General features: G+C 41.5%; 56 protein-coding genes and 1 other RNA gene (2 of these 57 running past the window's edge). 26 read left to right on the top strand and 31 right to left on the bottom strand.

Going from position 1 to position 57,671, the window contains the following annotated elements; translation table 11 throughout:
* The 3 genes from msrB (ACP14V_RS11175) to ACP14V_RS11165 form a co-directional block, all read right to left on the bottom strand.
* Positions 1-206: the 5' portion of a peptide-methionine (R)-S-oxide reductase MsrB gene (msrB, locus tag ACP14V_RS11175; protein WP_272610601.1), read on the bottom strand. It extends 202 nt beyond the left edge of the window; 206 of the gene's 408 nt are visible here — the first part of the coding sequence; it begins with the start codon at positions 204-206; its stop codon lies beyond the left edge, outside the window.
* Between the two features lie 25 nt (positions 207-231).
* Positions 232-717, bottom strand: coding sequence for a peptide-methionine (R)-S-oxide reductase MsrB (gene msrB, locus ACP14V_RS11170; protein WP_272610600.1), 486 nt, complete (start codon positions 715-717; stop codon positions 232-234).
* Between the two features lie 113 nt (positions 718-830).
* Entirely contained in the window at positions 831-1,409 is a 579-nt protein-coding gene (locus ACP14V_RS11165; protein ID WP_136566802.1) for a collagen-like triple helix repeat-containing protein, read from the bottom strand.
* A gap of 157 nt (positions 1,410-1,566) precedes the next feature.
* Between ACP14V_RS11165 and glgB the strand changes: the two genes are divergently transcribed.
* The 4 genes from glgB to ACP14V_RS11145 all read left to right on the top strand — a co-directional run bounded on the left by glgB (position 1,567) and on the right by ACP14V_RS11145 (position 8,246).
* Positions 1,567-3,462 (top strand): 1,4-alpha-glucan branching protein GlgB, encoded by a 1,896-nt coding sequence (gene glgB, locus ACP14V_RS11160; protein ID WP_272610599.1) that lies wholly within the window; start codon positions 1,567-1,569, stop codon positions 3,460-3,462.
* Between the two features lie 97 nt (positions 3,463-3,559).
* The gene (locus ACP14V_RS11155) at positions 3,560-5,959 is read left to right on the top strand and encodes a glycoside hydrolase family 31 protein (protein WP_136566800.1); all 2,400 of its coding nucleotides are present in this window, start codon (positions 3,560-3,562) and stop codon (positions 5,957-5,959) included.
* 40 nt (positions 5,960-5,999) lie between these two features.
* Entirely contained in the window at positions 6,000-6,809 is an 810-nt protein-coding gene (locus ACP14V_RS11150) for a M48 family metallopeptidase (protein WP_272610598.1), read from the top strand.
* 111 nt (positions 6,810-6,920) lie between these two features.
* Positions 6,921-8,246: an MFS transporter gene (locus tag ACP14V_RS11145; RefSeq protein WP_136566798.1), complete on the top strand. Its 1,326-nt coding sequence runs from the start codon at positions 6,921-6,923 to the stop codon at positions 8,244-8,246.
* Between the two features lie 82 nt (positions 8,247-8,328).
* Here ACP14V_RS11145 and ACP14V_RS11140 read toward each other — a convergent pair whose 3' ends face one another.
* From ACP14V_RS11140 to ACP14V_RS11125, 4 genes are read right to left on the bottom strand one after another with little or no spacing between them, the layout of a single operon-like run.
* Positions 8,329-9,054 carry a head GIN domain-containing protein gene (locus ACP14V_RS11140; RefSeq protein WP_272610597.1) on the bottom strand — a complete coding sequence of 242 codons (726 nt, stop codon included), beginning with the start codon at positions 9,052-9,054 and terminating at the stop codon, positions 8,329-8,331.
* A 37-nt stretch (positions 9,055-9,091) separates the two neighbouring features.
* The gene (locus ACP14V_RS11135) at positions 9,092-10,183 is read right to left on the bottom strand and encodes a hypothetical protein (RefSeq protein WP_272610658.1); all 1,092 of its coding nucleotides are present in this window, start codon (positions 10,181-10,183) and stop codon (positions 9,092-9,094) included.
* Complete coding sequence (locus tag ACP14V_RS11130) at positions 10,164-10,724, bottom strand: hypothetical protein (protein WP_136566796.1); 561 nt, start codon at positions 10,722-10,724, stop codon at positions 10,164-10,166. The genes ACP14V_RS11135 and ACP14V_RS11130 overlap by 20 nt, the downstream gene beginning before the upstream one ends.
* Positions 10,721-11,284 (bottom strand): RNA polymerase sigma factor, encoded by a 564-nt coding sequence (locus ACP14V_RS11125; protein WP_272610596.1) that lies wholly within the window; start codon positions 11,282-11,284, stop codon positions 10,721-10,723. The genes ACP14V_RS11130 and ACP14V_RS11125 overlap by 4 nt, the downstream gene beginning before the upstream one ends.
* Positions 11,285-11,501: 217 nt before the next feature.
* Here ACP14V_RS11125 and lon point away from each other — a divergent pair, with 217 nt between their 5' ends.
* Both lon and cmk read left to right on the top strand, forming a co-directional pair.
* The gene (lon, locus tag ACP14V_RS11120) at positions 11,502-13,952 is read left to right on the top strand and encodes an endopeptidase La (protein ID WP_272610595.1); all 2,451 of its coding nucleotides are present in this window, start codon (positions 11,502-11,504) and stop codon (positions 13,950-13,952) included.
* 53 nt (positions 13,953-14,005) lie between these two features.
* On the top strand, positions 14,006-14,698 hold the full coding sequence (gene cmk / locus ACP14V_RS11115; protein WP_152129972.1) for a (d)CMP kinase: 693 nt from the start codon (positions 14,006-14,008) through the stop codon (positions 14,696-14,698).
* A 61-nt stretch (positions 14,699-14,759) separates the two neighbouring features.
* Here cmk and dapB read toward each other — a convergent pair whose 3' ends face one another.
* The 5 genes from dapB to ACP14V_RS11090 form a co-directional block, all read right to left on the bottom strand.
* Positions 14,760-15,560 carry a 4-hydroxy-tetrahydrodipicolinate reductase gene (dapB, locus tag ACP14V_RS11110; protein ID WP_272610594.1) on the bottom strand — a complete coding sequence of 267 codons (801 nt, stop codon included), beginning with the start codon at positions 15,558-15,560 and terminating at the stop codon, positions 14,760-14,762.
* Positions 15,557-15,799 (bottom strand): YgjV family protein, encoded by a 243-nt coding sequence (locus tag ACP14V_RS11105; protein ID WP_409557937.1) that lies wholly within the window; start codon positions 15,797-15,799, stop codon positions 15,557-15,559. The genes dapB and ACP14V_RS11105 overlap by 4 nt, the downstream gene beginning before the upstream one ends.
* Complete coding sequence (locus ACP14V_RS11100) at positions 15,796-16,275, bottom strand: MarR family transcriptional regulator (protein WP_272610593.1); 480 nt, start codon at positions 16,273-16,275, stop codon at positions 15,796-15,798. Before ACP14V_RS11100 ends, ACP14V_RS11105 begins: the two co-directional genes overlap by 4 nt.
* 263 nt (positions 16,276-16,538) lie before the next feature.
* Positions 16,539-16,766 carry a hypothetical protein gene (locus tag ACP14V_RS11095; protein WP_272610592.1) on the bottom strand — a complete coding sequence of 76 codons (228 nt, stop codon included), beginning with the start codon at positions 16,764-16,766 and terminating at the stop codon, positions 16,539-16,541.
* A 274-nt stretch (positions 16,767-17,040) separates the two neighbouring features.
* The gene (locus ACP14V_RS11090) at positions 17,041-17,421 is read right to left on the bottom strand and encodes a LysM peptidoglycan-binding domain-containing protein (protein ID WP_272610591.1); all 381 of its coding nucleotides are present in this window, start codon (positions 17,419-17,421) and stop codon (positions 17,041-17,043) included.
* 257 nt (positions 17,422-17,678) lie between these two features.
* On the opposite strand from ACP14V_RS11090, the gene rpsA reads away from it, so the two are divergent.
* The 9 genes from rpsA to ACP14V_RS11045 all read left to right on the top strand — a co-directional run bounded on the left by rpsA (position 17,679) and on the right by ACP14V_RS11045 (position 26,541).
* Positions 17,679-19,514 (top strand): 30S ribosomal protein S1, encoded by a 1,836-nt coding sequence (gene rpsA, locus ACP14V_RS11085; RefSeq protein WP_136566789.1) that lies wholly within the window; start codon positions 17,679-17,681, stop codon positions 19,512-19,514.
* 117 nt (positions 19,515-19,631) lie between these two features.
* Entirely contained in the window at positions 19,632-20,168 is a 537-nt protein-coding gene (gene pyrR / locus ACP14V_RS11080; protein ID WP_136566788.1) for a bifunctional pyr operon transcriptional regulator/uracil phosphoribosyltransferase PyrR, read from the top strand.
* Positions 20,169-20,174: 6 nt separating this feature from the next.
* Positions 20,175-21,101 carry an aspartate carbamoyltransferase catalytic subunit gene (locus tag ACP14V_RS11075; RefSeq protein ID WP_136566787.1) on the top strand — a complete coding sequence of 309 codons (927 nt, stop codon included), beginning with the start codon at positions 20,175-20,177 and terminating at the stop codon, positions 21,099-21,101.
* Position 21,102: 1 nt separating this feature from the next.
* Entirely contained in the window at positions 21,103-21,435 is a 333-nt protein-coding gene (locus ACP14V_RS11070) for a ribonuclease Z (protein WP_272610590.1), read from the top strand.
* On the top strand, positions 21,432-22,337 hold the full coding sequence (locus ACP14V_RS11065; RefSeq protein WP_272610589.1) for a ribonuclease Z: 906 nt from the start codon (positions 21,432-21,434) through the stop codon (positions 22,335-22,337). Before ACP14V_RS11070 ends, ACP14V_RS11065 begins: the two co-directional genes overlap by 4 nt.
* An 81-nt stretch (positions 22,338-22,418) precedes the next feature.
* Positions 22,419-23,066 carry a pyridoxamine 5'-phosphate oxidase gene (pdxH, locus tag ACP14V_RS11060; protein ID WP_136566784.1) on the top strand — a complete coding sequence of 216 codons (648 nt, stop codon included), beginning with the start codon at positions 22,419-22,421 and terminating at the stop codon, positions 23,064-23,066.
* An 11-nt stretch (positions 23,067-23,077) separates the two neighbouring features.
* Positions 23,078-23,563, top strand: a complete 486-nt coding sequence (locus ACP14V_RS11055; RefSeq protein ID WP_272610588.1) for a SixA phosphatase family protein — start codon at positions 23,078-23,080, stop codon at positions 23,561-23,563.
* A 3-nt stretch (positions 23,564-23,566) separates the two neighbouring features.
* Positions 23,567-25,642 (top strand): polyphosphate kinase 1, encoded by a 2,076-nt coding sequence (ppk1, locus tag ACP14V_RS11050; RefSeq protein ID WP_272610587.1) that lies wholly within the window; start codon positions 23,567-23,569, stop codon positions 25,640-25,642.
* 11 nt (positions 25,643-25,653) lie between these two features.
* Complete coding sequence (locus ACP14V_RS11045; RefSeq protein ID WP_272610586.1) at positions 25,654-26,541, top strand: Ppx/GppA phosphatase family protein; 888 nt, start codon at positions 25,654-25,656, stop codon at positions 26,539-26,541.
* On the opposite strand, the gene ACP14V_RS11040 is transcribed toward ACP14V_RS11045, so the two are convergent.
* Together ACP14V_RS11040 and ACP14V_RS11035 are read right to left on the bottom strand one after the other, a co-directional pair.
* The gene (locus ACP14V_RS11040) at positions 26,538-27,119 is read right to left on the bottom strand and encodes a tRNA-(ms[2]io[6]A)-hydroxylase (RefSeq protein ID WP_272610585.1); all 582 of its coding nucleotides are present in this window, start codon (positions 27,117-27,119) and stop codon (positions 26,538-26,540) included. The two genes, ACP14V_RS11045 and ACP14V_RS11040, sit on opposite strands and share 4 nt — an antisense overlap.
* Positions 27,120-27,166: 47 nt before the next feature.
* On the bottom strand, positions 27,167-28,903 hold the full coding sequence (locus ACP14V_RS11035; RefSeq protein WP_272610584.1) for a DNA polymerase III subunit gamma/tau: 1,737 nt from the start codon (positions 28,901-28,903) through the stop codon (positions 27,167-27,169).
* 108 nt (positions 28,904-29,011) lie between these two features.
* Between ACP14V_RS11035 and rnpB the strand changes: the two genes are divergently transcribed.
* An RNA gene (gene rnpB, locus ACP14V_RS11030) (RNase P RNA component class A) lies at positions 29,012-29,345 on the top strand.
* Here the strand turns inward: rnpB and ACP14V_RS11025 are convergent.
* Genes ACP14V_RS11025 through ACP14V_RS11015 form a run of 3 tightly spaced genes read right to left on the bottom strand, consistent with a single transcriptional unit; the run spans position 29,343 to position 31,340 of the window.
* Positions 29,343-29,879: an RsmD family RNA methyltransferase gene (locus ACP14V_RS11025; protein WP_272610583.1), complete on the bottom strand. Its 537-nt coding sequence runs from the start codon at positions 29,877-29,879 to the stop codon at positions 29,343-29,345. The genes rnpB and ACP14V_RS11025 overlap by 3 nt on opposite strands.
* Positions 29,879-30,712: a DUF3822 family protein gene (locus tag ACP14V_RS11020; protein WP_272610582.1), complete on the bottom strand. Its 834-nt coding sequence runs from the start codon at positions 30,710-30,712 to the stop codon at positions 29,879-29,881. The genes ACP14V_RS11025 and ACP14V_RS11020 overlap by 1 nt, the downstream gene beginning before the upstream one ends.
* Positions 30,693-31,340: a hypothetical protein gene (locus tag ACP14V_RS11015; RefSeq protein ID WP_409557939.1), complete on the bottom strand. Its 648-nt coding sequence runs from the start codon at positions 31,338-31,340 to the stop codon at positions 30,693-30,695. The genes ACP14V_RS11020 and ACP14V_RS11015 overlap by 20 nt, the downstream gene beginning before the upstream one ends.
* Before the next feature lie 195 nt (positions 31,341-31,535).
* Here ACP14V_RS11015 and ACP14V_RS11010 point away from each other — a divergent pair, with 195 nt between their 5' ends.
* Genes ACP14V_RS11010 through ACP14V_RS10985 form a run of 6 tightly spaced genes read left to right on the top strand, consistent with a single transcriptional unit; the run spans position 31,536 to position 36,707 of the window.
* The gene (locus ACP14V_RS11010) at positions 31,536-32,969 is read left to right on the top strand and encodes an ATP-dependent DNA helicase (protein ID WP_272610580.1); all 1,434 of its coding nucleotides are present in this window, start codon (positions 31,536-31,538) and stop codon (positions 32,967-32,969) included.
* Between the two features lie 30 nt (positions 32,970-32,999).
* Positions 33,000-33,563, top strand: coding sequence for a DUF4126 domain-containing protein (locus ACP14V_RS11005; protein WP_272610656.1), 564 nt, complete (start codon positions 33,000-33,002; stop codon positions 33,561-33,563).
* A gap of 40 nt (positions 33,564-33,603) precedes the next feature.
* Entirely contained in the window at positions 33,604-34,317 is a 714-nt protein-coding gene (kdsB, locus tag ACP14V_RS11000) for a 3-deoxy-manno-octulosonate cytidylyltransferase (protein WP_201741857.1), read from the top strand.
* On the top strand, positions 34,308-35,012 hold the full coding sequence (locus tag ACP14V_RS10995) for an HAD family hydrolase (RefSeq protein ID WP_272610579.1): 705 nt from the start codon (positions 34,308-34,310) through the stop codon (positions 35,010-35,012). Before kdsB ends, ACP14V_RS10995 begins: the two co-directional genes overlap by 10 nt.
* Positions 35,012-36,136, top strand: coding sequence for an iron-containing alcohol dehydrogenase family protein (locus ACP14V_RS10990; protein WP_272610578.1), 1,125 nt, complete (start codon positions 35,012-35,014; stop codon positions 36,134-36,136). The genes ACP14V_RS10995 and ACP14V_RS10990 overlap by 1 nt, the downstream gene beginning before the upstream one ends.
* A gap of 25 nt (positions 36,137-36,161) precedes the next feature.
* On the top strand, positions 36,162-36,707 hold the full coding sequence (locus tag ACP14V_RS10985) for a 1-acyl-sn-glycerol-3-phosphate acyltransferase (RefSeq protein ID WP_272610577.1): 546 nt from the start codon (positions 36,162-36,164) through the stop codon (positions 36,705-36,707).
* Between the two features lie 20 nt (positions 36,708-36,727).
* On the opposite strand, the gene ACP14V_RS10980 is transcribed toward ACP14V_RS10985, so the two are convergent.
* The 10 genes from ACP14V_RS10980 to thrA form a co-directional block, all read right to left on the bottom strand.
* On the bottom strand, positions 36,728-36,928 hold the full coding sequence (locus ACP14V_RS10980) for a helix-turn-helix transcriptional regulator (RefSeq protein WP_272610576.1): 201 nt from the start codon (positions 36,926-36,928) through the stop codon (positions 36,728-36,730).
* Positions 36,918-37,391, bottom strand: a complete 474-nt coding sequence (locus ACP14V_RS10975) for a hypothetical protein (RefSeq protein ID WP_272610575.1) — start codon at positions 37,389-37,391, stop codon at positions 36,918-36,920. Before ACP14V_RS10975 ends, ACP14V_RS10980 begins: the two co-directional genes overlap by 11 nt.
* Before the next feature lie 216 nt (positions 37,392-37,607).
* Positions 37,608-38,318: a YebC/PmpR family DNA-binding transcriptional regulator gene (locus ACP14V_RS10970; RefSeq protein ID WP_136566768.1), complete on the bottom strand. Its 711-nt coding sequence runs from the start codon at positions 38,316-38,318 to the stop codon at positions 37,608-37,610.
* Between the two features lie 77 nt (positions 38,319-38,395).
* Positions 38,396-38,683 carry a 4a-hydroxytetrahydrobiopterin dehydratase gene (locus ACP14V_RS10965; protein WP_272610574.1) on the bottom strand — a complete coding sequence of 96 codons (288 nt, stop codon included), beginning with the start codon at positions 38,681-38,683 and terminating at the stop codon, positions 38,396-38,398.
* The gene (locus tag ACP14V_RS10960) at positions 38,667-39,515 is read right to left on the bottom strand and encodes a carbohydrate-binding family 9-like protein (RefSeq protein ID WP_272610573.1); all 849 of its coding nucleotides are present in this window, start codon (positions 39,513-39,515) and stop codon (positions 38,667-38,669) included. The genes ACP14V_RS10965 and ACP14V_RS10960 overlap by 17 nt, the downstream gene beginning before the upstream one ends.
* Positions 39,516-39,678: 163 nt before the next feature.
* Positions 39,679-40,500 (bottom strand): sugar nucleotide-binding protein, encoded by an 822-nt coding sequence (locus tag ACP14V_RS10955; RefSeq protein WP_272610572.1) that lies wholly within the window; start codon positions 40,498-40,500, stop codon positions 39,679-39,681.
* Between the two features lie 3 nt (positions 40,501-40,503).
* On the bottom strand, positions 40,504-41,595 hold the full coding sequence (gcvT, locus tag ACP14V_RS10950; protein ID WP_272610571.1) for a glycine cleavage system aminomethyltransferase GcvT: 1,092 nt from the start codon (positions 41,593-41,595) through the stop codon (positions 40,504-40,506).
* A 102-nt stretch (positions 41,596-41,697) separates the two neighbouring features.
* The gene (gene thrC / locus ACP14V_RS10945; RefSeq protein WP_272610570.1) at positions 41,698-42,993 is read right to left on the bottom strand and encodes a threonine synthase; all 1,296 of its coding nucleotides are present in this window, start codon (positions 42,991-42,993) and stop codon (positions 41,698-41,700) included.
* Between the two features lie 3 nt (positions 42,994-42,996).
* Positions 42,997-43,920: a homoserine kinase gene (locus ACP14V_RS10940; RefSeq protein ID WP_272610569.1), complete on the bottom strand. Its 924-nt coding sequence runs from the start codon at positions 43,918-43,920 to the stop codon at positions 42,997-42,999.
* A 2-nt stretch (positions 43,921-43,922) separates the two neighbouring features.
* Positions 43,923-46,367 carry a bifunctional aspartate kinase/homoserine dehydrogenase I gene (thrA, locus tag ACP14V_RS10935; protein ID WP_272610568.1) on the bottom strand — a complete coding sequence of 815 codons (2,445 nt, stop codon included), beginning with the start codon at positions 46,365-46,367 and terminating at the stop codon, positions 43,923-43,925.
* Between the two features lie 259 nt (positions 46,368-46,626).
* Here thrA and ACP14V_RS10930 point away from each other — a divergent pair, with 259 nt between their 5' ends.
* The gene (locus tag ACP14V_RS10930) at positions 46,627-48,162 is read left to right on the top strand and encodes an NAD(P)H-hydrate dehydratase (RefSeq protein ID WP_272610567.1); all 1,536 of its coding nucleotides are present in this window, start codon (positions 46,627-46,629) and stop codon (positions 48,160-48,162) included.
* 17 nt (positions 48,163-48,179) lie between these two features.
* Here ACP14V_RS10930 and ACP14V_RS10925 read toward each other — a convergent pair whose 3' ends face one another.
* Entirely contained in the window at positions 48,180-48,584 is a 405-nt protein-coding gene (locus ACP14V_RS10925; RefSeq protein ID WP_136566759.1) for an STAS/SEC14 domain-containing protein, read from the bottom strand.
* A 156-nt stretch (positions 48,585-48,740) separates the two neighbouring features.
* A complete protein-coding gene (locus ACP14V_RS10920; protein WP_272610566.1) occupies positions 48,741-51,296 on the bottom strand; it encodes an ATP-dependent Clp protease ATP-binding subunit in 2,556 nt (851 codons plus the stop codon).
* 258 nt (positions 51,297-51,554) lie between these two features.
* On the opposite strand from ACP14V_RS10920, the gene gyrA reads away from it, so the two are divergent.
* Both gyrA and ACP14V_RS10910 read left to right on the top strand, forming a co-directional pair.
* Positions 51,555-54,041 carry a DNA gyrase subunit A gene (gene gyrA / locus ACP14V_RS10915; protein WP_272610565.1) on the top strand — a complete coding sequence of 829 codons (2,487 nt, stop codon included), beginning with the start codon at positions 51,555-51,557 and terminating at the stop codon, positions 54,039-54,041.
* Between the two features lie 72 nt (positions 54,042-54,113).
* Positions 54,114-55,376, top strand: coding sequence for a tetratricopeptide repeat protein (locus ACP14V_RS10910; RefSeq protein ID WP_136566756.1), 1,263 nt, complete (start codon positions 54,114-54,116; stop codon positions 55,374-55,376).
* A gap of 50 nt (positions 55,377-55,426) precedes the next feature.
* Here ACP14V_RS10910 and ACP14V_RS10905 read toward each other — a convergent pair whose 3' ends face one another.
* A complete protein-coding gene (locus ACP14V_RS10905) occupies positions 55,427-56,179 on the bottom strand; it encodes a C40 family peptidase (RefSeq protein WP_272610564.1) in 753 nt (250 codons plus the stop codon).
* Between the two features lie 20 nt (positions 56,180-56,199).
* Entirely contained in the window at positions 56,200-57,375 is a 1,176-nt protein-coding gene (locus ACP14V_RS10900) for an acetyl-CoA C-acyltransferase (protein WP_272610563.1), read from the bottom strand.
* A 112-nt stretch (positions 57,376-57,487) separates the two neighbouring features.
* Here ACP14V_RS10900 and ACP14V_RS10895 point away from each other — a divergent pair, with 112 nt between their 5' ends.
* Positions 57,488-57,671: the beginning of an HD family phosphohydrolase gene (locus ACP14V_RS10895; RefSeq protein ID WP_272610655.1), read on the top strand. It continues 1,853 nt past the right edge of the window; the window shows 184 of its 2,037 coding nt (coding positions 1-184); the start codon lies at positions 57,488-57,490; the stop codon falls past the right edge of the window.

Raw genomic sequence — 57,671 nt, 5'->3', positions numbered from 1 at the left:
CCGCAACCACTTTCAAACTTGTGCTGGCTTTCAAACAGTTTTGCATTGCACGCTTTGCAGAAATAGTCTCCATTTTCAAAATGGAGATTATACTGCCCTGTAAAGGGACGCTCTGTGCCTTTTTGTCGCAGAACGTAATATTCTTCAGGAGTAAGGGATTGTTTCCATTCTTCCTCTGTTTTTTGTATGCCGTATTTCATATCCATAAAAGTGAAGTAGATTGATTAATTCTTAATCAGGGATAAAATCCAAAGCAGCTCCATTGATGCAGTGTCTCTTACCCGTGGTTTTTTTTGGCCCATCGTTAAAAACGTGTCCCAAATGTCCGCCACACACAGCGCAATGTTCCTCTATGCGGGTAACGCCATATGAATTGTCCTCTTCATAAGCCACATTTCCTTCTATTTCGCGATCAAAACTGGGCCAGCCTGTTCCAGATCTGTATTTGTGTTCGCTCCTGAACAATGGAGTGCTACAACCTGCACAGACATAGGTTCCTTTTTGTTTATTTTCCAACAAATCGCTGGTAAAAGGATTTTCCGTAGCGGCCTTCCGTAAAACATAATATTCCACTTCGGTAAGTTCCGATTTCCATTCTGCATCGGTTTTGGTCACTTTATAAGCAACCTCTTTATTGGACTCCTTTTTCTTTTCCTGTGATGTGCCCTTGCAGCCTGCAAAGATCAGAAGGGCAATAAAAAGCAAATTTTTTCCCATTGTTCGACTCTTTTATTGAATAGACGAGGTTTAGCTGGTATCCTTTCAAAAATAACACAAAAACAAAAGCCCCTTTTTCGGAAAGAGGCTTTTAATCATGTTTGGACTGGGAATCACTGCAATTCCAATTTTTTCACTTGATCTTCCCCAATACCCAAGGAGGACATTACATTATTGATATTTGAAGTATCCATTTTAGAAGCGTTGGCGTACACACTAGGTACAAAAACAATTCTAAAAAGCTGATTGTCTGTAAAATCAGTACTCAGGGTAGAGAGGTCAAAGTTTCCATCAATGAATAGCTCCAGATCCACAAAAGTGTGTTCAAAGACATATTGTATGGTGCCTTCTGGTAAGAAATAATTTTGTGGAATTTGGCTCCAGGCGTCAGCGGTACTACCATCGTTCAGTTCTATGGTTCCAGTGTAACGGTATACCAAAACGGCATCGGCTTCAAAGACTTCAAAATCAGTGACATCTTCAAAAGTAATTAGGGTGTTAAACAGATTGGCATCGCCATCGTAGCCAAAGTTTACCCCATCTACCTCTACGACCTGACCTTGAATGCCGTCCTCACCGGGAGGGCCTTGTAGACCTGGTGCACCATCAAATCCTGGAGGGCCTTCGGGACCTTCGCAGGCAACGGTGAACAAGACTAAAAAAGCGCCAATAATTGTGTTGAATTTATTCATGATTCTAGATTTTTGATTTGTTTTCATTCGGTTTCTTTTTTCATCAAAATCAAAAAGCATTCCATTTTTGGAACAATTGCAATTTTATTGGAAAGGATTAGCTGAAAATGGTAATCTTAGCCAAGAAGTATTATATTGTGAATACTAAAACAGAAATATGTCCAAGGTAGTTACCCATAGTTTGTTCACGGAGTTTGATATTGACCTTTTTAAGGCTGGAAAACATTTTCGATTGTATGAAAAATTGGGTTCCCATCTAACGGAAGTGGATGGTAAAAAGGGTACTTATTTTGCTGTTTGGGCACCTTCGGCAAAATCGGTTTCGGTAATTGGGGATTTTAATTACTGGAATGCCGAGGAGCACAAGCTCAATGTCCGTTGGGACTCCAGCGGTATTTGGGAGGGGTTCATCCCCGGTGTTGACCAAGGCACCAAATACAAGTACAAAATACAGTCGCACAACAATGACATTTGGACCGAGAAGGCGGACCCTTTTGCCCGATACTGTGAACGGCCCCCAAATACAGCCTCGCTTGTTTGGAGCGCAAAGCATGAATGGAAGGATAAAAAATGGATGGACTCCAGGGAAAAGCATAATGGGTTGGACAGGCCTTATTCCGTTTACGAGGTGCATTTGGGTTCTTGGCGTAAAAAAAATGGTTGGGAATACCTTTCTTATATGGAATTGGCCGATGAGTTGGTGGACTATGTGGACGAGATGGGTTTTACCCATGTGGAGTTCATGCCAATTATGGAATATCCGTATGATCCTTCATGGGGGTATCAGTTAACAGGGTATTTTGCCCCGACGTCCCGATTTGGAAAGCCTGAGGATTTTAAATTGTTGGTGGATAAATTCCATCAAAAGGGCATTGGGGTGATTTTGGATTGGGTGCCGTCCCATTTTCCGGAAGATGCCCATGGTCTTGGCTTTTTTGATGGTTCCCACTTGTATGAGCATCCGGATCGTAGACGTGGGTATCACCCAGATTGGAAAAGCCTAATCTTTAACTATGGAAGGAATGAAGTAAGGGCCTTTTTGATCAGCAATGCCGTTTTTTGGTTGGATCAGTATCATGTGGATGGACTACGGGTGGATGCCGTAGCTTCGATGTTATATCTGGATTATTCGCGTGAAGATGGGGAATGGGAACCCAACATCTATGGTAATAATGAAAATTTAGAGGCAATTTCCTTTTTAAGGGAAATGAACCAAGAAGTATATGGTAGCTTTAAAGGGGTTCAGACCATTGCCGAAGAGTCTACAGCCTTTTCCGGGGTAAGCAAACCTGTACATTTTGGCGGGCTTGGTTTTGGTATGAAATGGATGATGGGTTGGATGCACGATACTTTGGAGTTCTTTAAAAAAGACCCCATCCACCGATCGTATGACCTTAATGAAATAACTTTTAGCATGACCTACGCCTTCACCGAAAATTTTATGCTTCCTTTTTCGCACGATGAAGTGGTCTACGGAAAACAATCCCTTTTGTATCGTATGCCCGGGGGCGAATGGCAACGTTTTGCCAATTTACGTTTGCTCTTTGGATATATGTTCACCCATCCCGGGGGAAATCTCTTGTTCATGGGAGGAGAGTTCGGGCAATCATCCGAGTGGAATTTTCAAGAAAGTTTGGATTGGCACCTTACGCAATACGATTTCCACTCTGGAATACAGAAAGTTATCAAAGATCTTAATTCGGTTTACAAAACAAGTCCGGCACTTTATGAAAAACAGTTCGATCCAGAGGGTTTTCAATGGATAGAATATAACGATAGGGAAAATACCGTGGTCAGTTACATGAGAAAAGGAAGTGACCCCAAGGACGACTTGATCGTGGTCTGCAATTTTACCCCGGTACCCCGTGAAAACTATAGGGTAGGAGTACCTAAGAACTCCCAATTGAAGGTGGTTTTTAATAGCGATGATGCCAAGTATTCGGGAAGTGGTATGGGCAAGAAAACACTAAAGCCAGGTAAGACCGCATGGAATGGTCATCCGCAATCGGTTTTAATGACCCTTCCACCCTTGTCTATTGTTGTCTACAAGTAGCGAAAAAACTACAACGATATAGTTGGTGAGTTGTTCAAAACATCATTTTATTTTGTCCGTCTAAAGTATTTCTTTTGTTAGTCTCAATAAACTAACAATGATAACCAACACCGAAATAGAGAAAAGGGGGAATCAGCACCCCAACCATATAGTCGATTTTAAACAAGAGAATCGGAAACTGCTCTTTACCACCCAAAATGGGGTTGTTTTGGAAATTTCCATCTTACGGGATAGTGTGGTCAGGTTTCGATATGCTACCGAACACGTTTTTGAACCTGATTTTTCATACGCCATCAGTGATGATGTGAACACTGGATTCAACCAACTAGACGTACAGGATGAAATCCCCGAGTATGTTATCACCACGAATAAAATCAAGATTTTCATCAATAAATCCGATCTTAAAGTACAGATTACGGATTTGGAAGACAATGTGCTCAATGAAGATGAGTTGGGATTCCACTGGGAAGAGAATTATGATTATGGGGGAAACATTGTTAAAATGAGCAAGATATGTCATTCCGGGGAAAGCTATTACGGAATGGGAGACAAGGCTTCGCATACCAATTTAAAAGGTAAGCGGTTAAACAATTGGGTAACGGATTCCTACGCTTATGGCAAGGATCAGGAGCCATTGTACAAGGCCATTCCCTTTTATGTGGGACTCAAGGAAAGTATTGCTTACGGTATCTTTTTTGACAATTCTTTCAGCACCTATTTTGATTTTGCCAATGAGAAAAGGAATGTAACCAGTTTTTGGGCCGATGGGGGAGAAATGAACTACTACTTTTTCTATGGACCCAAAATGAGCCAAGTAGTGGAAGCCTATACTGATTTGACCGGTGTTCCAGAGCTACCTCCGCTGTGGGCCTTGGGCTTTCATCAATCCAAATGGAGCTACTATCCGGAACGAAACGTAAAAAAGATAGCCTCTACCTTTAGAAAACTCAATATACCCTGTGATGCCATTTATCTGGACATTGACTATATGGAAGGGTTCAGGTGTTTCACTTGGAACAACCGTTACTTTCCCAATCCCAAAAAAATGGTGCAAGACCTGGAAAAGGATGGTTTTAAGGTAGTGACCATGATCGATCCCGGAATCAAGATTGATAGGGATTATTGGGTGTACCAACAGGCTATGGACCATGGCTTTTTCTGCAGAAGGGCAGATGGCCCCCACTTCAAGGGCAAGGTATGGCCAGGGGAGTGTAAATTCCCGGATTTCACCAATCCTGAAGTACGGGAATGGTGGGCAGGGCTATATAAGGAAATGATCGCTGAAATAGGAGTGCGCGGGGTATGGAATGATATGAATGAACCTGCTGTCATGGAAGTCCCCAGCAAAACTGCCAATTTGGACGTGCGCCATGATTATGATGGCCATCCTTGCAGTCATAGAAAGGCACACAATGTTTACGGCATGCAAATGGTAAGGGCTACCTATGAGGGCATAAAGAAGTATACTTTTCCAAGAAGACCTTTTGTGTTGACTAGGGCTGCATATTCTGGGACCCAGCGCTATTGTGCCACTTGGACCGGGGATAATGTGGCAACTTGGGAACACCTATGGATTGCCAATGTGCAAATGCAACGGATGTGCATGAGCGGATACTCTTTTGTAGGTTCAGACATAGGGGGATTTGCGGAACAGCCCAACGGTGAATTGTTTGCCCGATGGGTACAGTTGGCAATCTTCCATCCCTTTTGCAGGGTACATTCCAGTGGGGATCATGGAGACCAAGAACCATGGTCTTTTGGAGAAGAAATCACCAATATTGTCAGAAAATATATAGAGCTGAGGTACCAATTGTTGCCTTATCTGTATACCATGTTCTACAAGTATATCAATAATGGTATGCCCATGTTACAATCCTTGGTTTTTTACGATCAAGAAGATTCCCAGACCCATTTTAGAACCGATGAATTCCTGTTCGGGGAGCATATGTTGGTATGTCCGGTACAGGAACCCAATGCACAGGGTAGACGAATGTATTTCCCAAAGGGAAATTGGTTTAGTTATTGGACTGATGAAGTGATAGCCGGAGGAGTGGAAAGATGGGTGCCGGCAGAACTCCATAAAATTCCTCTTTACGTGAAGGAAGGTGCAATGATACCCAAATATCCCGTACAGCAGTATGTGGGTGAAAAGGAAATCAAGGAGTTGAGGATTGACGTTTACTATAAGGAGGGAATAGAGAATTCCAGTGTGTACGAGGACCAACAAGACGGGTATGATTACAAGAAAGGACGTTTCAGTTTAAGAAAGTTTAGATTGAGGGGCAAGGAGAATGAATTGATCATACAGCAGTTTAAGGATGGAAACTTTACCACATCATACACTACCTTCAAATTAAATTTCCATGGACTTCCTTTTACCATTGGAACAGTAGAGGTAGATAATGAGGAAGTGGACTTTTCGGAAATAAAACTGAATGGCAACAACTCCATAGAAGTGAGCAAGGATTTCACCGAACTCCACCTAATCGGAAAATAATTTTTTTGTAATTTACATAGACTAAACACTATTAAATATTATGAAAAGACTTCTTATTACCGCTTCCATTTTTTTGGCGGTAGCAGCATGTAAGACAAATCCATTTACGGGGAAGAGCACATTGAACTTTTATCCCAATAGCCAAATATTTCCCATGGCCTTTGCCCAGTACGATCAGTTTTTGGGCGACAATAAGGTGATTACCGGAACATCTGATGCCCAAATGATCACTAGGGTAGGGCAGCGGATTGCTTCGGCTGCGGAACGTTGGTTGGATGCCAATGGCTATCCAGGATACCTTAAAGATTATAAATGGGAATACAATTTAGTACAGGATGAAACGGTTAATGCGTGGTGCATGCCTGGTGGAAAGATTGTATTCTATACCGGGATTTTGCCCATTACCCAAGGAGAGACAGGAGTAGCGGTGGTAATGGGGCACGAAGTGGCACATGCCTTGGCAGACCATGGGGCACAACGAATGAGTGCCGGTATGGTACAGCAGATTGGGGCTGTGGCAGGGAATGTGGCCATTCAAGATCCGGAAAAGCGAAATATGTTCAACCAAGCCTATGGATTGGGGTCTACCTTGGGGGTTATGCTCCCCTTTAGTAGAGGCCATGAAACCGAAGCCGATAGGATTGGATTACAGATTATGGCCATTGCTGGTTATAATCCTGATGAGGCTGCCAATCTATGGAGACGGATGAAAGAAAAATCAGGTGGACAAGCCCCCCCTGAATTTATGAGTACGCACCCTTCCAATGATACCAGAATCCAAAATTTGACCGCTTGGGCCCCTGCAGCCAAACAGGAAGCAAGAAAATTTGGAGTAACCTCATTTAAGTGAATTGATATATAACAAAAAGATGTCATTTCGATTCCGTTAAAAGACCTATTTTTATCTGCGATGGGTTTCTTTAACAATCGGGATGACATCTTCTTTTTTTAAAAACAACACATGGCACAAGCATTGGCATTGAAAGGAAGTAAAAAGTTATTGAACGCTTGGGCCTTTTACGACTGGGCCAATTCTGTATACAGTTTGGTGATTTCCTCAGCCATTTTCCCCATTTTTTATGGGGCCTTGTTCCGGGTTGCCGGGATTGAAAAAGTTATGATATTTGGGGGCGAAATTGCACGGGCTCCCTTAATCAGCTACGTAACTTCCTTGGCCTTTGTATTTATTGCCATTGTTACCCCGCTGGTTTCCGGTATTGCGGATTATCTGGGGAACAAAAGATTGTTCCTAAAATTTTTCTGTTACCTCGGCGCCTTGTCGTGTATTGGATTGTATTGGTTTTCCTTGGAAAACATCTATTTTGGGTTGATATGCTATTTCTTTGGTTTGGTGGGATTTTGGGTGAGCTTCGCCATAAACAACTCCTACTTGCCAGATATTGCCTTCCCCGAACAACAGGATGGAATCAGTGCGAAAGGATTTTCTTTGGGATACGTGGGCAGTGTCATTTTGCTTGTGTTCAATTTGGCCATGGTGATGAAGCCAGATGTGTTTGGTATTACGGACAATGGTGGCGAAGTGGCCGAGATTAAGGCGATGAAATATTCCTTCATCTCAGTAGGGATATGGTGGATACTTTTCAGTCAGTACACTTTTGCCCATCTACCTAAAGGTTACAAACGGGAAGGTGAACGAAAAAATATTGTACTCAACGGCTTCAAGGAATTAAAGAGTGTTTGGCATCAATTAGGTGAAAACGTAAGGTTGAAACGGTATCTGGGAGCCTTCTTTGTGTATAGTATGGCCGTACAGACCATTATGCTTATCGCTACCTATTTTGGTGAAGAGGAAATCAATTGGGGGACCGATAGTGAGCGTACCACAGGGTTGATCATCAGTATTCTGGTGATTCAGATTGTAGCCATTTTTGGAGCTACAGTCACTGCAAAGGTTTCAAAAAAGTATGGAAACATTAATACTCTTATGGTCATCAATTGCATTTGGGTGGCCTTGTGTGTGTATGCCTATTTCTTGCAAACCCCTATGGATTTTTACATAGCAGCAGGTTTTGTTGGTGTGGTAATGGGAGGAATCCAAGCCTTGTCCCGATCCACATATTCCAAGTTTTTGCCGGAGACTACCGATACCACCTCTTTTTTCAGTTTTTATGATGTGGCCGAAAAAATAGGAATCATCATTGGTACATTTTTATATGGGGCAGTGGCCCAACTTACGGGAAGCATGCGAAACAGTACCATATTTTTGGGCTTGTTCTTTTTAATGGGGATTTATCTACTCACAAGGGTCAATAGCATCAAAAAATAAAAAACACCGTACGCCATATGCAAAAGCCCCGACATCTACATGTCGGGGCTTTTACAATTTATTGATTGATGGCTAAACTCCGTTATCCTTTTGAAATATCCCCGGAACCTGATGATTTGCTGTTAATTTTTTTGGGATTGCCTCGGTAACTGATATCCCCAGACCCCGATACCCGGGCATCAATGGACTGATTTGCGGTCACCCTCACATCGGCAGAACCGGATACAGCGATGGTAACAAAATCGGCATCAAGTTCATAGGCCTTTACGTCCCCAGAACCAGATACTTGAATATCCAAATCGGTGGTTTTTCCAGTTAGGTTGATGTCCCCTGAACCTGATAAGGCAGCATCAACACTTTTGGCCTCCACGGTCAAGGAAATATCTCCAGACCCAGAAATCCGCGTACTGAACCTATCCGTGACCAAGGTAGTTTTGCCCACAATATCTCCTGAACCTGACAGGGTGACCGAATTTATGGATTCAACGGGTACGGTGATACGAATTCCCTTTCCCCATGAGGAAGGCTTTAGATTTACCCCTTTTTCAACTTTAATGAGCAGGGTGCCATTCTTTACTTCGGTTTTAATGTGTTCCAAAAGATTGGATTCTCCTTCAAGGGTAAGTTCGCCTTCATTTCCTGATACAAGGTCCACATCGAACCAACCGGCCAAGGCCACTTCTTCATAATTACCCACGGAACGTTCAATGGTTACTACATTGCCGTCCCCATGGATTCGTTTTCCCCATTGGGCATTGGTTGCAATTACTGAACAAAAAGCCAGTGTCAGTGTGATGAGTTTTTTCATGATGGTGTTTTTTAGTTTTGTTTTTTGATTCGACTTATTAATTCTGATAGAAAGTGATGCCTCCATAGTCACTGGTAATGTTTACCATGTTACCAGAGTTTTCTTTTCCGTAATATCCCTTGAAATATTTTTCATGTGATTTTTCTATACTGATGTTCAGCTCAAAATCATCCTTGCCACTTACCCCAGCGTATTCCGTCCTGATTTCAAAATCAAAAGCATACTCGGGATGGTATCCTATTTTTATCCCTGTATAGTCCGTTCTGATGGTTACATCACCGGCATCAGGGGCCAGTTGATCTATTTTTAAGGAGCCATAATCCCCGGTAATGGAAACATTGCCATGGATTTCTCCCAATTTCACTCCAATGTAATCCCCATTTCCAGACACGTTTTTGACATTGTTCACTTCTATGGACCCATAATCGCTGGAATAGTCCAAATCTCCCATTTCCTCTATGACCGCATTGGTATAATCGGCCCTAATACGCAAGTTTCCGGCTTTTTGGATGGTGAAGCCTGAGTAATCAGCAACAATTTCACCACTGTTAATGTAGTCGAAGGTAGATCTAGAAGTATAGTCGAACTTAAGCTCGTTGTTTCGGCCCCGCAGCTCACCCACATCAATTTTACCATAATCACATTTTATCTTGGCGTGTCCGTCTATGCGGTCCAAGAAGATGTTTCCATAGTCATTGCTCAAGTTTACACTGTTCTTTACAGGGAGCTTGATGGTATAGTTCACTTGGACATTTACATTTCTGCGCTTGCCCCAGTTCCATCCCCAGCTGCTGCCACGGTCCCCAAAGAGGGTGCGGGCCGATACCATGCTGGAGCTGTTCTCAAAGTCCACATCAATCTCATCCAATCGCTCCTGTACACGATCTTCGTCATTGCCATTGGTCTTGATATTGACCTCGATGACCACCCGGTTTTCATTCCATGAGGTAATGTTGAGGTTGCCATAGCTGTTGTTCACTTTAAAGAGCGCATCGGAGTTTACGTTGAACTCTTTCTTAATGGTCTTCTCCTTGGTGTACTTGCCTTCCATCTCCCCCGTACCTGCACATAGTGCAAGAGGAAGTAAGGCCAAGGCCAAAAGGGTAACTTTATATCGTAATGTTTTCATCATTGAATGAATTTAAATTTTTAATATTTTCTATTTGGTTCAGTACCTCTTTTAATAAATCTATACGGGTCTGGAAGTTGGTGATCATGGCATTCAAAATAATTTTACTGTCGCCGCCATTGACCAAATCCTCTTCCAGGGATTCATAGTCGTTTTTTAGTTTTTGCAACTGAAATAAGGTGTCATCCACCAATTGGGCCGTTTCGGGCGATTTTTCACTCTCCAACTGTTGTACCTGTTGTTCAATGAGGTTGGCAAAGTAAAACTCGGTCTGGGAAACCTCTGGAGCGATCTTGACCACTTGCTCTTTCAAGCTGGGCTTTGGTCCAAATGCCTGAAAGGACAGTACGCCGATCAGCGCAATGGATGCTGCAATGGATAAAGGCTTCCACCAGTTCATTTTCTTTTTGTTCAGGGAAATTGTGCCCTTGTCTTGGTTCAATTTCTCCAAAAACCGCCCCTGATGCCCACTTTGGGGTTCTTCAAGGTCAAATTGTCCGTGTAGCCTCTCAAACAGTTGGTCTATAGTATCCTTTTTCATGGCAAAACGTTTTGGTTCAATTTTTTACGTAAGCTTTCCTTGGCCCTTGATATGGTGGTCCTGCAATTAGCGTAGCTTATATTCATAATCTCACTGATTTCTTCATAATCGTAACCTTCAATTAAATGTAAGGTCAAAGAAACTCTGTAATTGTCTTTCAAACTTTTCATGGTTTCCATTACTTTTTGAGCCTTCAGTTCTGTATAACCATTGTGGTCCGGAGCAACTTCATCATTATCTTCGACCTTGTACATTATGTCATCCAAGTCCACAGCCCTTGTTTTTTGCTGCTTTTTGTACTGATAAATGCTGTTATTGATCACGATCCGCTTTAACCATGCGCCAAAAGTGACCTCCCCTTTAAATGTGTGCAGTTTCGTGAACGCGCTCAAGAACGATTCCTGCATTACATCTTCCGCTTCGGCCGAGTCTTTTACAATCCGGTATGCCGTGTTGAACATGGCCTTGTAGTACCGATTGTAAATCTCCATTTGTGCACTTTGTTTGCCTTTTAGGCACAGCTCCAGCAGTGCGTCAATATGTTCATTTTGGTGGCTCAAAAAATGAATGGTTTGTCTTATAGAGGTATGAATTTATCAATTGTTACACTTTTTTTGGAATTTTTAAATTTTAATGGCACAGGAATTGCCTTTTAACAATTGTAAAAAAATCGTTTTTCCTTTTTAGTTGTTGATTTTTAGGAGTTTAAATGGGAGAAACGATGCAAAAAAAGTGAATTGTTTTTGTCGTTTATGACAAAATGACCGAAAATAGGATATGGGAGAGATAAAAATTTCAAATTTTGACAATATAGACTTTCAAGGCTTGGATGAGGATGCCGAATTGATTCCGTTGCTTACCCCAGAGGATGAGGAACAGATGAATCGAGAAAGTTTGCCGGAAACATTGCCCGTGCTTCCCCTGAGAAATACGGTGTTGTTCCCCGGGGTGGTTATTCCAATAACAGCGGGTAGGGATAAATCCATTAACCTGATCCGTGATGCCAATAATGGCTCAAAGACCATTGGGGTGGTTTCCCAAAAAGATGAGGAGACCGAAAATCCTGGTGTGGACGATATTAATACCTTGGGAACGGTTGCACGTATTTTACGGGTACTCCAAATGCCCGACGGGAATACCACGGTGATCATTCAAGGAAAAAAACGTTTTCAAATAGAGCAGGTTATTTCCGAAAAACCCTATTTGACCGCCAAAGTGAAAGAGGCTACTGAGGTGCGACCTGATGAGAAAAGTGAGGAATTTGGGGCTATTATTGATTCCATCAAGGAATTGGCCTTTAAGATTATCAAGGACAACCCCAATATTCCCAGCGAGGCCACTTTTGCGATCAAGAATATCCAGAGCAATTCGTTCTTGATCAATTTTGTTTCGTCCAACCTTAATTTAACAGTTGCCGAAAAACAGCAACTTCTGGAAATCCCGAATTTGCAGGATAGGGCCTTGGCCACGCTACGGTATATGAACATGGAGCTTCAAAAACTGGAATTGAAGAACGATATCCAGTCCAAGGTTCGTAGCGACATGGACCAACAACAGCGCGAATATTTCCTTCACCAACAAATGAAGACCATTCAAGAAGAGTTGGGTGGCATGTCCTATGAAGAAGAAGTGGAGGAAATGCGGGTTAAGGCCAAAAAGAAGAAATGGAGCAAAAAGGTCAAGGAGCATTTCGAGAAGGAATTGGCCAAAATGCAACGTATGAATCCCCAAGTGGCCGAGTATTCCATCCAGCGCAATTATCTGGATTTGATATTGGATCTGCCTTGGAACGAATTCTCCAAGGATAAATTTGATTTAAAACGTGCCCAGCAGATTTTGGACCGTGACCATTACGGTCTTGAGGATGTAAAACGTAGGATCATTGAGTATTTGGCGGTTTTGAAGCTTCGAAACGATATGAAATCGCCCATCCTTTGTCTATATGGCCCTCCCGGAGTGGGGAAGACCTCTTTGGGTAAATCTGTGGCCGAGGCTTTGGGCAGGGAATATGTGCGTATGTCCTTGGGTGGACTTCGGGACGAAGCGGAGATTCGCGGTCACCGAAAAACCTATATCGGGGCCATGCCCGGTCGTATCATCCAAAGCTTGAAAAAAGCCGGGACATCGAACCCTGTTTTTATACTGGATGAGATCGATAAACTTTCCAACAGTCATCAGGGGGACCCGTCCTCTGCCATGCTGGAGGTATTGGACCCAGAGCAGAATGCCGAGTTCCACGATAATTTCTTGGAGATGGGGTATGACCTATCCAAAGTGATGTTCATCGCCACGGCCAACAATCTGGCCACCATTCAGCCTGCATTGCGCGACCGGATGGAGATCATCAATGTGACAGGATACACCATTGAAGAAAAGGTGGAAATCGCCAAAAGGCATTTGCTGCCCAAACAATTGAAGGAACACGGACTGTCCATCAACGATTTGAAGATCGGCAAACGCCAGTTGGAGAAAATCGTGGAGGGCTATACCCGTGAATCCGGGGTACGTGGATTGGAAAAGCAACTGGCCAAAATGGTACGGTATGCCGCAAAGTCCATCGCCATAGAGGAAGAATACAACATTAAGGTTACCAATGAGGATGTAGAAAAGATATTGGGACCTGCACGATTGGAACGCGATAAATATGAGAACAACGATGTGGCCGGGGTGGTCACGGGATTGGCATGGACCAGTGTTGGAGGCGATATCCTCTTTATAGAATCCATTTTGTCCAAAGGGAAAGGTACCCTGAACATCACAGGAAACCTTGGTAAAGTGATGAAGGAATCGGCCACCATTGCCATGGAATACATAAAATCCAATGCCGAGGCTTTTGGCATGGATCCCAATGTGTTTGAAAAGTACAATGTGCACATCCACGTTCCCGAAGGGGCAACACCCAAGGATGGACCTAGTGCTGGGATTACCATGTTGACTTCTTTGGTGTCGCTGTTTACCCAACGCAAGGTGAAGAAAAGCTTGGCCATGACCGGCGAGATTACCTTGAGAGGTAAAGTATTGCCTGTTGGCGGAATCAAGGAGAAAATCTTGGCGGCAAAACGCGCACGGATTAAGGAAATCATTCTTTGTGCTGATAACAGAAAGGATATTGAAGAAATTAAGGAAGAATATCTAAAAGGATTGACATTCCATTACGTAACTGATATGAGCGAGGTAATTGACATTGCCATCACCAAGCAAAAGGTGAAAAATGCCAAAACCCTATAATGGAATGACAGATGTCATGATTCGGTAAAACCTTTTCTACCTATTTTTGCGGCATGAAAAAAATCACCATAGCCATTGATGGCTATTCTTCCACTGGAAAAAGTACCATTGCCAAGCGTTTGGCCAAAGCCTTGAACTATATTTATGTGGATACCGGTGCCATGTACCGGGCCGTGGCCTTGTTTGCCCTTGACCATGGATTTGTGGATGGGGAGGACAATATCCCCGAATTGATCACGCATTTGCCCGAAATGGAGTTGAAGTTTGTGCCCAACCCCGATTCTGGAAAATCCGATATGTACTTGAACGGCCAAAATGTGGAAGAGGAAATCCGGACCATGAGGGTATCCGGGCAGGTCAGCAAAGTGGCCGCCATTGGCGAGGTGCGTACCAAGTTGGTGGAAATGCAGCAGCAAATGGGCAAGGACAAGGGCATTGTTATGGATGGCCGTGACATTGGTACCGTGGTGTTCCCGGATGCCGAGCTAAAACTGTTTATGACCGCCTCCCCAGAGATCAGGGCCACAAGACGCTACAAGGAATTGTTGGACAAGGGGGAGCAGGTGACCTTTGAGGAGGTATTGAAAAACGTACAGGAACGGGACCGGATAGACTCTACCCGGAGCATATCCCCGCTACAAAAAGCCAAGGATGCCATTGAGTTTGACAATAGCGATATGGGCTTGGAAGAACAGTTTGAACGCATTTACGACTTTTCCCAACGGGTGATCGCGAAGCAGGGGTAAGGGAAAGATGGTTTTTGAGTTGCACTTATCGGTAATTTAAATAGGGTTTTGTGCACATTTTTTAAAATTCCATTACAGTATCAAGCCCCCTTTTTAATCCTTTAAATGTTCCAATTTTTTCGATTGCCAAAAGACCGCCTTTTACATATGGTTCAGCACTCGTTCCCGAATCGTGTCTAATGGATAGTTTCTCGTCTTTAAGTCCGAAAATTGTTTCTATAGAAATAACATGCCCTGGAAGTCTGACCGAATGGACTTGAACATCATTTAGATTTGCTCCACGACTTGATTTTTCACCAATTAATTTCTCTTCGGTTACGAATTTGTTCGGTTTTTGGACTTTTGAAAGTCGGTATGCCAATTCCCTTGCTGTTCCACTCGGGGCATCAATTTTATCTTCGTGGGTATAATCGATAATTTCAAAATTGGGAATATATTTTGCCGCCATTTCCGAAAACTTTTGAAGTAGAACAACCGTTATCGCAAAATTGCCAACTGCCAAAACCGAAGTATTATTTTCATTGGCAACTTTCTCAATTTCGGCATAATCTGTTTCCGTCAGCCCTGAAGTTCCGATAACAACTTTTTTTCCTTTTTTAAGTGCCGATAGAATGTTTGTTTTGGCAATATTTGGTTTTGTATATTCTACAAGAACGTCAAAATCGGTTTCGTTCAAAGCCGTTTCTATATTGTCATAAATTGGAATATTTGCCGAACCCAAATCTAGAACTTTGCCCAAGTTTAGTCCTTTGTGTTTTCGCGATATTGCTCCAACAAGTTCCATATTTAGGCTGTTAAAAACGCCTTTGCTCAATGCTGAACCAGCCCAACCTGTTCCGCCCGCAATAAATACTTTTATCATAATGTTTGTGCTTTGTTCTTAGTATCTATTTTCAATTTTCTTATATGATAAAGATGTATGATGCAGAAAATAATACCAGCAATGATTAACGGGCTTGATTGTAGTAGAAACCCATAAATAATATAGAAAAAACTTGAAAGAAGATGCCATAAGCGAAAAGAACCCATATCTTTTTTTGTGATGGCAAAAAATCCTGTTGCAATTGCCAAATACCCTAATGTTTCTGTTACTAAAGTCATAATTCATTGAAATTTCTTAATGTCCTTTCCATATAATTTTTTTCAGTTAATAAGTTTTCAAATTCTGACAAATCTCGAATAAAATAGGGGCTTTTTTCAATGAGTTCTTCGGTTGTTTTTATACAGGCGCCCCAGTGTTTGTGAAACTCCGGTAGTTTATTTTTGGCTTTATCAGATAGCTCTAAAAGTTGTTTTCGTGAGTCATCTTTATCCGTTTTGGTATCGATGTAATTCTTTTTCTTCATTTTATTGATGATTTTTACACAAGCAGGATGCGACATTCTCAATTCTTGGGAGATTTCGGTAATCGTAAAGGATTCATGCTTTTCTAAAAGCAAGAAAATTAAATGCCAATTAGGTTCAATATCAAGCCCTGCATTTTTGTAATAGTCTCTGGTGCTGTATAAGAGTTCATCACTTAAACGCTTTATTCTACTGTTCAATCCTGCAAAACCTATTTGTTGTAAAAAATCCATTGTTCAAATATTTGTAACTGGTTACGCAAATGTATGAATATTATTGTAACTGGTTACGTAATATTGGATTTTTAAGTAAATTTTAATAGAAAAGTGATTGTTTCAACCAGCATAGAACTATTAAGCTAAATATCATTTAATGATATTTTGGCAAAAAGAGCCAGAAATGAGTTCAACACTTTTAAATATAGCAAGGTTTTTTAGAATCAGATTTCACTAGAACGAGATGAATATGCCATACTTGGTTTTGTATTGATAAACCTTTATTTATTCCCTTGTTTGGCAATACTTTCCAAATAACCGGATAAGTCTTTTATGGAACTTAAAATCTCTTCTTCCCCCATTTCCTCAGAAATGGACAATAAGGTTAGAATGGCTTGGCGTTTCTTATTCCTGAGAAAGTTTTCGCTCAATTCCTTTAAATCGTCCAACTCTTCAAGGTTTTTGACTTCTTTTATTCTTTTTATCAGTGTCAGAAAATCGTTGTCCATAAGGTGTTGTCGTTTTAGTTGTTTTTAGGTAAAAGGAAAGTAACATCCAAAGTTTCCCTTTTAAACATCTGTTATGTGGGTTATATCTTAACAGATTTGTGAAGTTCGCATTTTTTTGGATGATAACCTAGATGGAATTGATGGATAAGCTTTTTGGGCTGGTAGAACACGATTTTCAGTTGACGGACAAAACAGTTATCAATAAAAAAACGCCCATATGGGCGTCTTTTTTTGGTTGGTTGTATGTTCTCGACTGCGCTCGAACAGACAATCATTACAAATTCGGGATCACCAACACCTGATCGGGGTGGATCACATCCGGATTTTTTAAAATATTGGTGTTCGCATCAAAAATCTTGGTATACTTCATGGGGTCGCCGTAATAGTGCTTGGCAATCTTGCTCAAGGATTCCCCACTCTTTACCGTATGTCTGTGGTATACGGAATCATCCTCCACAGTGATATTGGCCTTGATATCGGAAGGTTTCTCCCCACCGATTTCTTTTATTTTGTCCCAAAGGATGTTCTTTTCATACTGTGTTGAGGCCATTCCCTTTATTTTAAGGATACCGTTTTCCTCAGAAACATCACCGTCCTTGATGCCCAATTTAAGACCAAGGTCCAAAACAGGCTGATACTTTGCTTTTACACTCATAATGGTATTTTTTTAGTTAACAATTAGAGCTTTCAAGATAGCCATTATGGAAATGTTTTACCATTAAATTTTTGTAATACTTTTTTGGGGATAAAGCTTTGCCTTAGATACTTTGTAAATCAAAAGATTAATTGTAATTTTGCACTCCTTTTTGGCGAATATCAGGAGAAAAAAGGAATTAGAAAAAACAAGTATAAATCACTTTCACGGAATCGCCCCGCTCTTGTAAAACGTGGAATACAAATTTAAATCAGCAAATGGCTGAAGAAAAAACAAGCGCTGCCGTAGAAGAAACTGTAGCAGCACCAGAAGTAAAAGAAGAAGTTCAGACCCAACAGGACCCTAAGGAGTACCTTGAGAATTTTGATTGGGACAAGTACGAAGAAGGAATTGAGCGTGTAGACGATAAAAAACTCAAGGAATTTGAAACTTTGGTTGAGGAGAACTTTGTGGACACCGCAGATGAGGAAGTTGTTGAAGGAACCGTGGTCCACATGACCGATCGCGAGGCCATCATCGACATCAATGCGAAGTCTGAAGGTGTTATCTCATTGAACGAGTTCCGTTACAACCCAGACCTAAAAGTAGGTGACAAAGTTGAGGTCCTAATAGACATCCGTGAGGACAAGACAGGTCAATTGGTACTTTCACACAGAAAGGCTAGGACCATTATGGCTTGGGATCGCGTAAATGCGGCCCACGACAAAGAAGAAATCGTTACCGGTTTTGTTAAATGTCGTACCAAAGGAGGTATGATCGTTGATGTTTTTGGAATTGAGGCGTTCTTGCCCGGTTCGCAAATCGATGTGAAGCCTATCCGTGATTACGATCAGTATGTAGGTAAGACCATGGAGTTCAAGGTAGTGAAGATCAACCACGAGTTCAAGAACGTAGTGGTTTCGCACAAAGCCTTGATCGAAGCGGATATCGAAGAACAGAAAAAAGAGATCATTGGTCAATTGGAAAAAGGCCAGGTATTGGAAGGTGTAGTGAAAAACATCACGTCTTACGGGGTATTTATCGACCTTGGAGGTGTAGATGGATTGATCCATATTACCGACCTTTCTTGGAGCCGTATCAACCACCCCAACGAAGTTGTGGAGTTGGATCAGAAATTGAACGTGGTTATCCTTGACTTCGATGATAACAAATCAAGAATCCAATTGGGTCTTAAACAATTGGAGAAACACCCATGGGATGCCTTGGGTGATGAGATCAAAGTAGGTGACAAGGTAAAAGGTAAAGTTGTTGTGATCGCTGATTACGGTGCCTTTATCGAAGTGGCCGAAGGTGTGGAAGGATTGATCCACGTTTCTGAAATGTCTTGGTCTACGCACTTGCGTTCTGCCCAGGATTTCGTAAACGTTGGTGATGAGGTTGAGGCTGTTGTACTTACCTTGGACCGTGAAGATCGCAAAATGTCTTTGGGTATCAAGCAATTGACTCCAGACCCATGGACCGATATCACTACTAAATACCCAGTTGGTTCCAAACACAAAGGAATTGTAAGGAACTTTACCAACTTTGGTGTATTTGTTGAAATGGAAGAAGGTATCGATGGTTTGATCTATATCTCTGACCTTTCATGGACCAAGAAAATCAAACATCCATCCGAGTTTGTTGCCGTTGGTGATACCTTGGAAGTGGAAGTTTTGGAATTGGACGTTGAAGGCCGTAAGTTGAGCCTAGGTCACAAGCAAACCACAGAAAACCCTTGGGACAAATACTCCGAAGAGTTTGCTGAAGGTACTATTCACAAAGCTTCCATTGCAGAGATTGTGGATAAAGGAGCTACCATTGACTTCAATGAGGATATTGTTGGATTTGTTCCATCAAGACACTTGGAGAAAGAAGATGGCAAAAAACTTGTGAAAGGTGAAGAAGCTGAATTCAAGATCATCGAGTTCAATAAGGATTTCAAGCGTGTTGTGGCCAGCCACACCGCAATCTTTAGAGAGCAAGAAGAGAAAAATGTCAGAGCTGCCAAGAAAAGGTCTACTTCGTCTGACGAAGCAGCACCAACCCTTGGTGATGCCAATGCACAATTGCAAGCATTGAAGGATAAAATGGAAGCTGATTCCAAAAAGAAGTAATCAGAACCTTCCTGAATATACAAGAAGCCCTGCTGGAAACAGCAGGGCTTTTTTTATGGTGTTGGCATTTTAAAGAATTGCTTACTTTTGCATACAAATGAGTCGGTCGCAACGCATATGAGCCAAAAAGTACTGCTTACTTCAAAAGAAATAAATATCATACTGCACCGGCTGGCCTGTCAGCTTTTAGAAAACCATTTGGATTTTAAGGATACAGCCCTGATCGGCATACAGCCGAGAGGTGTTTTTTTGGCCGAACGTTTGGCCAAAATACTTAAGCAAGAGTACAAGGTGAAAGAAATTGCCCTAGGATTCTTGGATATCACTTTTTTTCGGGACGATTTTGGAAGAGGGGAAATCCTCAAGGCCAATTCCACCAAAATGAATTTTTTGGTCGAGGAAAAGAAAGTAGTGTTCATAGATGACGTACTTTATACAGGAAGAAGCATCCGAGCCGCCTTAACGGCCATCCAATCTTTTGGCAGACCCCAGAGCATTGAATTATTAACTTTGATAGACAGGCGTTTTAGCAGGCATTTGCCTATTCAGCCTAATTATAGAGGTCGACAGGTAGATGCCATCAATGAGGAAAAAGTAAAGGTAATGTGGGAGGAAAATGACGGTGAGGATATGGTATATTTAGTAAGCAAATAAGTTAAGATGAGTGAACTGAGTGTAAATCACTTGCTGGGAATAAAGTATCTGAACAAAAAAGATATAGCGCTCATTTTTGAAACGGCGGACCATTTTAAGGAAGTCATCAACAGATCAATTAAAAAGGTTCCTACCTTGCGGGATACTACAATTGCCAATATTTTCTTTGAAAACAGCACCCGTACCCGACTTTCTTTTGAGCTGGCCGAGAAAAGGCTTTCAGCAGATGTTGTCAATTTTTCTGCGGGCCAATCTTCAGTAAAAAAAGGAGAAACCCTCATTGATACGGTCAACAACATTTTGTCCATGAAAGTGGACTTGGTAGTGATGCGTCACCCTAACCCGGGAGCGGGAATTTTTCTGTCCAAACATGTTAAGGCAGCGATTGTCAATGCGGGTGATGGCGCACATGAACATCCTACCCAAGCCCTGTTGGATTCGTATTCCATTCGTGAAAAATTGGGGGACGTGGGAGGTAAGAATGTAGTGATTGTGGGTGATATTTTGCACTCCAGAGTGGCGCTTTCCAATATTTTTGCCCTAAAATTGCAAGGGGCCAATGTAAAAGTGTGCGGCCCCAAAACCCTGATGCCCAAATATATTGAATCATTAGGGGTGACTGTGGAGACCAATTTAAAAAAGGCATTGGAATGGTGCGATGTAGCCAATATGCTGCGTGTTCAACACGAAAGAATGGATATCAGCTACTTTCCCTCCATACGTGAATACACCCAACAATTTGGGGTAAACAGACAGCTGTTGGACTCCTTGGACAAGCAAATTGTGATCATGCACCCCGGCCCGATCAACAGGGGAGTGGAAATTACAAGTGATGTGGCGGATTCAGACCAGTCCATTATCTTGCATCAAGTGGAGAATGGAGTGGCCATCCGTATGGCAGTATTATATTTATTGGCATCAAAAATTCAGTAGGATGATTTTCGACAAAGCAGGAACAACGACCATTGTTTTCCAAGAAAAGACCTCTCTTTCCATTTTTATGGAAAATTTGAACAAGGCTTATCCAAAGCTTAAGCATGACCACATTATTGTTAACCTATTTTCTTTTTCCAAGTTAACATCGGATGATATTTTGGAATTTTTGGACATCTCAAATACACATAAGAGTTCTGGGAAATCCTTTGTATTGGTTACCAACAAAGTATCATATGATGATGTTCCAGATGAAATCAGCGTTGTTCCAACCATTCAAGAAGCAAAGGACCTGATTGAAATGGAAGAAATTGAACGTGATTTGGATCTATGAAGTTGACCATTCTAGGATGTTATTCCGCAACTCCAAGAACGTTTACCAATCCAACTTCTCAGGTATTAGAGATTAAAAACCATCTTTTTTTAATCGATTGCGGAGAAGGTACCCAAGTACAACTCAGAAAGTACAAACTTAAATTCTCCAGAATCAAGCATATTTTTATATCGCACCTTCATGGGGATCATTTTTTTGGTTTACCAGGGCTGATTTCAACCTTTCGCCTTTTGGGAAGAGAGGACGAAATGCATATTTATGGACCAAAAGGAATAAAAAATGCCATTACCCTTTTATTGAAGCTTGGGGATTCTTGGACCAATTTTCCCCTTATTTTCCATGAATTGGACACTAAGGAACCTGAACTTCTTTTTGAAGACGAAAAAGTAAGTGTGAGTACCGTTCCACTGGATCATAGGGTGTACACCAACGGCTTTGTGTTTCAGGAAAAGCCCGCTCCAAGAACATTGAATGTGGAAGCAGCCAAAAAAATGGGTGTGGACCGCAGCCAGTTCAACAACATCAAGAAAGGAATGGATGGTGTATCCCCAAATGGCGAGGCTATTGCCAACGCCAAATTAACGTTGGATCCACCAAAGCCAAAAAGTTATGCATTCTGTAGCGATACGGCCTATAATGAATCCATTGTGCCGATTATTAAAGAGGTTGATGTGCTCTATCATGAATCCACTTTTCTAGAGTCCGAAGCCCATCTTTGTGCCAAAACAAAGCATTCCACAGCCAAGCAAGCGGCTCAAATTGCCAAGAAAGCCAAGGTGGGAGAGTTAATTCTGGGACATTACTCCACTAGGTATAAGTCCATAGAGCTTTTTAGGGAGGAAGCTTTAAAAATGTTCCCGAATGTTGCTCTTGCAGATGATGGAAAAACCTTTGAAATCTAGAGAAGGTATCTTAACACAAATAAAACAACTTTTCCAACCGCTATTCTTTGCTGAGATTTGAATTTTGACGAAATTCACATCATGCAGAAAGATTTGAGCGACTACCGTAAATCCTACGAAAAAAGAGCCTTATTGGAAAGTACCATTAAGGAAAATCCCATGGAACAGTTCCAAAAATGGTTCTATGAGGTGGAAGCAGCCAATGGAGTGGACGAACCCAATGCCATGACTATTTCTACTATGGGTTTGGATGGGTTTCCTAAAAATAGGGTGGTGCTGATGAAAAAGTTCACCCATGAAGGGTTTATTTTCTACACCAATTACCAAAGCGAAAAAGGAAGGGCCATAGCAAGTAACCCCTCCGTCTGTTTGTCCTTTTTTTGGCCCAATATGGAACGCCAGGTCATAATAAAGGGCACAGCCGAAAAAATCGCGGAAAATCTTTCCGATGGATATTTTGAGTCCAGACCTTTGGGAAGCCAATTGGGAGCGGTGGTTTCCAATCAAAGCGAGGTCATTGGATCACGCGAAGCTTTGGAAAAGGATTTGGAAGCCTTGGAAAAAGAATATGAGGGGAAGGAAATCCCAAGACCTTCATACTGGGGAGGTTATTTGGTTCGCCCCATTTCCTTGGAATTTTGGCAAGGCAGACCCAACAGGCTTCACGACAGGATAAGATATACCCTCCAAGAAGATTATAACTGGAAAATAGAACGTTTGGCACCCTAATTCAATCGAATATGAAACAACTGATATTGATGCGACATGGAAAGTCCTCTTGGGACTATGAGGTGTCCGATAAGGATAGGCCGCTACTTCAAAGGGGTATCAACGATGCCCATCTGGTATCGAACACTTTTAAGAACAAAGCGCCAAAAATAGATTTTGCATATTCCAGCCCAGCGAACAGAGCGCTTCACACCAGCATGATCTGTTTACGAAACCTGAACTTTGACCTAAACCAATTTCGGGTAGATAAGGCACTCTATGACTTTTCCGGGGACAATGTGCAACGTTTTGTGGAGAAACTGGACAATACCATCCAAGTAGTGGCGCTCTTTGGCCATAATTATGCGTTCACTTCGCTTGCAAATACATGGGGAGATCAGTATATTGAAAACGTTCCCACCGCCGGACTGGTTCATATCATATTTAATACAGAGGACTGGTCCAAAATTTCAAAGGGAAAAACAGAGCAAGCCATCTTTCCAAAACACTTAAAATAAATAATGGTCAAAACAAAGAATGAATATATAAATAGGGAAATCAGCTGGTTGCATTTTAATGCGAGGGTACTTCAGGAAAGTGCCGACAAGAAAGTGCCCTTGATTGACCGACTTCGGTTTTTGGGAATTTTCAGCAACAATCTGGATGAATTCTTTAAAGTTAGATATGCCACCGTAAAACGCATTGTGGATGCAGGAAAAACTGGGAAAAGTGTCTTAGGTGGAGAAAGAGCAAAAGATCTTTTGGAAGAGATCACCAAAATTGTGATTGCCCAGCAGGCCCGTAGCCTTGAAATTTTTAAGACCATTGAGAAGGAACTCGAATCTGAAAACATTTTCATCATCAATGAAAAGGAAGTCAACGAGAACCAAGCCGAATTTATACGGGATTATTTCTTCCACAAGGTCAACCAAGAGTTGATGACCATTATCCTGAACGATCTTACAGAGTTTCCCATTCTGAAAGATACAGCGGCCTATTTGGCGGTAAAGATCGTTATGAAAAATGGTTCTGGAAATGGGAAACATAACCGATACGCCCTAATTGAGATACCAAAAGGGATAGACCGCTTTGTGGTCTTGCCAAAGGAAGGCGATAAGGATTATATCATCATTTTGGATGATTTGATACGGTTCTGCTTGGATAGTGTCTTCACCATGTTCGAATTTGAATCCATTTCGGCCCATATGATCAAGATAACCCGGGACGCCGAACTGGATATAGACAACGACCTGAGCAAGAGTTTTATAGAAAAAATATCCTCCAGCGTTGAGCATAGAAAAATAAGTGACCCGGTTCGTTTTGTCTACGATAAAAATATAGATAAGGACACACTCCAGTTTCTCAAGGAAAAAATGGATATTATGGGAACGGATAGTGTGATTCCTGGAGGACGTTACCATAATCGACGAGATTATATGGGCTTTCCAAGTTTGGGGAGACATGACCTTATGTACGAAAAGATTAATCCCTTACCGGTAAAAGGACTGAGCATGAAGGGAAGTCTTTTGGAAATGATAACCCACAAGGATTATATGATCTATGCACCCTATCATACTTTTAGCTATGTGACCAAGTTTTTAAGGGAAGCAGCATTGGACCCCAAGGTGAGGACCATCAAAATCACCGTGTATAGATTGGCAAATGATAGCCAAATAGCTTCCGCTTTAATAAACGCGGTAAAGAATGGAAAACAGGTTACGGTACAAATTGAGCTTCAGGCCCGGTTTGATGAGCAGGCCAATATTGAGTATGCCAACCAGCTTCAAGCTGAAGGCATCAATTTGATTTTTGGTGTTCCTGGGCTAAAAGTGCACAGTAAGATTTGTTTGATTGAGCGTGAAGAAGCCCATGGAATACGAAGGTATGGTTTCATCAGTACAGGAAACTTCAATGAGTCCACAGCAAAAATCTATACAGACTATACGTTATTTACCGCTCATGATGGTATTCTTAAGGACATGAACAAGGTTTTTGGCTTTTTTGAGACCAATTATAAAATCAATAAGTACAAACACTTGATTGTATCGCCGCATTATACCAAGTCCACTTTTATTAAACTCATTGATAAGGAAATCAATAATGCTAAGGCAGGACGCGAGGCCTACATCAAAATAAAGATGAACAGTCTTACTTCGTACAAGATGGTAGATAAGCTGTACGAAGCAAGTAGGGCAGGTGTGAAGATCCAAATGATCGTGAGGGGAATTTGTTGTCTTGTACCAGGTGTTCCAGGCATGAGTGAGAACATTGAGGCCATTAGTATAGTGGATAAATTTTTGGAACACCCCAGATTGTTCATTTTTGGCAACGGGGGAGACCCAAAGGTTTACATTTCTTCGGCAGATTGGATGACACGAAACCTCGACTTTAGGGTAGAAGTTGGTTGCCCTATTTACGATCCTGAAATAAAACAGGAAATGTTGGATACCTTTGAAATCTCATGGATGGACAACCTCAAGGCCCGTGTGTTTTCAGATAAACAGGACAATGCGTACAGACAGCGTCCAAAGGGTGAGCCAGAATTAAGATCTCAATTTGAATTGTACCATTACTATCAGAGGAAACTGCAATCCTAAAACTTTGAAATTTGGTCATACGAAAATTTGCGGCTATAGACATTGGGTCAAATGCTATACGGTTGCTCATCAATAACGTCATAGAACAAAAAGACAGGCCTACGCTTTTCAAGAAGAGTGAACTGGTAAGGGTGCCTGTACGATTAGGGGAAGATGCATTTTTACGGGGTGCTATTTCAGATATCAGCCTAAAACGTCTCATTAAAACCATGCAATCCTTTGACCTTCTAATGCAGGTTTATGGTGTGGAAAAGTACATGGCCTGTGCCACTTCTGCATTGCGCGATGCAAAAAATGGCCAGGAAATCATTGAACGGATTCAACAAGAATCCAATATTAAAATAGAGATTATAGATGGCAAACGTGAAGCTGAGATTATTGCTTCCACAGATTTAAAGGATGTCATTAAGACGGACCGTTTATATCTCTACGTTGATGTAGGTGGAGGAAGTACGGAATTTACAATTTTTGATAAGGGAGCACCCGTTCTGTCCCGTTCTTTTGAAATAGGAACGGTACGTATTCTGAACAATTTGGTCACGGAAACAGTTTGGGATGATATTAAATCCTGGATAATATCCCACATTGGACAGGATAGGCAGCTTGAAATTATTGGTTCGGGAGGAAACATTAATAAGCTCCACAAGATGTCCGGTAGAAAAATTGGGCAGCCTTTGTCCTATATCTGGTTGAATGCCCAGTATCATTTTCTGAACAGTATGGATTATGAAGACCGAATTGCCGAGTTAGGTCTAAACCAAGACCGGGCGGATGTAATCATACCTGCAACCAAAATATTCTTGAATGCGGCGAAGTGGAGCAGGGCCAAGAAAATTCATGTACCCAAAATAGGCTTGGCCGATGGAATGATCAAAACCCTATATTATCAAGAGGCCTAACCGTGCATGGTTTCCTTTTTGCCCAAATCTTTCATAAGGCCGGCTTCATACTCCAATAGCTCTTGCCATTTTTGTTCTACCTCTTCCTTGTTTCCATATTTTCGGGCGAACTTTAGGAACATGGTATAATGGTTGGCTTCGCTTACCATAAGATTGCGATAAAATTCGGAGAGTTCTTCATCTGCAATTTCTTCGGAAAGCAATCGGAAACGTTCGCAGCTACGGGCTTCTATCAAAGCGGCATAGAGCAGCTTATGTACCAAATGGGTTTCTTTGCTACCTCCTTTTGGGAAAAACTTCATCAACTCAATCACATACTCGTCCTTTCGTTCGCGCCCTAAGACCCAACCTCTTTTTAAGATTTTGTCGTGCACCATGTTAAAGTGCCCCATTTCTTCGCGTGCTAGAGCAGTCATTTCCTTTACCAACTCTGATTTTTCGGGAAAACCAATAATAAGCGAAATGGCCGTACTGGCTGCTTTTTGCTCGCAATATGCGTGGTCGGTAAGGATTTCCTCTATATTCTTTTCAACAATGTTTACCCATCTTGGGTCAGTTGGTAATTTAAGCCCTAGCATAATGGCACTTTTTTATTTTCAAATACAAAGATAATGTAATGGTACCGTTAAAAATCTAGGTCGAACTCCTTCCTGAGTAAATCTATGGCCGGGTTCTTTTCCCGAAGCTTTTGGTATTTTTCCTCAGGAGTAAAGGCGAATTTTTTGGCCACTTCCTCATTTACGGTAATATGTAGGCTAATGGAATAGTTGTTCAGTTTCTCCTTTAAGTAATCCAGCATTAGGCTTTGTTCCCGTTCCACCTCTTTTTTCATGGTGCTATTGGGAAGTTCTATCCAGATGGTATGGTCATTTTTTAATTTGGGCACATCGGTCTGAAGGTTGCTGGCCAGTATCTTTCGACCCTTTTGCTCTAATTGGTCTACAAAATCATCCCAATGTTGTTGCATTTCCTCTTCGGTAAAAATTTCCTTTGGAAGCTCATCATGGTCAACCTCGGGAGCTTTGGTGTTTTCATGGGCTTTTTTGGCCTTGATACTGGATAGGGATAACCCGGAAACTCTTTTTTCAGAAGATATGATATTAATCTTCTTTACTGTTTTTTGGGGTTCCTTATGCTCTTGAACAACAGTCTCTTCGGTTTTTGATAGTTTCGAAGTGGTTGGCGGAGCAATCTCTACCTCTATCTTAGGTTGCTCATTTATTTTGGGAACAGAAATGCCATTTTTTGGGACCTTTGTGGAAAAGTGGGAAGCCGGGATTATGAAATTAGAGTTTTTTTTTTCTCCATCGAAAGTGATGGAGGCCAATTTCATAAGGGTGAGTTCAACCAATAAACGTTGGTTTTTACTGGACTTATATTTTAGATCGCAATCATTGGCCATATCTATGGCTTGCAATAGAAACGTTTTTGAGGCTTTTCCGGCTTGTTCCTTATAATGTTGTTTTACATCTTCACCAACTTCCAATAATTCAATGGTCTCCGCATGCTGACATACCATTAGGTCCCTAAAGTGAGACGCTAACCCAGTAATAAAGTGATGTCCATCAAAACCATAGGACAGGGTTTCATTGAGAAGTATCAAAAGTTCCGGGATGTTGTTATCCAGAATAAGGTCCGTAGCAGAAAAGTAAGTATCGTAATCGAGCACGTTCAGGTTTTCGGTAACGGCTTTTCGGGTTAGTTCCTTACCGGAAAAACTAACTACCCTATCAAAAATGGAAAGGGCATCACGCATGGCTCCGTCCGCTTTTTGTGCAATAATATGCAAAGCGCTTTCCTCGGCTTCAATTCCTTGTTGCTCCGCTATGTATTTTAGATATTCTGTGGCATCCTTTACGGTAATGCGCTTGAAATCGAATATCTGACATCGGGACAGAATAGTGGGGATTATTTTGTGCTTTTCCGTGGTTGCCAATATAAAGATAGCATGCTTAGGAGGCTCTTCCAATGTCTTTAAAAAAGCATTGAACGCTGACTGGGAGAGCATGTGTACCTCATCAATGATGTAAACCTTGTATTTTCCTACCTGCGGAGGTATCCGAACCTGATCAATCAGGCTTCGGATGTCATCTACAGAATTGTTGGAGGCAGCATCAAGCTCAAAAATATTAAAGGCGAAATCCTCATCTTCCCTTTCTGTACCATCCTGGTTTATCTTTTTGGCTAAGATTCGGGCACATGTAGTCTTTCCTACACCCCGCGGTCCGCAAAACAAAAGTGCCTGCGCCAAGTGGTTATTCTCTATGGCATTCAGCAAGGTATTGGTAATGGCCGCTTGGCCCACTACATCCTTAAACGTCTGGGGACGATATTTTCTTGCTGAAACAATAAAGGGTTCCAAAATCTGGTACTAATTGAGTTTCTACAAATATAAAAATAGCACGCATCAAAGTTGTATCTGCTGGCTCTAGGAACCTTTTTTTTATTAACAATTAAGTTACCTTTGCCGCCAGCAGGCCACCTTACCGCCGTGTGCCGAACTAGTTTCGGCATCCATTATGGATCCTGAATCAAGTTCAGGACAGGGAGGAAAGTCCGGACACCATAGTGCGGCATAGCGGGTAACGCCCGTCCGCCGAAAGGCGAGGACAAGTGCAACAGAAAGCAAGTACAGTTCGGCTGTAGTGAAATCAGGTAAACTCTATGCGGTGAAACGCCATGTAAACCAATGCTTGAGGGTTGCACGCCCAAGTTGGAGGGTAGGCGGTTAGAGCTTTTGGGCAACCAAAAGTCTAGATAAATGGTAAGGCTCGACAGAATCCGGCTTATGGCCTGCTTTTTTAAGCTTCAAAAAAGCTGAACACACTACCTCCGTATTTTCGACTTTCTGAAAAATGGGGATGATTTGACAAATTGGTCTTATCTGAATGTTCAATGACCAAAAGGCCATCTTCAAGTAGTAGTTGTCTTTCAAAAACCAAATGGGCAATATTTAAAAATTTGTCCTCTTCAAAATCGTATGGAGGGTCAGCAAATATGATATCAAAGGTATCCGAAGTTCGCTGTAAAAATTTAAATACATCGGCTTTAATGGGGATAATGGATAGGTCCATTTCCTTGGCTGTTTTGGAGATGAAATGTACACAACCGGCAAAACTGTCCACGGCCAATATTTCGCCAGCATCCCGTGATGCAAATTCAAAACTGATGTTCCCGGTCCCAGAAAAGAGATCCAACACCTTAAGTCCATCAAAATAAAAGCGATTGTTAAGGATGTTGAAAAGCCCTTCCTTGGCCATATCCGTGGTAGGACGTACGGGAAGTTTTTTGGGAGCTGTTATGCGTTTCCCTTTATATTTTCCAGAGATAATTCGCATTAGAGCGTGCTGAGTATAGAGAAGTCAATGGTTTCGTCTGCCAGTTGCTCAAAAGGGAAGGACAAGTTCCCTGGAACAAAAACCGATACATGTTCAATATAGTTTCGCGACAATTCGTAAATACCGTCCCCTTCTTCTACGCTTCCAAAAAGCTTTAATTGGATTTTCGTCAAATCTATTTGCAACTGTTCCAGACTAAAAAGCAGGTAGTACAAAAAGTCTTCCTTTGTTTTGTACTCAAACTGATTGTAAAAAAGTAACTTTTTTTCGGAAACCACCATCATTTCCATATCCTTTTCGGCCACCTGGATGTAGCAAATAGGTTGATTGGAAACTCTATTTTGGTTCAGTAAAGTATTGATGAGGACCGTACCACTATGTTTAAATTCAAACTCACCAAAAAGGTCGAAAATGTAATTGTTGATGTTGGTATAAGGAACATAGACATTGACAATATCCTGATTGGGAATTTCATCATGGGCAATAAGGTCATTGGCCATAATCTTGGCATTGAACTTTAAATAGTTGGGCAGTTCATCGGTATTGAAGAGCGGTTTGGGCACTAAACTGAACATATTGTTCTTATGGATGACCACCACTTCGGAAAACTCATTCCCAATTTTACTCTTTTGCCCAAGCATTCCCTTTAACTCTTTTAGCATGAGATAGGGGGTGGAAGGTGTTTTGAACGCTATTTTTTCAAAAGCCAATATTTTTTTGGAAATAGTGTCCAGAACACAAAAAGAAAGTCCATTCAAGCCGACTTGAATGGACAATTTTCTAAAGGTGTTATTTTTCTTTGACTGTGTTATATCAGTTGTTTTTTCTATCATAGATAGGAGGCCAGTTACCATTTGTGCTTACGTCGGTAAGTGAACCTACTTTAATTTCTGTACCGTTGACCTCCTCTACACTCTGGTGTGCATTTTCTCTATCCAATAAATCCTTGGGTTGGTCATACAGAACAACATTTTTCTTCACTTTGGCTTCAAAAACAGGAGCTTTATATCCACTCTTGTCAATAATTGCCGCTTTCATTTCGAACTTTTCTCCGTTTTGGGCATAAGGAACGTCCATCATAGTTTTATAACGGTTATCGGCTCCAAACAAGGAATCTTTCACCTTTACCTGTCCAAGGGTATCGATGACGATGGTATCCTGCTGAAGTTCAATCTGATACGTTTTGTCAAATCTCATGAAGGAAGAATCCTTTTGGGATGTGATGGTGTAGTTGCCGGTATCGATAAACTGAATAAGGCTATTGAAATTGTTGGCATACCTTCCATTAACGGTTTTATATGCTTCTTGGGAATCCCTGATGTCCTTAAGTTTGGCAATTACCTGAGAAAATCTTTCCTTTCTTATTTTGTTAAATTCAATGGGTGCATTGATGGATTGGTAAATTTTATAACCAAGGAAAATGCTCAAAAGACCAAAGGCAATAACGAGAACAGGCTTTATTTTTTGAGGTAAAAATCTGTCAATCAAGAATACAAGCCCTATGGTCAGAAGGGCAATCAATACAACGATAAGGATTAAGTTTAACATATCTGCTTCTGTCTTTCTAAGTTAATTTAGTGGTTACAGACAAATCTACAATTTTTTTTTAATCACGAAACTTTTTGCTTTAAAAATCCATGCTTACTTTAGTCGTTCATGGACCATCCCACAGCACCAAAATTTTTAGCAATTCTAACCGAAAAGTTTCCCCATATTCCTACCCAAAAACAGGAATTGGCCCTGACCAAATTGGCTCAGTTTGTATTGAGTGATAAAAAGGACGAAGTTTTCCTTCTTAAGGGGTTTGCAGGTACGGGAAAAACGACCATAGTGGCCACCATTGTGAGTAGTCTTTGGAAGATAAAGAAAAGTGCAGTGCTCATGGCACCTACAGGGCGCGCAGCCAAGGTAATGTCGGTTTACTCTGGAAATCAAGCTTTTACTATTCATAAGAAGATATACTTTCCAAAGAAACAGTCGGGTGGCGGCATACAATTTGTGTTGGCCCCCAACAAGCATAGGAATACTTTGTTTATCGTGGATGAAGCCTCCATGATACCCGATAGTCCAGCAGATTCCAAACTTTTTGAAAATGGTTCTTTGTTGGACGACCTTATATTTTATGTGCATTCGGGGCATAATTGCAAGTTGGTATTAATAGGGGATACGGCCCAGTTGCCACCGGTGAAATTGGAATTGAGCCCTGCCCTTGATGAAAATCGGTTATCCCTTAATTATGATAAGGAAGTGAATTGTTTGGAATTGGATGAGGTGATGCGGCAGACCGATGACTCTGGAATTTTACACAATGCGACCAACTTACGGGAACAATTGCAAAGTCATTTTTTCGATGAATTTAAATTTGAGATAGGCCCATTCACGGATGTCATTAGGCTGGTGGATGGCACAGAAATTCAGGAAGCCATAGACAGTTCCTACCATGAAAACGGGAAAGAAGAAACTGCCATCATAGTCCGTTCAAACAAGCGTGCCAATCTGTACAATCAGAATATTAGGGAACGCATACTCTTTCTGGACCATGAAATTGCTGTTGGAGACTACATGATGGTGGTGAAGAACAATTACTTTTGGTTGCGACCCAATTCGGAAGCTGGATTTATTGCCAATGGTGATATTATTGAGATTTTGGAACTGATGTCGATAAAAGAACTGTATGGTTTTAAATTTGCCGAGGTGAAGGTGAAGATGGTGGATTATCCCAATCAGAAACCTTTTGAAACAGTTCTCCTCTTGGATACCATCAATTCCGAGACACCATCACTTTCCTATGAAGATGGCAATAGACTGTATCAAGAGGTCATGAAGGATTATGCACATGAGAAATCTAAATACAAAAAGTTCCTTGGGGTAAAGAACAACCGTTTTTTTAATGCACTTCAAGTTAAATTTTCTTACGCGATTACTTGCCATAAGTCCCAGGGAGGTCAGTGGGATACAGTTTTTGTGGAACAACCTTATTTGCCCAATGGGGTGGACAAAGATTATTTAAGATGGTTGTACACAGCAGTTACAAGGGCCAAACGTCAACTCTTTCTAATTGGATTCAAGGATGATTTTTTTCTTGACTAGGAATACGCTATTTTAGTCAATACCATGAACATTGAACCAGATACAATTATAAGTATATTCTTGGGTATTGGCCTAGCGGCTTCCGTTGGGTTTAGGGTATTTCTTCCACTTTTTGCCCTTAGTTTGGCAGCCTATTTAAATGTTTGGGAACTCAATGAAAGCTGGCAGTGGATTGGTAGCTTGGCAGCCGTGATTACCTTGGGGGTGGCAACACTTGTTGAGATATTCGCATATTTTATTCCATGGGTGGACAATGTTTTGGATAGTTTGGCAGTACCCTTGGCTGGGATTGCCGGAACGGCGGTAATGGTATCTACCGTGGCCAATTTGGATCCCGTAGTTACTTGGTCTTTGGCTATTATTGCAGGAGGAGGAACCGCTACGGCAATAAAAGGGGCCAATGCCGCAGGAAGAATGGCATCCACCACAACTACAGGAGGAGTGGCCAACCCTATTGTATCTACCTTGGAGACAGGAACGGCGGTGGCCGTTTCCACAGCTTCTATTTTGGCCCCACCCATTGCAGCAATTCTTGTGATCATCATTCTTGTGGTCATTTTTCGGATTTACAGAAAAATGCGCCCAAAAAAATAACAATCAATCAAAAAACCTTAAAGTAGTGAAGATAATTTCCATGATTCCGGCCCGATATCAGGCCTCTAGATTCCCCGCAAAACTTATGCAGGACCTACAGGGCAAACCTGTTATCCTCAGAACGTATGAAGCTGCGGTGAACACAGGACTTTTTGATGAGGTGTATGTAGTAACCGATAGTGACATTATCTCCAAAGTAGTCTCAGAAGTTGGGGGAAAGGTCATTATGAGCAAACAGAAACATGAAAGTGGAAGCGATAGAATCGCAGAGGCAGTGGAAGATATGGATGTGGATATTGTGATCAATGTGCAGGGAGATGAACCTTTTATAGACGGCGAAAGTTTGGAAAAGATTATAGAAGTGTTCAACAAGGATGAAAAAAAAGAGATAGATTTGGCTTCATTGATGACCCCAATAACCGATTGGGAAGAAATTTCCAATCCCAATACAGTCAAGGTGATTGTGGACAACCAAAATTGCGCATTGTATTTTTCACGTTCCCCCATACCCTATCCAAGGGATAAAGAGGTGGAAGCCACTTATTACAAACACAAGGGCATTTATGCCTTTAGAAAAAGGGCATTGATGGATTTTAAGAAACTGCCCATGCTGCCTTTGGAGGCCAAAGAAAAAATTGAAGCCATCCGCTTTTTGGAATATGGAAAAAAAATAAAAATGGTGGAAACCCATGTAACTGGTATAGAAATTGATACCCCTGAAGATTTGGAAAGAGCTATTAAAGCATGGAAATAGATTTTGGAAACATAAAAGTAGTTGGATTTGATGCGGATGACACCCTTTGGGTGAACGAGACCTACTTTCGGGAAACCGAAGAACGTTTTGCCGAACTTCTGGAGGAGTACGAGACTAAGAACAAGGTAGACCAAGAGCTCTTTAAGATGGAAATGGATAACTTGGACCTTTACGGATATGGTGTTAAAGGATTTATGTTGTCCATGATAGAATCTGCTTTGGATTTGTCCAACGGCAAAGTTTCCCAGGAGACTATATCGGAAATACTTAATTTGGGTAAAAAAATGATTGCCCACCCCGTAGAATTGTTGGATGGGGTAGAGGAGGTGCTTTCCAAGCTTGAGGGTAAATACAGGTTGATCGTACTAACCAAGGGCGATCTATTGGATCAAGAAAGAAAATTGGAAAAATCCGGCCTATCAAAGTACTTTCATCATGTAGAGGTACTTAGTGAAAAAAAAGAAGCCAACTATAGCAATCTATTGGAACATCTCAAGATAAATGTCGATGAATTTTTGATGATAGGGAATTCCTTGAAATCGGATGTATTGCCTATATTGAATATTGGGGCAAAAGCAGTCCATGTTCCTTTCCATACCACTTGGATACACGAGATGGTAGCAGAAACGGAACAGGTGAACGACCACTTGAAGCTTAATAGCATCAAGGATATTTTAAAGTATTTATTGGATTAATGAAGATTCGTAGCGATTTGAAAAAAGACGTAATCACATCAAACAAAAAGACATACCGCAATTTTCCCATGGTGCCCAGAGTGGTGTTTGGACAAGGTAGTTTTTCCCAATTGGAAGAAATTTTATTGCCCAAACGGAAGAACTCAGATGCACCATTTATCTTTTTGGTGGATGACTTTTTTGAGAACAAGGAGTTTGTATCCAAGATTCCCTTGATGTTCAATGATGAAATTATTTTTGTTTCTGCCGAAGAAGAACCCAAAACGGCACAAGTGGATGCTTTGGTGGCCCTTATAAAAGAAAGGTTCGATGAATCCCCATCCGGAATCATTGGAATTGGAGGGGGTACACTTTTGGATTTGGCCAAGGCCGTTTCCATTTTGCTCAACAATAATGGTATGGCCAAAGATTATCAAGGTTGGGACTTGGTCAGTAGACCTTCCGTATATCATGTTGGGATTCCTACTATAAGCGGTACAGGTGCCGAAGTTTCAAGAACTACGGTTTTATTGGGACCAGAAAAAAAATTGGGAATCAATTCCGATTATACAACCTATGATCAAGTTGTCCTTGATCCAGACCTCACTATAACAGTTCCCAAGGAACAATGGTTTTTTACGGGGATGGACTGTTTTATCCATTGTGTGGAATCACTTACGGGAAGTTATTTGAACGCATTTAGTCAGAGTTATGGTGAAAAAGCCATGGAACTTTGTAAGGAGGTATTTTTGGAAGATATACCAGCAAGCGAATCTAGGGATAAATTGATGATGGCCTCTTGGCACGGTGGAATGAGCATTGCCTACTCACAAGTAGGGATTGCCCATGCCATGAGTTATGGACTTTCATATCTTTTGGGTACCAAGCACGGTATTGGTAACTGTTTGGTGTTTCAGCATTTGGAAGAGTTTTACCCTAAAGGAGTAGAGCTTTTTCGAAAAATGCAGGAAAAGCACAATATTCAATTGCCCCAAGGCATCTGTTCCCACCTCACCCAAAACGATTTTGATATTATGGTGAATGTTTCATTGGGTATGGAACCCCTTTGGGAAAATGCGCTGGGAGAAGGATGGAAAAAAATAATGACTCCTGAACGATTACAGTCCCTGTACCAAAAAATATAAAAGCTAATTAGCTTGCCACATAAAAATGCACCGGTTCTCCAAATTCATATATTTTAGGATTTTGGGATGGAAACTAAATGGTTTTTTTCCTGATTTGGACAAGTGTGTGGTTATCGTGGTGCCCCATACCCATTGGTTGGATTTTTTCTTGGGCCTTTTGGTGCGAAAGGTTGTAAACCAAGAAATTAACTATATCGGCAAAAAAAGTTTGTTTAGACCTCCCTTTGGATGGTTTTTTCGTTGGACTGGCGGTGCGCCCGTAGATCGCTCCAAAAGTTCCAATACCGTGGACGGGGTGGTTCAAATTTTTAACGAGAGGACCATTTTTAGATTTGCACTTGCCCCTGAAGGTACCCGAAAGAAAGTGGACAAATTAAGAACGGGTTTTTACCATATTGCCCAAAAGGCCAAAGTGCCTATTGTAATGGTGGCCTTCGATTTTGGCAAAAAAGAGGTGAAAATTTCCGAACCTTTTCATCCAACAGAAAATATGGAACAGGACTTTGAAAAAATCCACGAATTTTATCGCGGAGTCTTAGGAAGGGTACCCGAGTATAGTTTTAGTGATTGAGATTTGTAAGGATAAGAATCCTAATCCGTTTCATCCAGAAAAAATAGTTCTTCAAGGGGTTTGCCAAAAAGCTTGGCTATTTTCAAAGAAAGTACAGTGGAAGGCACATATTTATTTTTTTCAATAGCATTTATGGTTTGTCTGCTCACACCAATCTTTTCAGCTAAATCTGCTTGAGTCATGTCATGAATGGCCCGCTGTACCTTAATATTATTCTTCATGACTTCGATGTCTTAATTGTATAAAGTTGAAGCGTAAAATAAAAAATATCAATGGGGTTAAGATATTTAAGGTCATGACATAAATGAAGGTGAAACTGTGTACAAAAAGAACTAACACAATTAAAACAAGGTAGTTTAAAATAATAGCCCAAACCAAGGAATCGTTCCGAAGTTTATAGGTGAATTCATCTTCTATTTTTTCTCGTGTAAAGCCAACTATCAACCCTCCAATTATAATGGATAGGAGAATAAGTTCAAAACCAATCCCGGCTTCAATGATTTTAAAGTATTCCATTTCATTTGGCCCAGCGGCAAAATTATTTAAAATAGAGAGTACTTTGGTTTGTATGGGTTCTTTCTCCATCGGGATAAAGTAGGAGAACACACCACTGATGATACCTATAGTAAACAGTATCCAACCAATGGACTTGTATTTATTGGGAAGCAAATAATTAGTATTCATAATAGGAAGTTTTGGATTAAAAACTGAAAATTAGACGTTTAAATGTAAAGTATATTTTACATTATAACAAATAAACTTTACATTTTTAATCATTTTTATCCTCTAGACATGAAATCTTGATTTTCAACTTAAGTATAACAAAAACAAGAAGGTGTGATGCTGGCCTTAGCCAATTTGGACCAAGGGATTTGAAAAAATGCTGTCTGAGGGTATAAACTATTCTTTCATACTATGGAAGACGTTCTGCACGTCATCGTCCTCCTCAATTTTTTCCAGTAGTTTTTCCACATCGGCTGCTTCTTCCTCAGAAAGCTCCTTGGTTACCTGTGGAATACGGTCAAAACCTGAAGAAATAATTTCAATCTCCCGGGACTCCAGTTCCTTTTGGATGGCCCCAAAGTTTTCAAAGGGCGCATAGATATGGATGCCGTCCTCATCCACAAAAACCTCTTCGGCACCAAAATCTATCAGCTCCAGTTCCAGTTCCTCTGGATCCAATCCTTCACCATTTATGGTAAAGTTACACGTATGGTCAAACATGAATTCCACAGAGCCAGAAGTTCCCAAGCTACCATTACATTTGTTGAAATAGCTTCGGATGTTGGCCACAGTTCGGGTATTGTTGTCCGTGGCGGTCTCAATCAATATGGCAATACCATGGGGAGCATATCCTTCAAACAAAACCTCTTTATAGTCTCCAAGACTTTTGTCCGAAGCCCTTTTAATGGCTCGTTCAATATTGTCCTTGGGCATGTTCACTGCCTTGGCATTCTGAATTACCGCACGTAGCTTTGAATTGGCGTCAGGGTCTGGGCCACCCTCCTTTACCGCCATTACAATGTCCTTTCCAATTCGGGTAAACGCCTTGGACATGGCCGCCCAACGCTTCAGTTTACGTGTCTTTCTAAATTCAAATGCTCTTCCCATATAAAAGTTTGCTTATGGATGGGGGCAAATTTAGCAAAAAAAGAAGCCCTGTCAAGTGGTAGAATGCAGTTCCGTAATCAAGAGGCAATAATAGTCTCGATAACTTGGGCCAATTTAAAATCCTTCTCGGTCACTCCTCCAACATCATGGGTGTTCAATGTAATGTTGAGGGTGTTGTACACATTTTCCCAATCAGGGTGATGGTTCATCTTTTCACACTCAAAGGCAATGCGGGTCATGGTGGCAAAAGCATCCTTAAAATCCTTGAATTTGAACGATTTTGTGATTGAGCCATCCTCAAATGTCCATCCTTGCATCTGTGCAAGACGTTCTTCAATTTCTATTTTTTCAAGGCGCTTCGACATAGGTATCTGAAAATTGAATAAAGGTAAAACATTCTGGAACATGCGAATCCCAAACACGGTGGCTGCTCCATGCCCATCCGCCTGAATCTTTGGCGGGCTCTGCTTCTTTATATTGATTGAAACGGGAGAAATCCATCCGCCATTCATCACCGTTTTTTGGGGGGGTGGTTTTATCGCTATTTCGGGTCAGGATATCCAAACTGCTCCAAGGAAGCGCAAGTTCAACAGTCCAGCCCCGGTCCCTATCATCAGACTTATTTATGGTTCCGTCTACATGGACGGCGGTTTTTAACCCTTCAAGGTCCCAGTTCCAAAACCCATAACGATTCCCTCGGGGGTGTCTGTAGCCAACTCCCCGAAAATCCCTTTTTTTCTCTGCGTTGGGACCAAGATTAGGTACTTTGTCATATCCCTGGGACAGGTAAGCATCTTCCCAAACAAAAAATACTTCGTAAATAGTGCCGAATGAATTTATTTCAAACTCGTAATACGCATCCTTACCGGCAACGAACAGTTCAACATCATTATTTTTGTATATCGGAGAATCACGTTCGGTCAATGTGGCCGTAACATCCGGTTCGGTTACCCAATAGGCCACATATAGGTATTCATCATCCCAAACTACTGCCGCCTTGGTTTCGTGTATGGTCTCAGTGTCGTAAATCAAGTCTACAAAATTTCTTGATTTTTTTGCTTTTTGCCAGATTTCTTCATCTGGTTTACCATCAAGTGTAATTGGGCTTTTAATTTTTTGGGCAATATACCTTGGAATCGCAAACTCGTTACAAGGTGGATGGCTTATGCTTTCTTTGGATTTTGAATTTTGCCCCATGGCAGTTACAAGACTTGTCAAAGCTATGATCAAAAAAAAACGATACTTATTCACGGTTGGTTTTTAAGGTTGATGTTAGATGGCTATCGCACTTAAAAATAAGCATATTTTCTTTCGTTTACCATTTTAGTCTGAAAGAAACCAAAGAAAGAGAAAGAACCTCTTAATCCACAGGAATGTGGTGGTCAATAATTTCTTGACTTGTGATCATTAGGTTTTTGGGTAACATATGGTCTTTGGGAAGTGCTGCAAGATAACGATCCTCATTAGTGGTGTAAACCCGCTTTATCAACGGGTGATAGTTGCCCATGCGCTTTATAATATCCTTGATGAAATCTTCATGATGAATAAGATCGGTACTGCCCAAATGAAAGATCCCGGTTTTGTTCCTGTTGATCAGGTAATGGATTTGTTGGGTCAAACGGTCATCGTTGGTTACATTGATGATAAGATTGGGAAACACTTCAATGGCCTCGTTATTCTCCAAGCTCGTTTTTATTTCCCTGACCCGGGGGGAAGTATTGCCAAAGACCATGGGAATCCTCAAAATTGCGGTTTTTTCCTTCGGAAGTCGCATCATCATATTCTCAATTTTGATCTTGAGACGACCATAGACACTTTCAGATAGAGTCTTGTCATACTCATAGGAAGGAAACTTGCTGTAAGCGTCAAAAACATTGGCTGATGAGATAAAATACAGTTTGGTCTTGTACTTCATCAAGTACTCCATCAAATGTTGATGCGCTTGGATTTGGGCGCCAAAACTTCCCCTTAAAGCTGAAATGATGACATCGGGTCGTACATTTTCAAGTACCTGAAAAATGTCGTCCTCCTGCAAATCATATCTCAAAAATTGCTTGTTCGAAGCAAAAGAAGTGTTGGAACAATAGGTGCCATAGGTATCAAAATAGGAGCAGAGCTCTTTGTATATGGCATTGCCCACAAAACCGCTTGCTCCCAGTATCAATATCTTTTTTTTGTCCAAACGCTACGATGAAGGTTTATAAAATGGCAGTTTCACTACGGTTGCCGGCACTTTGTTAATTCGGATTTGAATAGAAATGGACTGGTCTATCTTGGCGTGCTCTACAGGAACATAGCCCAAACCAATTCCTTTTGAAAGTGATGGCGACATGGTTCCCGAGGTCACTTTTCCTATTTGATTGCCTTCAGTATCCAAAATGGGATAACCCGTTCTGGGAATCCCTCTTTCCTCCATCTGAAAAGCGATGAGTTTCCGTTTGGGGCCTACCTCTTTTTCTTTGGACAAGGCATCACTATTTACAAAATCTTTGGTGAACTTGGTGATCCAGCCCAATCCAGCTTCCAAAGGCGAAGTAGTGTCATCAATATCGTTTCCGTAAAGGCAATAACCCATTTCCAATCTAAGGGTGTCGCGGGCCGCCAAACCAATGGGTTTGATACCATAATCGGCACCAGCTTTAAATACGTTGTCCCATACTTGTTTGACTTCGGAATTCTTACAGTAAATTTCAAACCCACCAGAACCAGTATATCCTGTTGCCGAAATGATGACGTGTTCCACCCCTGCAAAATCACCCACCACAAAATTGTAAAATTTAATGGCAGAGAGGTCTACGGAGGATAGCGATTGCATAGCCTCCACTGCCTTTGGGCCTTGAATGGCCAAAAGCGAATAATCATCAGATAAATTTCGCATATCGGCACCTATGGACGCATTATATTTTGAGATATGGTCCCAATCTTTCTGGATGTTGGAAGCATTGACCACCAAAAGATAAGTTTCCTCTTTTATTTGATAGATGATAAGATCATCCACTATACCTCCTGTTTCGTTGGGCATGCAGCTATATTGGGCTTTACCAATGCTTAACTTGGATGCATCGTTGGAAGATACTTTTTGAATGAGTTCCAAAGCTTTGGGGCCTTCAACTAAAAACTCACCCATGTGGGAAACATCAAATACGCCGACACTCTTTCTGACGGTTTCATGTTCAATGTTCACCCCCTCATAGGAAACGGGCATATTATATCCTGCAAAGGGAACCATTTTTGCGCCTAAGGCAACATGGGTATCGTACAATGCTGTAGTTTTCATTTCAATTAATTTATGGGATAAATTTATTGATTTCAGGCTAGACCAACTTCGATCTTGATCATTGTTTTGAACAAACCTTTGTTAATTGAAAACCAAAACCTTCTAATCCTCCAGTAGATAAGATTTTAGCTCTTCATAATTGGTAATCTTGTTTGATTTTTTTGTTTTACCCAATACCTTTTGAATTTGCGCCGGAATTTCAGGAGTGATTCCCAAGGTCTCTTCAACAACGTCCAAAAACTTTACAGGATGTGCTGTTTCCAAGAAAATACCATAGGTATTTGGGTGATTTTTTTGATATTCCTTCAACCCAAGGTATCCAACAGCACCATGTGGATCCATTACATATCCTGTTTGGGAATGTATCTTTTCCATGGCTGTTCTGGTCTCTTTATCGGTAAAGGAAAAGGAGGAAAGACTTCCTTGAAGTGAGGATAAATCGTCTTGGTACAAATGTCTGATACGGACAAAATTGCTGGGATCGCCCACATCCATGGCATTGGAAATAGTAGCTATGGAAGGCATAGGCTCATAAACTCCTTTCTGCATGAAATTGGGCACCACTTTGTTCACATTGGTAGCGGCAACAAAGTGCTTTACGGGCATACCCAATTTTTGGGCGACCATTCCGGCACAGATATTTCCAAAGTTTCCGGAAGGTACCGAAAAAACGATTTCCTTTCCCTTGGATTTGGCTTGCTTGTAGGCAAACAAAAAGTAGAACAGCTGAGGCAGCCAACGGGCTACATTGATGCTGTTCGCCGATGTCAACTTTTTATGGTCCGTAATCTCCGAATCCAAAAAAGCAGCTTTCACCATACGTTGGCAATCGTCAAACGTGCCATTGACCTCCATGGCCACAATATTCTGCCCCAAGGTGGTCAATTGCTTTTCTTGAATGTCGCTCACTTTGCCGCTGGGGTACAAAATCACCACATTTACACCATCAACCCCCAAAAAGCCATTGGCCACAGCACCACCGGTATCTCCGGAAGTGGCCACCAACACGGTAACTTCTGTGGTTTCGCCTTGGGAAAAATACCCCAAGCAGTTGGCCATAAACCGGGCACCTACATCCTTAAAAGCCATGGTTGGACCGTGGAACAGCTCAAGCGTAGCTACATTTTCTTCGATATCCACCACAGGAAAATCAAAATCCAAGGTATTGGCAATGATTTCTTTCAAAACCGCATCCGGAATATCATCACTTACAAACTGCTGAATGGCCTTAAAGGCAATCTCATGGTTTGAAAGCGACTCGATGTTGTCAAAAAAATCGGGGGATAACGGTGTTATCCGTTCTGGAAAATATAAACCCTTGTCTGGAGCAATACCCGCTATCACGGCTTCCTTAAAAGTGGCTTGTATGTTTAAATCGTTTAAACTGTAAAACTTCATGTTCTATGCTAATTTTTTAACGCCTTGGACGTTCACTTTCGATATATGGATGTCAAAAGGAACCCCAATGGTCTTATAGGTCGCTTCCATGGATTTAGCGACATTTTGAGCTATTTTTTCTCCCTTGCTCAACGCAAAGATGGATGGGCCGGAACCGGAAATTCCACCACCCAATGCCCCAGCGGCCATGGCGTTGGTTTTGATGTCGTCAAAGGCTGGAATCAATATGGAGCGAATAGGCTCTACAATATGATCCTGAAGGGAGCGTCCGATCAAATCATAATCGCTTTGGAAGAGGCCAGCAATAAGTCCGCCTAGGTTTCCCCATTGCTTTATGCCTTTTTCAAGGGAAAGGGTTGTTTTTAAGATTTTCCTGGAATCCGATGTCTTTATTTCTATTTGTGGATGGATCACCGTGGCGAAAAGTTCGTCTGGAGTGGGAATGGCAACAATATCCAAAGGCTCATAGCTGCGAACCAAGGTGAAGCCACCATAAATAGCGGGCGCCACATTATCAGCATGGGCTACATCACTGGCCAATTTTTCGCCTTGCATGGCAAATTGTACCAGTTCGAGTTTGGAAAAGGGCTTTCCCAACAATTCGTTCATGGCCCAAACCGCCCCTGCGGAACTGGCAGCACTGCTGCCAATACCGCTACCGGGCTTTATGCGCTTGTCTATTTCAATCTCAAAACCACCATTGTAACCACTCTTTTCCAAGAGGGCAAGACCTGCTACACCAGAAACATTTTTATTGGTTTCCAAGGGCAAATCTTGTCCTTTGATTTTGGTGATCCTGATGCCCTTTTCTTCAGTTTTACGAACCACCATTTTATCTCCCACGGAATCCAAGGCTAGACCGAGGACGTCAAATCCGCACGAAACATTGGCAATAGTGGCCGGGCAAAAAACTTTGATTTCTTCCATGATCAATAGTTTCCAATTCTAATGATATCCGCAAAGATACCTGAAGCAGTAACATCTGCTCCCGCTCCGGCTCCCTTTATGATCAAGGGTTGGTTGGGGTATCGCTCCGTGAAGAACAATACAATGTTGTCGCTCCCCTCCAAATTATAAAAATCGTGTCCTTTTGGTATCTTTTGAAGTCCAACTTTGGCCTTGCCCTCCTCAAATTGGGCTATATATTTGAGTTTGCTGTTTGCACCTGTGGCCTCCTTATACATTTTTTGAAAGTCAGCTTCATATTTCTTCAAGGATTCAAAAAAGGCTTCATTGGAGTTGGTCTCCAAACTTTCTTTGGGTAAAAAGGCTTCGTTTTCAATGTCCTCAATATTTAATTCATGTCCACTTTCCCTGGCCAGAATCAAAATCTTTCGCATAACATCTATACCGCTTAGATCTATGGTGGGGTCTGGCTCGGTGTACCCCTGTTCCTGGGCCTCTTTTACCACATCGTGGAAAGTAACAGCGTCATTGAAGGTGTTGAACACAAAATTAAGACTGCCCGAAAGTACCGCTTGGATTTTCTTCACTTTATCGCCCGATGCAATTAAATGTTTTAGGGTGTCGATGATGGGAAGTCCGGCCCCAACATTGGTTTCAAACAGAAAGGGAGCGTTGTACTTTTTGGCCAGTTGTTTTAATTCCTTGTAATAAGCATAATCCGAAGAACACGCAATTTTATTGCAGGTAACCACGGAAATACTATTCCGTAAATAATCTGGGTAACTTTTTGATACTTCTTCGCTGGCCGTATTGTCCACAAAAACACTATTGCGGAAATTCAGCAATTTTACGCGGTCAAAAAATGCCTGCTTGTCCGCTTTTTCGCCTTGGGACAAGAGGGTATCCCAGTCATTCAGGGCAATTCCGTTCTCATTAAAGACCATGTTTCTGGAGTTGCTGATGCCAATGACCCTAACATTGAGTTTAAGTTCATCTTTCAAATATTTTTTCTGTTGACGTATCTGTTCCAGAAATTTAGAACCTACATTACCTACTCCCATTACAAACAGGTTGAGCTGTTTGATGTTTTCCTCAAAAAAGGTCTCATGAAGTGAGTTTAGTGCCTTTTTAACATCTTCTTTTCGGATTACCGCAGAAATGTTTCGTTCTGATGCTCCTTGTGCAATGGCCCTGATATTTACGTTGTTCTTACCAAGGGTGCTGAACATTTTCCCGCTCAGTCCTTGATGACTTTTCATATTGTCGCCCACCAGAGCTACAATTGTAAGGTCTTTTTCTACGATAACGGGCTTTATTTTTTTGGTGGCCATTTCATATTCAAAAGCTTCATTGACCGCTTTTTCCGCTTTTTGGGCATCGTTATCCGATATTCCTACACAAATGGAGTGTTCCGAAGAGGCTTGGGTAATGAGCACCACGCTAATATTCTTGAGCGATAGGGTTTCAAAAAAGCGTTTGGATATTCCGGGAATGCCGATCATACCGGGGCCTTCCAAGGAAAGCAAGCAGATATCGTCAACATGGCTGATACCACGAACGGTTTTACCATTACCATTGTTGTTTTTTGCAATCAATGTCCCTGGGTTTTCAGGGTCAAATGTGTTCTTTATGGCAATGGGAATTTCCTTGCCCAAAACTGGTTGAATAGTAGGGGGATACAACACTTTTGCGCCAAAATGGGAAAGTTCCATGGCTTCCTCATAGCTTATGTTTGAAACGCATTTTGCCTGTTTTACCAATTTTGGGTTGGCCGTGTACATACCACTTACATCGGTCCAAATCTCCAAGATATCTACATCTTGGGCCGCGGCGATGATAGCGGCGGTATAGTCGGAACCACCTCTCCCCAAAGTGGTGGAATCTCCGGAATCACTTGAAGCTACAAAACCTGGCAATAAAACAACATCATGTTGATTGGACTTAAAAAAAGTATTGCAGTGGGTATTGGTTTTTTTAAAGTCTACATTGGCCTTTCCATAATTATCATCGGTAATGATAAGTTCCCTGCTGTCTTTAAAAATGGCGTCCAAACCTTCGGACTTAAAAAATTCGCTGATGATGTAGGCCGAAAGCAGTTCGCCATAGCTTACAATCTTATCCGAAAGTTTTGGGGTGAGTTCCCCAATCAGGAAGGAACCCTCCAATAAGGTTTCCAAGACGTTCAAATCACTTTTTACCTTGCTCAGAACAGCACTTTGGTTTTGTACGGGAATAAGTTCTTTGATAGCACCAATGTGCCTGTTTTCTATTTCCTGTAGTGTTTTTTTGTAATCTTGGCTTTGTTCCGATGCCAACTTTGAGGTATTGAGCAATAAATCTGTTACTCCTCCAAATGCGGATACTACAACGGCAGATTTTTGATTTCCAAGGTTTTGTACTATGACTTTTACCTTGCGTATATTTTCTGGATTGGCTACTGAAGTGCCACCAAATTTTAAGACTTTCATGATGAAATATGAATATGAAATATTGAAAAAATGAATTGTATAAACGGACGGATGATATATAGCAGACTTACCCCAAAGGGGTGGTGGTAATCACGGTGAAGATAGATGAAGTAGTTTTCATCAATAAAAGATTACTATCCGTTTGTTTAACTTGCATTGGTAATTAATGAGGTGATAAAAGTAGTACTTTTGGAAACTTCGTCAAATGATTCTGGTCGTTTTTGCGAAATCCGTACAAATAATCAAATTTTTGTGTTGAATGAAAATTTTTTCCGCCCAACAAATATATCAAGCTGATAAATTCACAATAGAGAAACAACAGATTACCAGTGATGTTCTTATGGAGCAGGCGGCAACCAAACTTTTTGAATGGATACACTCCCGTTTGCGTGGGACGAGTATCAATATTCAATTGTTCTGTGGAATCGGAAATAATGGTGGCGATGGAATAGCGCTGGCCAGACACCTTCAGGAGCATGATTATTCCATAAAGGTGCATGTGGTAAATTATAGTGAAAAGCGGTCCAAAGATTTTCTCTTGAACTTGGAACGGTTGAAGGACAGAAAGATTTGGCCAGACTTTATCAATGAGGAGAGTGGATTTCCCGAAATTTCACCCAACGACATTGTTGTGGACGCTATTTTTGGCATTGGTCTCAATCGCTCCCCAGACGATTGGGTAGGCCAATTGATTGCACATATTAATGCATCCCAAGCTTTTGTGTTGTCTGTTGATATTCCTTCGGGATTACCCACAAATAGAGCGCCTTGGAACCCGGATTGTGTGATAGCGGCGAGTTACGTGCTTAGTTTTCAAGTGCCCAAATTGACTTTTTTTCTACCGGGCACTGGGGTATATGTAAACCAGTGGGAAATTTTGGATATTGGATTGGATCCCGAATTCTTGAATGGCGAAGAAGTAGCATATGAATTAATTGGAAAACCCGAACTATTGCCTTTATACAAACCACGGCTAAAGTTTTCGCATAAAGGCACCTACGGGCATGCTTTGATGGTAGGGGGAAGCCACGGTAAAATAGGGGCAGTACAATTGGCAAGTAATGCCTGTTTAACCTCAGGGGCCGGTTTGGTGACTGTATTTGTGCCCCAATGCGGGTATCATTCCCTACAAACGGCTTTGCCAGAAGTGATGGTGTTAACTGATAAAGAACACGATTTCATTACAGAAGTCAATATACCATTTGTTCCCGAAACGGTAGGGGTCGGAGTGGGCATTGGAACGAATGAAAAAACTATAACGGCGTTCAAGAATCTAGTGAAGTACTTTAAGGAGCCAATGGTGGTGGACGCCGATGGGCTCAACATTCTGGCATTGCAGCCGAAATTGTTAAAAGATGTGCCGGCATTATCTATTTTAACCCCACATCCCAAAGAACTGGAGCGATTAATTGGTGCATGGAAGGACGATTTCGAGAAATTGGAAAAGGCAAAGGCTTTTTCAACCAAGCACGATATTGTTCTGGTAATCAAAGGTGCGCACACGATAACAGTTTACAAAGACAAGGGATATGTGAACACTACTGGCAATCCGGGAATGGCCACGGCAGGAAGTGGAGATGTGCTTGCAGGAGTGCTCACAGGTTTGTTGGCACAAGGATACGAGCCTTTGCATGCGGCTGTTTTTGGCGTATATCTACATGGACTGGCAGGAGACATTTCTGCATCCCAAAAAGGTTATGAGGCTTTGAAAGCTTCTGATATTGTTGGAAATCTAGGTGAGGCCTATAAACAGTTGTTGAGCCCTCCAGAAACGGAAAATGCAGAAAGGGAATAAAGAATAGGCGTTTTAATTTATTTTTTGGGCTTGATGCGTTTTTTTACCCATGCCAAGGCGTTTTCAAACTCAATAAAGAATTCCATAGGTTTTTTGTAGAATAACTTCTCAATCTTAAAGTTGTGCATGTCTATCTCCTTTTTGGAAACAATGGCAAATGCTTTTAGATTTTCCAACCCTCGCAAGTAGTTGTAGATGGTAGGGTCTACCGCATAGGAATTTTTACGCAGGCTGATGTATCCAAAATCCCTGTCCCTAAAATGTATTTCCGATATTCCGATAATTTGATAGGCCCTTTCCAGTGTGACCGTAGCGCCTTCATCAAAGTTAGCGACCATATAATTGTCAAAGACCTGTATAGATCCAATGTCCAATTGATACTCTCGTACCACGATGGTCTTCTTCGTAGAAGTAAATTTCATTCCCCAAAAAGTTATAGTGTCTCATGGCGAAAATAGATTGAAAGGCAACGGAGGGGAAAAATATTAGATTAAAGGCGCAAATATCGTTTGTATGGTAAAGTCGGGGTATAAAAAAAGCTGACATCTGTCAGCTTTTTTAGGCTTGTACCTTTCATTTTATTTTTCGGTTTCCGGTGACTTTTCCGTTTTCTTTATTTTGATGGTAAGTTCTTCTTTCTTTTCATCTAAATCCATAAAGATACTGTCACCTTCCTCCAGTTTGGAATTTACAATTTCTTCGGCAAGAGTATCCTCAATATACTTTTGAATTGCTCTTTTCAAAGGTCTTGCGCCATACTGTTTATCAAAACCTTTATCTGCTATATAGTCCTTGGCCTTGTCAGAAAGGCTAAGATCATAACCGATGTCCTTGATTCTTTTGTACAGCTTGTCCAATTCTATATCAATGATTTTGTGGATGTCCTCTTTTTCCAATGGATTAAAGACAATTACATCATCTATACGGTTAAGGAATTCAGGTGCAAAAGCTTTTTTCAGGGCATTTTCTATAACGCTTTTCTGATGGCTGTCCTCTTGCGCTTTCTTGGCGGCGGTACCAAACCCCACACCTTGTCCAAAATCCTTCAATTGGCGTGCACCAATGTTGGAGGTCATGATGATGATGGTATTCCTAAAATCGATTTTTCTGCCAAGGCTGTCTGTCAAGAATCCATCATCCAATACTTGCAAAAGCATGTTGAATACATCTGGATGGGCTTTTTCAACCTCATCCAAAAGGATAACAGAGTAGGGTTTACGTCTGACCTTTTCGGTCAATTGTCCACCTTCTTCATAACCTACATATCCGGGAGGCGCTCCTACCAATCGGGAAATGGCGAATTTTTCCATGTATTCGCTCATATCTATCCGGATAAGGGCATCTTCGGAATCAAAGAGTTCTTTGGCCAAAATTTTGGCCAATTGGGTTTTTCCAACTCCTGTTTGGCCCAAGAAAATAAATGAACCTATAGGTTTGTTGGGGTCTTTCAGACCGGCACGGTTACGTTGGATAGCCTTGGCCACTTTGGCCACGGCCTCATCTTGTCCAATGACAAAACCTTTGATGAGGTCTGGCAGTTTGGCCAATTTGTTGCTTTCGGTCTGTGCTATTCGGTTTACCGGAATACCACTCATCATGGAAACCACATCGGCCACATTGTCCTCACTGACAGTTTCTCTGTGTAATTTGCTTTCTTCTTCCCAACGTTCTTGTGCTGAGGCCAATTCTTTTTCGAGACGTTTCTCGTCATCCCGAAGTTTTGCGGCCTCTTCGTATTTTTGTTTTTTAACGACACTGTTCTTCAACTCACGAACGTCTTCCAGTTGACTTTCCAATTCCAAAATCTGTTTAGGAACGTCCATGTTAACAATGTGTACTCGGGAACCAGCTTCATCCAAGGCATCAATGGCCTTATCTGGCAAGAAACGGTCTGTCATATATCTATTAGTCAACTTTACACATGCCAAAATGGCCTCATCGGTGTAGTTAACGTTGTGGTGATCCTCGTACTTGCCCTTGATGTTCATAAGGATTTCAATGGTCTCCTCAACACTTGTGGGCTCTACCATTACCTTCTGGAAACGACGCTCCAAGGCACCATCCTTTTCAATATACTGTCTGTACTCATCCAAGGTAGTGGCACCGATACATTGGATTTCTCCTCGTGCCAAAGCTGGCTTAAACATGTTGGAGGCGTCCAAACTTCCTGTGGCGCCACCGGCACCTACAATGGTGTGGATTTCATCAATGAAGAGAATAATGTCATCATTCTTTTCCAATTCGTTCATCACCGCCTTCATGCGTTCTTCAAACTGTCCGCGATATTTTGTTCCCGCAACCAAAGAGGCCAAGTCCAGGGTAACCACTCTTTTATTGTAAAGAATTCTGGAAACCTTTTTGTTGATGATGCGCAGGGCCAGACCTTCGGCAATGGCGCTCTTACCAACACCGGGTTCACCAATGAGTAAGGGATTGTTTTTCTTTCTCCTACTTAATATTTGTGAAACACGTTCTATTTCTTTTTCGCGACCTACCACAGGATCCAACTTGTTCTCTTCGGCCAAACGGGTAAGGTCTCGCCCAAAGTTATCAAGAACGGGAGTTTTGGATTTTTTGGTTCCCTTTTGCGCAGAGCTTGAACCAAAAGTACTTTCCTTGGAATCCCCAACATCATCGGGATCACTTGGGAAGGATTCCGACTGTGGGGAATCTATGTAGTCATCATCGCTGGTGATCATGGACTTAAATTGTTCTTTCACGTTATCATAGTCCACCTTTAATTTGTGGAGGAGCTTCGTAGTTGGATCATTTTCATTTCTAAGAATGCACAACAGTAGGTGTGCGGTATTAATGGATGAGCTCTGGAAAAGTTTAGCTTCCAAAAATGTGGTTTTCAATGCACGTTCTGCCTGTCTGGTCAGGTGCAGATTTTTCTTGTCCTTTTGCATTGTCCCGGTGTTTGGATTTGCGGGACTCAGAATTTCCACTTTCCTGCGAAGATGATCTAGGTCCACATCAAGAGCATCCAAAATACTAATGGCCTTGCCGTTCCCATCTCGCAAAAGACCAAGCATAAGGTGTTCCGTACCAATAAAATCATGGCCCAATCGCAGGGCCTCTTCTTTACTGTATGCTATTACGTCCTTTACTCTGGGGGAAAAATTATCGTCCATACCTTTCTTTTTCGCAATTAAAATTAATAAAAGTATCGTTACCGTGGTCAAATACCGTACCCATTATCGATAAACTATAGGTAATTGTCGAAATAATGGCCATTTTTTAACAGTTTAACAAAGGTTTATCACTACAGCGGAACACAGATTGAACTGTTGATAATTTTTTTAATAAAGTAAGCCCCTATTGTTTATAAAGGGCCTATTTTCCGTATATTGCCATGATATTTTAACCACAAAAAACTATAAGATTTTAGCATGGCGGAAGGAGAAAAGTTAATTCCTATCAATATAGAGGATGAGATGAAATCTGCCTACATTGATTATTCAATGTCGGTCATTGTGTCACGTGCCCTGCCAGATGTTCGTGATGGACTCAAACCAGTTCACAGAAGAGTGCTTTTTGGAATGCACGAATTGGGGGTCAGATCTACCAGTTCACATAAAAAATCGGCCCGTATTGTAGGAGAGGTATTGGGTAAGTATCACCCCCATGGTGATACTTCGGTTTACGATACCATGGTGCGTATGGCCCAAGAATGGAGTCTTAGGTATATGTTGATCGATGGTCAAGGTAACTTTGGTTCCGTTGATGGAGATAGTCCGGCGGCCATGCGATATACCGAGGCCAGAATGCGAAAGATCGCTGACGAAATGTTGGCGGATATAGATAAGGACACGGTAGATCACCAACTCAATTTTGATGATTCGCTGCAAGAACCAACCGTATTGCCAACCCGGGTTCCAAACCTATTGGTAAACGGAGCTTCAGGTATTGCGGTAGGTATGGCTACCAATATGCCTCCACATAACCTTTCCGAAGTGGTGGATGGGACCGTGGCTTACATTGATAACAGCGATATTGAAATCGATGAACTTATAACACACATTAAAGCCCCGGATTTTCCAACAGGAGGAATCATTTATGGGTATGATGGTGTCAAAGAAGCATTCCATACAGGAAGAGGTCGTGTAGTAATGCGGGCCAAGGCCCACTTTGAGGAAGTTCAGGGAAGGGAATGCATTATTGTCACCGAAATCCCTTACCAGGTAAACAAGGCAGATATGATCAAGAAGACTGCCGACTTGGTTAACGATAAGAAAATAGAGGGTATAGCATCCATTAGGGATGAGTCCGATAGAAAAGGGATGCGTATCGTTTATATCCTTAAGCGAGATGCCATTCCCAATATTGTATTGAATATGCTGTACAAGTATACAGCACTTCAATCTTCCTTTAGTGTCAACAACATTGCCTTGGTAAAAGGAAGACCACAGTTGTTGAACCTTAAGGAAATCATCCATCATTTTGTGGAGCACAGACATGAAGTGGTGGTACGCCGGACTACCTATGAGCTGAAAAAGGCCGAAGACCGTGCCCATATCTTGGAAGGTCTTATCATAGCTTCCGATAATATTGATGAGGTAATTGCCATTATCCGTGGCTCTGCCAATGTGGATGAGGCCCGAAACAGTTTAATGGAGCGTTTCAAGCTCAGCGAAGTGCAAGCCAAGGCCATTGTAGAGATGCGCTTACGTCAACTTACTGGTTTGGAGCAGGACAAACTGCGAGATGAGCATGCCGAGCTGTTGAAGACCATTGAGGATTTGAAGGATATTCTTGCCAAGAAAGAACGTAGAATGCAGATCATCAAAGATGAACTGCTTGAGGTTAAGGAAAAATATGGCGATGAGAGAAGATCGGAAATCAATTTTGCGGGAGGTGACCTAAGTATAGAGGATATGATTCCCGATGAGCAAGTGGTCATTACCATTTCTCATGCTGGTTATATCAAAAGAACACCGCTAACCGAATACAAGACCCAAAATAGGGGAGGTGTTGGACAAAAGGCTTCATCCACTAGGAATGAAGACTTCTTGGAACACTTGTTTGTAGGTACCAACCACCAATATATGCTGTTCTTTACCCAAAACGGAAAATGTTTCTGGATGCGTGTCTATGAAATCCCTGAAGGAAGCAGAACCTCTAAGGGAAGGGCTATACAGAACCTTATCAACATTGAAACTGAGGATAAGGTAAAGGCCTTTATCTGTACCCAAGATCTTAAGGATGAGGATTATGTGAACAGCCACTATGTAATTATGGCTACCAAGAAAGGTGTGGTCAAGAAAACATCTTTGGAGCAATATTCAAGACCGCGTCAAAATGGAATCAATGCTATTACCGTTCGTGATGGAGATGAGCTGTTGGAAGCCAAACTCACTACAGGAACGAGTCAGATATTCCTAGGTTTAAGGTCTGGAAAAGCTATCCGATTTGAGGAAGGAAAGACCCGCCCCATGGGTAGAAATGCATCTGGGGTACGTGGTATTACCCTTGCTGATGACAATGATGAGGTAATTGGAATGGTATCAGTACACAATTTTGAAGATGACATTTTGGTCGTTTCTGAAAATGGCTATGGAAAACGATCTTCCATAGAAGACTATAGGGTAACCAATAGAGGAGGAAAAGGGGTCAAGACCATTTCCATCACAGAGAAGACCGGTGGTCTTGTGGCCATTAAGAATGTTACGGATACAGATGACCTTATGATCATTAACAAATCGGGAATTGCCATCAGAATGAGTGTTGAAGATCTAAGAGTTATGGGAAGGGCCACACAAGGTGTCCGACTTATAAATCTCAAGGATTCCGATTCCATAGCGGCAGTGGCCAAAGTGATGAAAGAAGATGATCCTTTGGATGATACCGATATCATGGATATTGAGGTCAAGGGGTAAGATGGCACGGCTATTGATACTGACAATGAAGAAAATAAATAATCATAAACACTAAATAATTACATTTTTGACATGAAGACTAAATTTTTGATACTAATTGCCATGGGGGTTTCAGTGATGGGATTCTCTCAAAAGGATGAGATCAAGGCAGCTGAAAAAGCTTTGAAAGGCGGAGATACAGCAGGTGCCAAGACTGCTTTGGAGGGAGCTGCATCCACAATTGATGCTGCCGATGAAAAACTTCAGGCCCAGTATTATGCCTTAAAAGGAAATGTGTATTCCGATTTGGCCCAAAAAGGGGATGCCACTGCATTTCAACCTGCCATTGATGCTTATAATAAGGTAATTTCAGTTGAAGAAGCCAGTGGTAAAGAAAAATACGCTACCGTAGCAAGACAGAAATTGGCACAGATTACTGGAGATTTGGTAAATGCTGCTGTAGAGGATAATAATAACCAAAAGTTTACTGAAGCTGCCGAAAAATTATACCTAGGCTATAAACTCAGCCCAACTGATACCATCTACCTTTACTATGCCGCAAGTAGTGCAGTAAATGGTCAAGATTATGAGAACGCATTGACCTATTATAACGAATTGAAAGAGTTGGATTATGATGGTAGTGGAGTTACTTACACCGCAGTGAATGTTGAGTCCGGTGAGGTAGAAACCATGGACAAGAGTACCCGTGACCTGTATGTAAAGGCAGGTACCCACAAAGATCCAAACGAGGAAAGAAGTCCTTCCAAAAAACCGGAGATCGTAAAGAATATTGCTCTAATCTATCAGCAATTGGGAGATAATGAAAAAGCACTTGCTGCTTATTCTGATGCTAGGTCTGAAAACCCAGACGATGTGAACTTGGTATTGGGAGAGGCCAACCTTTATTACTCCATGGGAGATAAGGATAAGTTCAAGGAATTGATGGCCAAAGCTTCAGAAATGGAACCTGACAACCCAGATTTGTTGTACAACATTGGGGTAATCAATATGGAACAAGGCAACTTGGAAGAAGCAAGGGATGCTTACAAAAAAACCTTGGCCATTGATCCAGGATACATCAATGCCCTTTTGAACCTTTCTACCACCTATGTGAATGAAGGTAATGGACTTATTGATGAAATGAACGCACTTGGAAGCTCAAAAGCGGATATTACCAAGTACGATCAACTTAAAGATAAAAAAGACAGCTTGTTCTTGGAAGGTGCCACAGTTTTGGAAAATGCGGTAAAAACCAATCCCGATAACCAAAGTATTCTTTCCCAGTTGAAGAATATTTACGGAGCCTTGGGAGATACCGATAACTTTATGAGAATTAAAAAGCTCTTGGGCGAGTAATACAGCTCTTGATAAAAATAGAAAGGGACCAATTTGGTCCCTTTTTTTTGTTAGATAATTTTTTTAATGACCCGAAGTTTATGGGTGTATAGTTTTTCTTCGGTATTGAAAATTCCTGTGTGGTCCAAACGATCAATTCGGACATGGCCATTGGAATGGATAATATAGTTGTCCTTTAAAATAATTCCAACATGATCAATAACCCCTTCATTATTGTCAAAAAAGGCAAGGTCGCCAGGTTCGCTCTCTTCAATAAAGCTCAGGGCTTCACCTTGTTTGGATTGACCTTCAGCATCCCTACTCAATGCCACACCATTAATTTTGTAAACCATTTGGGTAAAACCAGAACTATCTATACCAAAAGGCGTTTTACCGCCACATTGATAAGGAGCTTTTAGGTAGAGAAAGGCAGTGTCTATCAATTCGCTTTTTTGGTTTTTCCCTTCAATAAAACTCCCCTCAAAGGTATGGTTTAAGAGTGCTGTTGATGATACCGTGGAACCTAATACAATGGGGAGTAGCATGCCATCTTCAGTGCAGACGTGGGAGACAATGTCAGAAGAAATCATTTGACTGATTCTTTGGTCCATTTCAACATATACCTCCTCAGAAATCAATTTATATTGATTGTTGGAAATCCATCCCTCACATTTATCATGGGCCACTCTGATCCTGCTCCATTTTTTTCGATATTCCAAAACTTTAAAATGTTCCCCGTACAATACTTGGGAAATCATTTCGGAATGATCTTCGGGAAGTGTCCGGATGGCAACGATGCTCAGTGGGCAAATTCCATATTGCATTTATTGATGATATAGGATGTCTAAATTCTTTCCAAAACTATGGCAGAAGCACCTCCACCACCGTTACAAATGGCAGCTGCACCTAATTTTGCATTATTCTGTTCAAGGACATTGAGGAGCGTAATGGTAATTCTAGCTCCAGAACATCCTAAAGGATGGCCCAATGAAACCGCACCGCCATTCACATTAACGTTGGAATCGTTTAGCCCCAAGATTTTCATGTTTGCCAGACCGACCACTGAGAAGGCTTCATTGAGCTCAAAAAAGTCAATATCATCCATGGTAATCCCGGCACGGTCCAGTGCTTTTGGCAGTGCTTTTGCAGGAGCCGTGGTGAACCATTCAGGTTCTTGGGCGGCATCTGCATAACTTTTGATATATGCCAACGGTTGTAACCCTAATTCTTTGGCTTTCTCTTCACTCATAAGTACCACGGCAGCGGCACCATCATTAATGGTGGATGCATTTGCGGCAGTCACAGTACCATCTTTGGTAAAAGCTGGTCGTAATGCGGGTATTTTATCAATCTTTACGTTTGTATATTCTTCATCCTGATCTACAATGACAGGTTCACCTCTGCGTTGGGGCACTTCCACGGGAACTACTTCATTCTTGAATTTGCCTGCTTTCCAAGCTTCAGCCGACCTTTGATAGGATTGTACGGCAAAGGCATCTTGGTCTTCCCTGCTAAAATCATATTTAGCAGCGCAGGCATCTGCACAAACGCCCATGGCATTTTGGTCGTAAGCATCCACAAGGCCATCTTTTTGCATGCCATCAACCATGGTAGCTGGGCCAAATTTCAGTCCATTTCTCATGTAAGCATAATGGGGAATAAGGCTCATGTTCTCCATACCACCGGCCACAACAATGGAATTTTCTCCCAAAGCAATGGATTGGGCTCCTTGCATAATAGCTTTCATTCCTGAAGAGCACACTTTATTTACAGTGGTGCAAGGAACCGTGTTCGGAATACCTGCATAAAGGGCTGCTTGTCTTGCCGGAGCTTGTCCTGTTCCTGCTTGTACTACATTACCCATCAAAACTTCTTCGACCTTTTCCGGGGCCAAGCCAATCTTATCCAAAGCGCCTTTAATGGCTACGGCGCCTAATTTGGGTGCTGGTATAGTGGACAAGGCTCCCATAAAACTTCCTATAGGCGTCCTTGCTGCTGAAACGATTACAACTTTGTTCATATGTGCATTATTAGGTTACGAAAATACTAAAATTAAATCCAAAGGTTTAAGTCGACTTGGTGTCGTTTTCCTTAATTTATATTTTCTATTTTTGATGATAACAGTATTCGGAATGGGAAAAGCTTTGGACAATGTATATAAACATCAATCACTTGCCTACAAGTATTTTCTATATCTGATATCTGTAGCGTTGATTGTCTTCTTTTTCCCAAAAGGAGGCAAGTTTAAGTACGAGTTTCAAAAAGGCAAGCCTTGGCAGTATGAGAATTTATATGCACCCATTGATTTCTCCATAA

The sequence above is a fragment of the Flagellimonas alvinocaridis genome (assembly GCF_965248585.1).
Taxonomy (GTDB): domain Bacteria; phylum Bacteroidota; class Bacteroidia; order Flavobacteriales; family Flavobacteriaceae; genus Flagellimonas; species Flagellimonas alvinocaridis.
This window is presented reverse-complemented; position numbering and strand designations above follow the sequence as displayed.

Coding starts and splice junctions, on each gene's coding strand:
- cmk (WP_152129972.1), top strand. CDS start 14,006: ATGAAAAAAATCACCATAGCCATTGATGGCTATTCTTCCACTGGAAAA.
- ACP14V_RS11065 (WP_272610589.1), top strand. CDS start 21,432: ATGAAGTTGACCATTCTAGGATGTTATTCCGCAACTCCAAGAACGTTT.
- ACP14V_RS10905 (WP_272610564.1), bottom strand. CDS start 56,179: ATGCAATATGGAATTTGCCCACTGAGCATCGTTGCCATCCGGACACTT.
- msrB (WP_272610600.1), bottom strand. CDS start 717: ATGGGAAAAAATTTGCTTTTTATTGCCCTTCTGATCTTTGCAGGCTGC.
- ACP14V_RS10995 (WP_272610579.1), top strand. CDS start 34,308: ATGGAAATAGATTTTGGAAACATAAAAGTAGTTGGATTTGATGCGGAT.
- ACP14V_RS11145 (WP_136566798.1), top strand. CDS start 6,921: ATGGCACAAGCATTGGCATTGAAAGGAAGTAAAAAGTTATTGAACGCT.
- ACP14V_RS10910 (WP_136566756.1), top strand. CDS start 54,114: ATGAAGACTAAATTTTTGATACTAATTGCCATGGGGGTTTCAGTGATG.
- thrA (WP_272610568.1), bottom strand. CDS start 46,367: ATGAAAGTCTTAAAATTTGGTGGCACTTCAGTAGCCAATCCAGAAAAT.
- gyrA (WP_272610565.1), top strand. CDS start 51,555: ATGGCGGAAGGAGAAAAGTTAATTCCTATCAATATAGAGGATGAGATG.
- ACP14V_RS11055 (WP_272610588.1), top strand. CDS start 23,078: ATGAAACAACTGATATTGATGCGACATGGAAAGTCCTCTTGGGACTAT.
- ACP14V_RS11100 (WP_272610593.1), bottom strand. CDS start 16,275: ATGGATTTTTTACAACAAATAGGTTTTGCAGGATTGAACAGTAGAATA.
- glgB (WP_272610599.1), top strand. CDS start 1,567: ATGTCCAAGGTAGTTACCCATAGTTTGTTCACGGAGTTTGATATTGAC.
- ACP14V_RS10970 (WP_136566768.1), bottom strand. CDS start 38,318: ATGGGAAGAGCATTTGAATTTAGAAAGACACGTAAACTGAAGCGTTGG.
- ACP14V_RS11090 (WP_272610591.1), bottom strand. CDS start 17,421: ATGAGTGTAAAAGCAAAGTATCAGCCTGTTTTGGACCTTGGTCTTAAA.
- ACP14V_RS11140 (WP_272610597.1), bottom strand. CDS start 9,054: ATGAAAAAACTCATCACACTGACACTGGCTTTTTGTTCAGTAATTGCA.
- ACP14V_RS11150 (WP_272610598.1), top strand. CDS start 6,000: ATGAAAAGACTTCTTATTACCGCTTCCATTTTTTTGGCGGTAGCAGCA.
- ACP14V_RS10925 (WP_136566759.1), bottom strand. CDS start 48,584: ATGAAATTTACTTCTACGAAGAAGACCATCGTGGTACGAGAGTATCAA.
- pyrR (WP_136566788.1), top strand. CDS start 19,632: ATGAGCCAAAAAGTACTGCTTACTTCAAAAGAAATAAATATCATACTG.
- ACP14V_RS10920 (WP_272610566.1), bottom strand. CDS start 51,296: ATGGACGATAATTTTTCCCCCAGAGTAAAGGACGTAATAGCATACAGT.
- ACP14V_RS10930 (WP_272610567.1), top strand. CDS start 46,627: ATGAAAATTTTTTCCGCCCAACAAATATATCAAGCTGATAAATTCACA.
- ACP14V_RS10960 (WP_272610573.1), bottom strand. CDS start 39,515: ATGGGGCAAAATTCAAAATCCAAAGAAAGCATAAGCCATCCACCTTGT.
- ACP14V_RS10965 (WP_272610574.1), bottom strand. CDS start 38,683: ATGTCGAAGCGCCTTGAAAAAATAGAAATTGAAGAACGTCTTGCACAG.
- ACP14V_RS10940 (WP_272610569.1), bottom strand. CDS start 43,920: ATGGAAGAAATCAAAGTTTTTTGCCCGGCCACTATTGCCAATGTTTCG.
- ACP14V_RS11070 (WP_272610590.1), top strand. CDS start 21,103: ATGATTTTCGACAAAGCAGGAACAACGACCATTGTTTTCCAAGAAAAG.
- ACP14V_RS11075 (WP_136566787.1), top strand. CDS start 20,175: ATGAGTGAACTGAGTGTAAATCACTTGCTGGGAATAAAGTATCTGAAC.
- ACP14V_RS11025 (WP_272610583.1), bottom strand. CDS start 29,879: ATGCGAATTATCTCTGGAAAATATAAAGGGAAACGCATAACAGCTCCC.
- lon (WP_272610595.1), top strand. CDS start 11,502: ATGGGAGAGATAAAAATTTCAAATTTTGACAATATAGACTTTCAAGGC.
- thrC (WP_272610570.1), bottom strand. CDS start 42,993: ATGAAGTTTTACAGTTTAAACGATTTAAACATACAAGCCACTTTTAAG.
- ACP14V_RS11165 (WP_136566802.1), bottom strand. CDS start 1,409: ATGAATAAATTCAACACAATTATTGGCGCTTTTTTAGTCTTGTTCACC.
- ACP14V_RS11105 (WP_409557937.1), bottom strand. CDS start 15,799: ATGACTTTAGTAACAGAAACATTAGGGTATTTGGCAATTGCAACAGGA.
- rpsA (WP_136566789.1), top strand. CDS start 17,679: ATGGCTGAAGAAAAAACAAGCGCTGCCGTAGAAGAAACTGTAGCAGCA.
- ACP14V_RS10985 (WP_272610577.1), top strand. CDS start 36,162: ATGCACCGGTTCTCCAAATTCATATATTTTAGGATTTTGGGATGGAAA.
- ACP14V_RS11130 (WP_136566796.1), bottom strand. CDS start 10,724: ATGAAAAAGGATACTATAGACCAACTGTTTGAGAGGCTACACGGACAA.
- ACP14V_RS10900 (WP_272610563.1), bottom strand. CDS start 57,375: ATGAACAAAGTTGTAATCGTTTCAGCAGCAAGGACGCCTATAGGAAGT.
- ACP14V_RS10990 (WP_272610578.1), top strand. CDS start 35,012: ATGAAGATTCGTAGCGATTTGAAAAAAGACGTAATCACATCAAACAAA.
- ACP14V_RS11135 (WP_272610658.1), bottom strand. CDS start 10,183: ATGAAAACATTACGATATAAAGTTACCCTTTTGGCCTTGGCCTTACTT.
- ppk1 (WP_272610587.1), top strand. CDS start 23,567: ATGGTCAAAACAAAGAATGAATATATAAATAGGGAAATCAGCTGGTTG.
- pdxH (WP_136566784.1), top strand. CDS start 22,419: ATGCAGAAAGATTTGAGCGACTACCGTAAATCCTACGAAAAAAGAGCC.
- ACP14V_RS11010 (WP_272610580.1), top strand. CDS start 31,536: ATGGACCATCCCACAGCACCAAAATTTTTAGCAATTCTAACCGAAAAG.
- ACP14V_RS11040 (WP_272610585.1), bottom strand. CDS start 27,119: ATGCTAGGGCTTAAATTACCAACTGACCCAAGATGGGTAAACATTGTT.
- ACP14V_RS11020 (WP_272610582.1), bottom strand. CDS start 30,712: ATGATAGAAAAAACAACTGATATAACACAGTCAAAGAAAAATAACACC.
- dapB (WP_272610594.1), bottom strand. CDS start 15,560: ATGATAAAAGTATTTATTGCGGGCGGAACAGGTTGGGCTGGTTCAGCA.
- ACP14V_RS11095 (WP_272610592.1), bottom strand. CDS start 16,766: ATGGACAACGATTTTCTGACACTGATAAAAAGAATAAAAGAAGTCAAA.
- kdsB (WP_201741857.1), top strand. CDS start 33,604: ATGATTCCGGCCCGATATCAGGCCTCTAGATTCCCCGCAAAACTTATG.
- ACP14V_RS10980 (WP_272610576.1), bottom strand. CDS start 36,928: ATGAAGAATAATATTAAGGTACAGCGGGCCATTCATGACATGACTCAA.
- ACP14V_RS10975 (WP_272610575.1), bottom strand. CDS start 37,391: ATGAATACTAATTATTTGCTTCCCAATAAATACAAGTCCATTGGTTGG.
- gcvT (WP_272610571.1), bottom strand. CDS start 41,595: ATGAAAACTACAGCATTGTACGATACCCATGTTGCCTTAGGCGCAAAA.
- ACP14V_RS11155 (WP_136566800.1), top strand. CDS start 3,560: ATGATAACCAACACCGAAATAGAGAAAAGGGGGAATCAGCACCCCAAC.